Source organism: Streptomyces sp. NPDC057543, assembly GCF_042801895.1.
Lineage (GTDB): Bacteria > Actinomycetota > Actinomycetes > Streptomycetales > Streptomycetaceae > Streptomyces.
On sequence record NZ_JBHVFF010000028.1, the window covers coordinates 1 to 44,768 of the forward strand.

Here is a 44,768-nt window from a genome sequence, read left to right on the forward strand (position 1 = left end):
CCGCCGCGCCGGGCCACGTCGCCATAGGACCAGCCCTGCTGCTCCAGCCGGCTCTTCACCAATTCCTGCAGTGCATTGGCCACGCGAGGGATTCTTCCTTCCGACACATCGGTTGACCATAATTCCCGAAACCGACTTGCGGCGAGGCACCGGACAGGCTAACGTCCAACAAGCCCGGACGATCCGTCCAACGATACTGGACGTTCTGCTTCGCGGGCACCCCTGCTGCCGCAACTCAACCCACGGGTTCAACGCTTCGCGCCCCGGGCGGGTCACGGCCCGGGGCGGTTCGCCCCTTCCGGCGCCCTTACGCACCGAACGGCGCCCGACAGGCAGGACAACGACCCTTCCCCGGGCCTACACCCTCACGGCAGCCGCCCCTCCCGGTTGACCTCCCTGACCCTGGCCCGCAGCACCTCCCCGAGCGGCGCCGGGCGCAGCGATTCCGGCGGACAGTCCCACTCCGCCCCACCCCCCGGCGCCCGCAGCTGTACGTACGGCCCGACGCGCCCCATCACGCGCCCCACCCGCCCGTCCCGGGTGTCCACCGCGAACGACCCGGGCTCCGGCTCGCACGGCTCCGGCCCCTCACCCGTCATGACCGGCCAACCCCTGCGCCTCCAGCACCACGCTCAGCCGCAGCGCCGTGTCGAGGTTGCACCGGCCGAGGTCCACCAGCGGCGTCGCCGATTCGCCCCCCGCGCACGTCACCGGGTCGGTCCGCAGCGAAGGCAACGTGATCCCCACCCCCGAGAATCCCTCCTTCAGTCGCACCACCGCGTCCTCCGCCGCCCGCACGCCGCCCTCTGCCGCCCTGCGCCGTTCCTTGATCGTCATGACCCATCCCTTTCCACGCTGAGTAATGACAATGCATACCCAGCGTGTCCAACGCGCAGCTGGCCCGGAAGGGGCGCAGAACCAACAACCGCACGTGTGTCACAGGGAGTTGTCATGCCAGGACCCAAATTTCGACCCCTCCTCCTCTCCACGCGCCCTGCTCGGCGCCGAACTACGCCACCGGAGAGAGGGCGCGGGCCTCTCGCAGGAGGAACTGGGCCTTCCGCTGTTTCGTCAGCGGCTCCTTCATCGGACAACTGGAGTCCGGTACGCGCCGGATGCAATTCGAATTCAAAGGCTCAGCACGATGGCGGCGCCGATGCCACCGCCGCACAGAGCGAAGGCGGCTTCCGGCCAGCCGCCCTTCCCCCAGCGGAAACGTCTGTCGAGGGCGAGCCGGCCGGGACCGATGGCAGCGATGGCCAGCGCCACGACCGCGATGTACACGTTGATCTCGACGCCGCCCTGCGTATCCCACAGGCCATGTGGCGCGGAGACGGTCACCATGGCATTGATCATCACGCCGATCAGGGCAGCCGATGCCAGCGGGGTGAACAGTCCCAGAGCCAGGCCGAGACCTCCGAGGAACTCGGAGCCGCCGCAGAGGGCGGCATAAACCACTCCGGGGTGGTAGCCCAGACCGGCGAACCCCTTGCCCGTTGCGGCGAGACCGTCGCCACCGAATATTCCGAAAAGCTTTTGGCTTCCGTGCCCTGCCATGAGGAGGCCGAAGGTGAGCCTGACAAGGAGCAGACCGCAGTCGCCGGCGGGGACCGGAGTCCGCGCCGGTACACGGGCCACTGGCCGGGGCGGGGCACCCAGTGTCTCGTTGATGAACTTCACCGGAGGCTCCTATGCTCCGATGCCCCGGGACGGTGCCGACCGATCGCCCGGAACACGGCGTGATCGTCCGCATGGCGACGCCTATGAGCGCGCGCCGGACACGCAGCACTGCGGCGCTGCCGGGAGGCAGCCGGACCACGGCCCACGGTCGGCCCAGGATGCGCGAGGGCTGGGCTTTTCCGGGGCGTGCCGGGTCTGTGTACAGTGGGCGGCTGCGAAGGGGAGTAGCCCCGCGAACCGGTCGTCGACATGCTGGAGCCCTGGTGGCTCCCGGTGGCCGGGCCCGTGCAGAATCTGCCGGGTGGGCGAGACCTTCGGCTCTTTGTCGACGATGTACGTACGTCGCGGGGCCGAGGTCGTACGCCGGGACTCCTACCGCGTATTGCCCAGGATCCCGTGGTGCGGGAAAGCCGGGCGGTCAGTGTGATCCATTTCGTTTTGCTCATCGTGTGTGCGGTGGCGATCTATCTCTCGTGCGAGTGGTTCGTCAACGCGGTCGAGTGGCTGGGCGAGCGCCTCAACGTCGGGAAGATGGCCGTCGGCACGATCCTGGCCGCGTTCGGCACGGCGCTGCCCGAGTCGGTGGTGACGCTGGTCGCGGTCACTACGGGCGCCACCGAGGAGGCCAGGAACATCGGCGTCGGCGCGGCGATGGGCGGCCCGCTGGTGCTGGCCACGGTCGCCTACGGCGTGACCGGCGTGATGCTGCTCCTCAAGCGCCGCAAGGAACGCACCCTGGTCCTGGCCACCACCGGCATGCCGGCCAGTGGCCCCGACAGGGCCGAGGCGGTGGGTGATGAGAAGGACATGAAGCGGCTGGCCAAGGATCAGAAGTGGTTCCTGCCGATCTTCATCGTCAAGGTGGCACTCGGCCTGCTCGCCTTCGCCTTCAAGCCCGCCCTCGGCCTGTTGTTCTTCGGCGCCTACGCCGTCTATTTCTGGCGCGAGATCCGCAGCGGTGACGACGGCGAGGAGGACGAGGAGCTGGAGCCGCTGAAGCTCCAGCCCAAGGCCGCCACCCCGGCGACCTGGGCCGTGGTGGTCCAGACTCTGGCCACGTTGGCCGTGATCTTCTTCGCGTCCCAGCTGTTCGTGAAGCAACTCGACGCGATCGGCCCGATGCTCGGCCTCTCGGCCGCGGTCACGGCGCTGCTCCTTTCACCGATCGCGACGGAGCTGCCCGAGATCATGAACGCGATCATCTGGGTCCGTCAGGGCAAGACCAAGCTCGCCCTGGCGAACATCTCCGGCGCCATGATGATCCAGGCGACCGTTCCCAGCGGTCTGGGGCTGCTGTTCACGAGCTGGAAGTTCGACGGCGCCCTGCTCTGGGCCGGGCTGATCACCATGGCCGCGATCGTCTACCTCCTGGTGACGATGCGCGCCCACAAGCTCACGCCCGGGCGACTGGCCGTGGCAGCCCTCTTCTACGTCGTCTTCGGCCTGGGACTCATCCCGATCCTGGCCTGACGGCCCTGCCCCCGAACGCCGGTCCGACAACCCTTAGCCCGCGTCGGCGGCGTGCTCCTTCAAGAAGGCGCCCGCGTGGGCGGCGGCCTCTTCCTTGGTGGCGTGGGCGGGCGTACGGCCCTCGTCGCTACACGTTCCGTCCGCGCCCCGTCCGCTCCAGCGCCAGCCGCCCGACGACGGGTCGCGGAACAATTCGGCGGTGCCACCGCACAGTTCGAGGCTGCTCGGGTCCGTTTCCGCGGCGGCCGGCCTGTCGACGGCGTCGGGCCACTTCTTGCGGGCGCCCTGCCGGGTGATGCCCCAGACGGCCCCCATTCGCTCGTAGCTCGCACCGTAGGAACCGGCGGTGCGCGCGGCGATCGCGGTCAACCGCTTGACCTCCTCGTCCACCACCTTCCAGGTGCCGAGGACGGACAGGGCCACGTCGGCGGGGTCATCCGCCCACATGCGGTCCGCGGGGAGTCCGGTCTCCCGGGCGCGCAGGGATGCGGCGAGCGGGTTGAGGGCATCGAGGAGGGCGGCGTCGAGCGCTGCCAGTTCTGCGGTGGTGGCCTCAGGCTTCAACATGACGACAACCATAGTTACCAACTCCCGATTCGGAAACTAAAGTTGTCAAAGAAATGGGACCCTCGACGGATGGACCCGACTTCCTCGATCGGGTGAACGTTCCCGGCCACCAACGTGATTCGAGTCCCGAGCGGCTCCTCACAACGCGATCATTCGGTCGTGATCTCATCAAACCGGACAACTCACCGTCCCAAGTCCCTGCTCCCTGCCGGGCTCGGCGCACTCGCCGCGTTGACCCTGCTCCCGGCACTCCCGGCCACCGCCGCGACCGCGCCGGCGAAGGACTCCTCGTCACGCGTCGCCGCGTTCGCCTCACCCCGTGAGGTGACCGCCGCCGAGCGCAGGACATCCGCGTACCTCGACTCGTTGCGCAACAGGCCCGAGCGGCTGAAGTCCTTCTTCAAGGCGCTGCCCAAGGGGGGCGACCTCCACAACCACCTCTCCGGCGCGGTCACGACCGAGTACCTGATCGAGCTCGCGATCGAGAACGGCCTGTGCATCGACGCGACGATGACGGCGGTCGCGTCTCCGTGCGGACCGGGCACGAGGCCCGCCGCCGACGCGCGGACCGACGCCGCGTTCAAGCGGAAGATCATCCGGGCCTGGTCGATGCAGGACTTCCCGGCCGATCAGTCCGGGCACGACCACTTCTTCGACACGTTCAACAAGTTCGGCATGGCGACCTGGTACGCCCGCGGCAAGATGCTCGCCAACGTGGCCAACACCGTTGTCGAACAGAACCAGTTCTATCTGGAGACCATGGTCTCCCCCGCGTCGGACAGCGCCAGGGCGCTTGCCGAGTCCGTGGGTTACGACGCCGACCTGGCGGCGTTCCACCGCAAGCTCGTGGCCGACGGAAAGCTCGACCGGGTCGTGGACGAGGCGGTCAGGGAGGCCGACGACACCGACGTCCAGTTCCGCAAGGCCGCGCACTGCGACACCGCGCGCCCCGACCCGGGCTGCCGGCTCCCCGTCAGGTGGATCTCCCAGGTGTCCCGGGGCAGTACCCCGGCGCGGGTGTTCACGCAGATGGAGGTCGGCATGCGGCTGGCCGAGCGCGACCCGAGGTTCGTCGCCGTCAATCTCGTGCAGCCCGAGGACTGGGACAGCTCGCTGGCCAACTACAGCCTCCAGATGCGGATGCTGAAGTACTTGCGCGGCCAGTACTCGGGCGCCCACCTCACCCTGCACACCGGTGAGCTGGCCCCCGGCCTGGTCAAGCCCGAGGACCTGACGTTCCACATCCGCGAGGCCGTACTCGTCGCCGGAGCCGAACGCATCGGACACGGCGTCGACCTGGTCCACGAGGACGACTGGCGGCAGCTCGCCCGGACGATGGCACGGCGCAAGATCGCGGTCGAGGTGCCGTTCAGCAGCAACAAGCAGATCCTCGGCATCGCGGGCAACGACCACCCGTTCAACGCGTACCGCCGCTACGGCGTCCCGGTGGTCCTGTCCACGGACGACCCGGGGGTCTCGCGGATCGACATCAGCCACGAGTACCAGTACGCGGCCAGGACGTACGGCCTGCGCTACACCGAACTGAAGGACCTGGCGCGCGCCTCGCTGGAGTACGCGTTCCGCAACGGCCGCAGCCTGTGGGCCAGCGGCTCCGCCCCCTCCGGCTACCGCCTGGTCGCCGCGTGCACGGACAACCGGCCGGGCACCGCCCACCCGAGCACCCGCTGCGCCCGCTACCTCGCCGACAACCCGAAGGCCGCGACCGAGTGGCGCCAGGAGACGGCCTTCGCCACCTTCGAGAGCCGCCACCGGTAACACCGCCCACAGGACCACGCGTCCGGCTCCGAGGCTTGAGCCCCGGGTCCGGACGCCGTTCCAGGAACCGCTGTTCCCACTACTCCGGCTACTCCGGCGCGGACCAGAGATGGCTGAGCGTGCCGAGTACGAGGCGGCAGACGTCGTCCGGTTCGGCGCCGGCCAGGGGCTCGCGGTGGACGACCGTCCGCATCAGGCCGATGCCCAGCAGCCACGCCATGGCGAGATCCGCACGCAGGGCGCCGTCCTCTGTACCGGACAGCCCGGCGAGGGCGCTCTGGTACTCCTCGCCCAGCTCCCGCAAGGTCCCGGCCGCCTCGTCGCCCCGTCCGACGGAGCGCAGATAAACCTCCAGGGAGCGGTCCCCCACCTCGTCCGCGCTATGGGTCAGCATCGAGCGCAGGGCGGTCTCGAAGAGCTCCTCGGGCGGTGTCGCCCGCAGTTGCTCCAGTCCACCCTGCGCGATGACCTGTGTGAGCAGCCCTTTCTTGGACCCGAAGTACCGGAACAGCAGAGCCTGGTTGACCCCGGCACGCTCCGCTATGCCGCGGACCGTCGTCTCTTCGTAGCCCCGGTCCGCGAACAGGTCACGGGCGGCTTCCAGCAGCCGCCGACGCGTGGCCGCAGCGTCACGCCGGCGCTCTCCGGGCGGCGTGGCGGGGGCGGACTCCATGCTGGCCTTCCTCTCCGGCGGCCCGTCAGGATAACGGCCTTAAAGGGTCGTTGACTGCCCCGGGGGCCCACTCCTACCGTTGTAAGCAGCTGCTTACATATCGGAGGCCGCAGTGACGACAGCAGACAGCGCACCCCTCGCCTACCCCTTCAACACCGCCGAAGGACTCCGGCTCGCCGACGAGTACGAGCGCGTCCGCGACCAGCCGGGCCTGTTACGCGTCCAGATGCAATACGGCGAAGCGGCCTGGCTCGTCACCCGCTACGCCGACGCCCGGCTCGTCCTGGGCGACCAGCGCTTCAGTCGAGCCGCTGCCGCCTCACACGACGAGCCCCGACAGTCCGAGGGGCAGCGCGACGGCGGCATCCTCGGCATGGACCCGCCCGACCACACCCGGCTGCGCTCCCTGGTCGCCAAGGCCTTCACGGTCCGACAGATCGAGAAGCTCCGCCCCCAGGTCCGGGAACTGACCGCGGGCCTTCTCGACGACCTGGAGGCGGCCGGACAACCCGCGGACCTGGTCGACCTCTACGCGCTGCCGCTGCCGGTCGCGGTGATCTGCCGGATGCTGGGCGTGCCCACCGAGGACCGTCCGCGCTTTCGCGTGTGGAGCGACGACGCGCTGTCGACCACCTCGCTCACCGCAGCGGAGTTCGATGCCAGCCGCGAGGAACTGCGCGCCTATATGACCGTGTTGATCGAGCAGCACCGCCGGGCCCCGCGGGACGACCTGATGACGGCACTCATCGAGGCCCGCGACGGCGGCGACCGGCTCTCCGAACTCGAACTCGTCGATCTGTGCGTGGGCATCCTGGTGGCCGGACACGAGACCACCGCGTCCCAGATCCCCAACTTCGTCCTCACCCTGCTGGACCACCCGGACCAGCTGGCCTGGCTCAGGGCCGAGCCCGAACTCATCGCGAACGCAGTGGAGGAACTGCTGCGCTTCGTACCGCTGGGCAGCGGTGCCGGCCAACCCCGTTACGCCACCGAGGACATCGAGGTCGGCGGCACCCTCGTCCGAGCGGGCAGCCCGGTCCTGGTCGCCACCGGCGCCGCCAACCGTGACGCGCTGCGGTTCACCGCCCCCGGCGTGCTCGACATCGCCCGCGAGGGCAACCAGCACCTCGGCTTCGGCCACGGAGTCCACCACTGCCTGGGCGCCCCGCTGGCCCGGCTGGAACTCCAGGAGGCACTGATCGCGCTCATCACCCGCTTCCCGGGGCTGAAGTTGGCCGGCGATGTGACGTGGAAGTCCGAGATGCTGGTGCGCGGCCCGCGCGTCATGCCGGTCGGGTGGTGACCGCCATGGCCTGGAACGTACGTGTCGATCCACAGCTCTGCCAGGCGTCGGGCATGTGCGCCGGGACCGTCCCCGAAGTGTTCGCGCTGGACGGCGAGCACGCCCGGGTACGGGCGGACGGGACCGAGCCGGACGAGCGGGTCCTGGACGCCGCCGACATCTGCCCGGCCCAGGCGATCACCGTGCACGACGGGAAGTCGGTCATCGGCCCGCGCCGCGACTGAGCCCCACGCACAGCCGCCCCGTGCCGGGAAGAACGATCCCGGCACGGGGCGGCTGTGTGTGCGGTCGAACCAGCCGGTCCTAGCCGAGCCGCTCCATGACCCACTGAGGCCCACGGTCGGGGAGGAGGACCACGCGCCGGCCATCCGTCGTCAGAGAGCCGAGTTCGCCCCGGCCGAGGGCGATGCTGACCGGCTCTTCATCGACCGCGCCCTGGATCGTCCACTGGTCGGGCTGGTTGCCGCACTGGTCCACCCACACGGCCGGCGGAAAGATCCGGATCGGCGAGAGCGCCAGGCAGCGATTCCCTCCGTGCACGTCGACGATCTGGGCCAGACCGTCGCCCTGGTTGCGGATCTCCCACACGGTACGGGGGCTGCAGGGCTCGATGTGACCGCCGCCCAGGCCTTCGCCACCGGCCAGACACTGGCCGGTGCGCAGGTCACGGATGAGGTACGCGCCGTCGGCGGCGTCCGCGGCCTGGGCGGGGGTGGCCAGTGCTGCCACGGCGACGGCGGACGCGGCGAGGGACAGGATCGAACGAATACGCACGGGACTCCTCGTACGAGAGCGAAACATGGAAAACGGGCCCCGTCGGCGGCGACCCGGAGCCTCCAAGATCACAAGGACGCGGGGCAGTTCGCACACCCCCGAAGGCCTCCGGCGCGGTATTCCACCCCAACGGGGGCGGGCGCGTGGCATCACGCACGGCGCACATGCTCCACGCACGCGCGCCCCTCACGACCAGGCGAATTCCCCCGGAGCTCAAGCCGCGAAGTCCGAGCGCTCTTTCCGAGGAATGGGAGGTGGGCCACTTCCCACCCACCCTCCCCGCCCGGCGAGTTGACTTTTCGTGACCGGCTTGCCACGAACGGTAGTGACGGCTTAGCGTTCCGAATAACGAACGACCCCTGCCGGTGCACGAACACCGAAACAGGGGTCTGACCACTTTGATCGAACAGGACTCGACCTCATGGCTGCCAGCCAGCTTAGTGCTGCCCCGTGCGCCCCGCACGTATCCCCGCCCACGCTTCCGCACCCGATGGCCAATCCCGGCTACGGCAAGCGTTCAGCGCCCTCGCACCTCCCCCGCGCCGACCGCGACTTCGCGCACCTGCCGCCCCGCGAGGCATCCATCGCCGCCTACATCGACCAGCTGCCCGACGGCGCCGACATCTCCGTCAAGACGATGGCCAAGGTCCTCCCGTACGGGCAGTGTGCCCTGCGGACCGCCCTCAACCGGCTCCAGGACGCGGGACATCTGCGGCGCGGCAGCGAGTGCGTGGCCAATGACGAGGTCCTGCTGTGGGTGACCCGTACGTTCTTCTCCCGCACCGCGCGGGACGACGAGTGGTGGGCGGCGTTCACCCGGGGCGACATGCCACCCGAGCGGCGGCAACACCCCACTCGCTCGCGGGCATTCGTCCTGCTGGCCGCGCTGGGCCGTACCGCACCTGCGCTCACGCTGTCGGCGGCGGACTGCGCGGCGCTGGAGCCGCAGGTCACCGTGTGGTTCGAGCGCGGTGCCACGGAGGCGGAACTGCTCCACGCCCTCACCGACGGCCTCCCCACCCCCATTCACCACGCGGCGGCCCTCGTCCGCAGGCGGCTGACCGACAAGATGCCACCCGAACGGGCCGCTCCGACACAGCAGCGAACGGTGTTGCGCACCCTCGAATGCGGCGAGTGCCGCGCCCCCGGCCCTGCGGAGGCCCTGATCGGCGGCCGCTGCGGACCGTGCCGGGGCAACCCCGCCGACACCCCCACCGGCCCGGCCGGAACCGTCCCGTCCACGGGCGTACGCAGCCGCATGAGCGAGGTCCGGGCCGCGATGACGCCGCGCTCCGAGAGGAGATAGGGCGGGAGCCTCCGAGCACACCGGGTGTCCGAAACCGGCTCCCGCCTGGGAGTGGTTTGATCCACTTCCCCTACTTGATCGTTACGTTCCGTGTTCTCGTGGACGCGTATTGTAGTCACTCGACCCCAAGGGGAACGCATCATGTCCGAACCGACCCACGAGCAAATCGTCTCGGCGCTTCACAGCAAGCCCGCCATCACCCTGGCCCCCGGCCCCCGCCTGGACGCCGAGCCGCACGGTGCGCTCCCGTTGCCGCCCAGCACCGTGTGGGACCTGCCGGGCGGCACCGCATGGGTCTACTACGGCGAGGGGAACCCGGGCCTCGTACGGCCCGTGATCTTCGCCGACGGCTTCAACACCGGGCCGAGCAGTCTGGACTTCTCCTGGGAAGTCATGGAGTTCGGCGACTTCGCACTGATCAGCGAGCTGCGCCGCCGTGGACGCGACGTCATCCTGCTCGGTTTCCATGAGCGCAGTGCATCGATTCTGGACAACTCCGTCACCGCGCAGGCGGCGATCACGCGGGCCGCCATGGAGCGGCACGGCGACGCACCGCTGGCCGTCGGCGGATTCAGCATGGGCGGGCTGGTCACCCGGCACGCGCTGGCCAAGATGGAACGCCGGCGCATCGACCACCAGACCGCGCTGTACTTCTCGTACGACAGCCCGCACCGCGGCGCCTGGATCCCGATCGCGCTCCAGTCGTTCGCGCACTACATCCACGATCTCGACAGCCGGTTCTCCGACCAGATCAACAGCCCGGCCGCACGTCAGCTGCTCTGGCGGCACATCGCCAAGTGGGACGGGACGCCGGAACAGAGCGACGAGCGCACCGCGTTCCTCGCGGAGATGGCGGACCTCGGCGAATGGCCGCAGCGACCCCAGCTGATCGGTGTATCCAACGGCGTGGCCGACGGCACCGGCACCGATGTGCGGGCGGGCGAACTGGCCCTGGAGGGCAAGGGCCTGTCGGTGGTCGGCACCAAGCTCTACACCCAGTCCCCCGGCGACGACGAACTCGTCGCGAAACTGCGGGTGGTGACGCTGAAGACCAACGAGGTGCGTACGTCCGGACTCCCGTCGATCGACGGCGCACCCGGCGGCTCGCTGGAAGGCTTCGGCATCCTCGCCGACACGTTCAACGCCCTCAACCCCCTCCTCGGGTTCAAGACCGACGTCCGGATCCGCTCGCACTGCTTCGTGCCGGCGGTCAGCGCGGTCGACATCCGCGGTCTGGACACGGACGAGGAGCTGTATGTGGACATCTCCTCGCTCCCGGAGGAGGAGAGCGGACTGCACGACTTCAAGCTCGCGTCCCGCAACGAGGGGCACACCCTCGTGACGGAGGAACTCAGCACCTGGCTCCTCGACCGGCTGCCGTAACGGCGACGGGCCGCGACGACCTACGACGACCTGCGACGAACCGGGGCATACCTGGGTATACCGGGGCGTACTGCGCCGGACGCCGACGGAACGACATCGACCCCCGGGACCGACAGGTCCCGGGGGTCGATGGGGAACAGCTGTACAGGAACTACCGATCCGTCAGGATCAGAAGTCCATGTCACCGCCCGGCATGCCGCCCGGAGCGGCCGCGGCGGCCTTCTCCGGCTTGTCGGCGATGACGGCCTCGGTGGTGAGGAAGAGCGCGGCGATGGACGCGGCGTTCTGCAGGGCGGAGCGCGTGACCTTCGCCGGGTCGAGAATGCCCTCGGCGATCATGTCGACGTACTCGCCGGTCGCGGCGTTCAGACCGTGGCCGACGGCCAGGTTGCGCACCTTCTCGACGACGACGCCGCCCTCAAGACCACCGTTGACGGCGATCTGCTTGAGCGGGGCCTCCAGCGCCAGCTTGACGGCGTTGGCGCCGGTCGCCTCGTCACCCGAGAGCTCCAGCTTCTCGAAGACGGCCGAGGCCTGGAGCAGAGCCACGCCACCACCGGCGACGATGCCCTCCTCGACGGCGGCCTTGGCGTTGCGCACCGCGTCCTCGATGCGGTGCTTGCGCTCCTTGAGCTCGACCTCGGTCGCGGCACCGGCCTTGATGACGGCCACGCCGCCGGCCAGCTTCGCGAGGCGCTCCTGGAGCTTCTCGCGGTCGTAGTCCGAGTCGGAGTTCTCGATCTCGGCACGGATCTGGTTGACGCGACCCTGAACCTGGTCGGTGTCACCGGCGCCGTCGACGATCGTCGTCTCGTCCTTGGTGATGACGACCTTGCGGGCGCGGCCGAGCAGGTCGAGACCGGCGTTCTCCAGCTTGAGGCCGACCTCCTCGGAGATGACGGTGCCACCGGTGAGGATGGCGATGTCGCCGAGCATGGCCTTGCGGCGGTCACCGAAGCCCGGGGCCTTGACGGCGACGGACTTGAAGGTGCCACGGATCTTGTTGACGACCAGGGTCGACAGGGCCTCGCCCTCGACGTCCTCGGCGATGATCAGCAGCGGCTTGCCGGACTGCATGACCTTCTCCAGCAGCGGAAGGAGGTCCTTCACGTTGCTGACCTTGGAGTTCACGATCAGGATGTACGGGTCGTCCAGCGACGACTCCATGCGCTCCATGTCCGTGGCGAAGTACGCCGAGATGTAGCCCTTGTCGAAGCGCATACCCTCGGTGAGCTCCAGCTCCAGACCGAAGGTCTGGGACTCCTCGACGGTGATGACGCCTTCCTTGCCGACCTTGTCCATGGCCTCGGCGATGAGCTCGCCGATCTGGGTGTCGGCGGCGGAGATGGAGGCGGTCGAAGCGATCTGCTCCTTGGTCTCCACGTCCTTGGCCTGCTCCAGGAGGGCGGCGGAGACGGCCTCGACGGCCTTCTCGATGCCCCGCTTGAGGGCCATCGGGTTGGCACCCGCGGCGACGTTGCGCAGGCCCTCGCGGACGAGAGCCTGGGCGAGAACGGTGGCGGTGGTCGTACCGTCGCCGGCGACGTCGTCCGTCTTCTTGGCGACCTCCTTGACCAGCTCCGCACCGATCTTCTCGTACGGGTCCTCCAGCTCGATCTCCTTGGCGATGGACACACCATCGTTGGTGATCGTGGGGGCGCCCCACTTCTTCTCAAGGACGACGTTGCGACCCTTGGGGCCAAGGGTGACCTTGACGGCGTCGGCGAGCTGGTTCATGCCGCGCTCGAGACCGCGCCGGGCCTCCTCGTCGAACGCGATGATCTTGGCCATGTGAAGTGGTCCTCCCGGACAGGGGTGGATTGCTCCGGACCGAGTGGCGCCCGCGACGGACGGCCTGCCTGACCGGTGGTTCCTTGCCCCACCGGACCTGCGGGCCTCACCGGCCCGGTCCAAGTTCTGTCACTCTCACCTGGAGAGTGCTAACGCCAATGATTAGCACTCGACCCCGGAGAGTGCAAGCGTCCGCCTCGGGATGTGGACAACGACGGCCCCCCTCGGACAGCCCCGGACACACGACACGCAGACGCGCGTCGCACGGACACGGGCGCTCGGACACACAGACGCGCGGAGGGTCCGTACCCCAGGGGTACGGACCCTCCGTGCGTGAGTAGTGCGTGAGTATTGTCGTTGGCCGACCGCGTCGAGCTCAGCCGACGGCGAGCTTGACCATGTCCGCCTGCGGCCCCTTCTGGCCCTGCGAGATCTCGAATTCAACTCGCTGACCCTCTTCGAGGGTGCGGTACCCGTCCATCTGGATCGCGCTGTAGTGGACGAAAACATCCGCACCACCGTCGACCGCGATGAAGCCGTACCCCTTCTCCGCGTTGAACCACTTGACGGTGCCCTGAGCCATGCCTAACTCCCCTATTACTGGCCCTTGCACAGGACCGCACTTCGCGGACCCGGGTCAGAACTCACCCTCCGACAGGAGAGGGTGCGTGCGCCGGAACGCGTCGACCGCGGCCGAATGTATCTGCCCAACTGCCCTCTGCAACAGGTCAATCGGACGAGAATTCTGGGCAGCACCGAACGCCCGATTATGAGGAATTCATGAGATTCCAGGGCAAGTCGGGCCGGGCAAAGGTGACTTATGGCGCAAGGAGATCGACTACTTTGGCTGCTTCTTGTCGTGGCCGGGCGCATTCTCATATGCGGGCGGCACGGGCAGCTGGGGGGACTTCCCACACTGTACCGCGCTCAACCATGCAGAATTGCCCCCTCCGCTTCTCTCGCAGAGGGGGCAATTCCGGTGACACGTCGAAGGCGGCGAAAGCCGGCCCGGGAGCCGGACGGGGGGTCAGCAGCCGCCCGCGACCGCCGGGATGATCGAGATTCCGGCGCCGTCCGGCGTGGCCGTCTCCAGGCCGCCCTCGAAGCGCACGTCGTCGTCGTTGACGTAGACGTTCACGAAGCGGCGCAGCTTGCCCTGGTCGTCCAGGACGCGGGCGGCGATGCCCGGGTGGTTCTGCTCCAGGGACTGGATGACCTGGGAGAGGGTCGAGCCCTCGGCCGGGACCTCGGCCTGGCCGCCCGTGTAGGTGCGGAGGATGGTGGGGATACGGACCTTGACGCTCATGATGGGTGCCCTTCCTGGAGTCTCGGGTGGTCAGCTGGTGGCGAGTCCGGCGGCGCGGAACGCGTCCAGGCTCGGGCGGATCGTGGCGGTCGCCTGCGAGGTGGCGGCCACCGCGTCCAGGGTCTTGAGGCCGTCACCCGTGTTGAGGACGACGGTGGTCAGCGCCGGGTCGATCAGACCGGCCTCGATCAGCTTCTTCGTGACGCCGACCGTCACGCCGCCCGCCGTCTCCGCGAAGATGCCCTCCGTGCGGGCGAGGAGCTTGATCGCGTCGACGACCTGCTCGTCATTGACGTCCTCGACCGCGCCTCCGGTGCGGCGGGCGATGTCCAGGACGTACGGGCCGTCGGCCGGGTTGCCGATCGCCAGGGACTTGGCGATGGTGTTCGGCTTCTGGGGCCGCACGACGTCGTGACCGGCCTTGAAGGCGGTGGAGACCGGGGAACAGCCCTCGGCCTGGGCGCCGAAGATCTTGTACGGCTTGTCCTCGACCAGGCCCAGCTTGATCAGCTCCTGGAGCCCCTTGTCGATCTTCGTGAGCTGCGAGCCGGACGCGATCGGGATGACGATCTGGTCGGGCAGCTGCCAGCCGAGCTGCTCGCAGATCTCGTACGCCAGGGTCTTGGAGCCCTCGCCGTAGTAAGGACGCAGGTTGACGTTGACGAAGCCCCAGCCCTCGCCGAGCGGATCGCCGATGAGCTCCGAACAGAAGCGGTTGACGTCGTCGTAGTTGCCCTCGATGCCGACCAGCTCACCGCCGTACACCGCTGCCATGACGACCTTGCCCTGCTCCAGGTCGTGCGGGATGAACACGCAGGAGCGGAAGCCGGCCCGGGCGGCGGCAGCGCCCACCGCACCGGCGAGGTTGCCGGTGGAGGAGCAGGAGAGGGTGGTGAAACCGAAGGCGCGGGCGGCCTCGACGGCGATGGCGACGACGCGGTCCTTGAAGGAGTGAGTCGGGTTGCCGGAGTCGTCCTTGACGTACAGACCGCCGGTGACGCCCAGCTCACGGGCGAGGTTGTCGGCCTTGACCAGCTTGGTGAAGCCGGGGTTGATGTTGGGCTTGTCCGCGACGTTCGCGGGGACCGGCAGCAGCGGCGCGTAGCGCCAGATGTTGTCGGGTCCGGCCTCGATGCGCTTCTTCAGCTCGTCGGGGGAGCCGCTCGGCAGGTCGTACGCCACTTCGAGCGGCCCGAAACAGGACGCGCAGGCGAAAATGGGACCGAGTTCGAATCGCTCGCCGCACTCGCGGCAGGAAAGCGCCGCGGCAGGACCCAGATCGACAACCTCGGCGGAAGAGTCGGTGCTTACTGCAACAGTCTGCGCAGCCATGGAGGCGAGGCCCTTTCTCCTCATCTTCCTCGCGGCGCATTTCGCCACGAGACGGAATTGGCACCTTCCCCACCTGACCTCGCGGTCGGCGGGAGGGTTGCCGGGACTTCAACGGGCCGTTCCCTCAGTCCCTCTGGATGAGCGCTATGGCGCTGGATCTCCGATCCAGGCGTTTATCGGCGGACCGACCCCGACATGCGACGGCCGTCCGCGTTGTTCAAGACTGTAACCGAAGCACCGGACGGTTGAGATAGTCGTCCGAACCGCGAGATGGATCACATACAGGGAGTATCGACCGTGCTGGAAGAGGTCGAGAGCTGGCTGGCCAGGCGTTCCTGGTCGGTCGCCGACCGCCCGCTGGACCGGCTCCTCGCCGCCAAGGAACCGGGCCGCGGAAGCGTGAGTGTCGTGCTGCCCGCACTGAACGAGGAGGCGACGGTCGGCGCGATCGTGACGACGATCCGGCGCGAGCTGATGGAGAAGGTCCAGCTGGTCGACGAACTCGTGGTGATCGATTCCGGTTCCACGGACGCCACCGCGAAGGTGGCCCGGGAGGCCGGCGCGCGGGTGGTGCACCGGGACGACATACTGCCCCGGATACCCGCCCTGCCCGGCAAGGGCGAGGTGCTCTGGCGGTCGCTCCTGGTGACCGGCGGGGACATCGTCTGCTTCGTCGACGCCGACCTGAAGGAATTCTCGGCCGACTTCGTCTCCGGCATCGTCGGCCCGCTGCTGACCGATCCGGACGTCCGGTTCGTCAAGGCGATGTACGACCGCCCGCTCGGTGACACGGCAGGTCAGGGCGGTCGCGTCACCGAGCTGGTGGCCCGTCCGCTGCTCAATCTGCACTGGCCGCAGCTGGCCGGCTTCGTCCAGCCGCTGGGCGGCGAGTACGCCGTACGCCGCTCCCTCCTCGAACAGCTGCCCTTCCCCGTCGGGTACGGAGTGGAGCTGGGCCTCCTGGTCGACGCGCTGCACACCGTGGGCCTGGACGCGCTGGCCCAGGTCGACGTGGGGGTGCGCAAGCACCGCCACCAGGACGGGCAGGCGCTCGGCCGGATGGCGGCGGCGATCTACCGGACCGCGCAACTCCGGCTGTCCCGCGGGCACCTGGTACGGCCTTCGCTCACCCAGTTCGAGCGCGGCGAGGACGGTTTCGTACCGCGCACCCATGCGGTGGACACCGAGGAGCGGCCTCCGATGCGTGAGATCGAGGAGTACGTTTCACGCCGCGCGGCCTGACGGGGCCCGACTTCGCACGTTTGCACGTTTGGACGGTTCGTGATCCGGCTAGATTCCGCAACATGGTCTCCGAGCACGAAGCCCAGTCCACCGCCCAGGTCCTCGTCGCGTCCAACCGCGGCCCGGTGTCGTACACCCTGGACACGGACGGATCACTCGACGCGAAGCGGGGTGGCGGCGGGCTCGTCTCCGGACTGAGCGCCGTCAAGGACAAGCTGTGGGTGTGCGCCGCGCTCGGTGACGGGGACCGGGAGGCGGTCCGGCGCGGGGTCGGTGAGCCCGGCGTACGGATGCTCGACATCGACGCGGCCGTCCACGCTGACGCCTACAACGGCATCGCGAATTCGGTGCTCTGGTTCGTCCACCACATGCTGTACCAGACCCCGCTGGAGCCGGTCTTCGACGCGGAGTTCCGGCGGCGCTGGGCGTCGTTCGAGACGTACAACCGGGCCTTCGCCGAGGCGCTTGCCGAGGAAGCGGGCCCCGGGGCGGCGGTGCTGGTGCAGGACTACCACCTGGCGCTGGTGCCCGGCATGCTCCGTGGCCTCCGCCCCGACCTGCGGATCGGCCATTTCTCGCACACCCCGTGGGCGCCCGTCGACTACTTCCGCCTGCTCCCCGACGACATCGCCGAGCAGCTGCTGCACGGCATCCTGGGTGCCGACCGGGCCGCTTTCCTGACCCGGCGCTGGGCCGACGCCTTCATCGGCTGCTGCACGGAGCTCCTGGGCGGCACCGGGCGGACCAGGATCGGGGTGCACGGGCTCGGCGCGGACGCCGACTTCCTGCGCCGGCGCGCGCACGAGGCGGACGTGGACGAACGGATGGCAGCACTGCGGGAGCAGATCGGCCCCGGGCGGCGGACGATCGTGCGAGTGGACCGGACGGAACTGTCCAAGAACATCGTGCGCGGGCTGTTCGCCTACCGCGAGCTGCTCGAAGAGCGGCCCGAATGGCGCGAGCGCGTCGTCCACGTCGCCTTCGCGTACCCCTCGCGGCAGGACCTGGCGGTGTACCGCGACTACACGGCCGAGGTGCGGCAGGTCGCCGACGACATCAACGCCGCGTACGGCACGGCGGGCTGGACGCCGGTCGTGCTCCACGTCAAGGACGACTTCGCCCGCTCGCTCGCCGCGTACCGGCTGGCCGACGTGGCGCTCGTCAACCCGATCCGCGACGGCATGAACCTGGTCGCCAAGGAGGTTCCGGTGGTCTCCGACCACGGTTGCGCGCTGGTGCTGTCGCGGGAGGCGGGGGCGTACGAGGAGCTGGGCAGCGACGCGGTCGTGGTGAACCCGTACGACGTGTCCGCGACGGCCTCGGCGCTGCACGAGGCACTCACCATGGCGGACGACGAACGGGCGGCGCGCACGGAACGGCTGGCCGCGGCCGCGGTGGCGCTCCCGCCGCAGCAGTGGTTCCTCGATCAGCTGGACGCGCTGCGGCGGGAGTGAGCCGGTCAGATCCGTTCGGCCAGGGCCGCCAGGAAGCCGACGACGGCTCCGGGGCCGTTGAGCAGCAGATCCGCGCGTTCGGCCAGTTCCGGCACTTCGGCGCTGCCGCTGCAGACCAGCAGGCCCGGGATGCCGTCGGGGCCCTCGGTGCGGAGCTTCTCCACGGCGGCGTACGCGGCGAGGTCGCCCAGGTCGTCGCCCGCGTACAGGACGGACTCGGCGTCGGTCTCCCTTACGTACTGTGCGAGCGCCACGCCCTTGTCCATGCCCGGCGGGCGCAACTCCAGGACCAGGCGGCCGGGTTCGACGATCAGTCCGTGCCGGGCGGCGAGCTCGCCGAGGGGTTCGCGCAGGGCGTCGAACGCGGCCTGCGGGTCGGCGGCGCGGCGGGTGTGGACGGCGAGCGCCTGGCCCTTCTCCTCGATCCAGGTGCCGTGCCACGCGCCGAACCGGTCGAGCACGCCCGGGAGTTCGGCGCGGACCGCGGCGACGCCGGGGTGCGGGGCGGGGGTGCGGACGGTGCCGGACACGGCGTCCCAGCGTTCGGTGCCGTAGTGGCCGAGGACGACGAGGTGGTCCAGTCCCCGAACTCCGTCGAAGCCGCCGTGCCGGACCGCGACGCCGGCCGGGCGGCCGGTGATCACGGCGATGGACGCCACTTTCGGGGCGAGCGCGACGAGCGCGTCGACGGCTCCGGGGTGGGCGCGGGCCTGCTCCGGGTCCGGGACGATGTCGGCGAGGGTCCCGTCGAAGTCGAGCGCGATGACGGCGCGGTCGGGGCGGGCGAGGATCGCGGCGAGGGCTTCTCGGCCGGGTGGGGTGGTGGGTGCGGGGAGCTCGGACGGGGTTTCGCTCGGCGTGGGTGCGTGCGGGTTGCTGCCCATGGGGCGAGCCTATAGCGGGGCGCGGGGGTTGGGGGGTGCATAGCGGGAGGCCAGGGGCGGGGCGACTGAAGCGGGCGTTTCCAGGGGCGGAGCCCCGGACAGCTCCGACCAGGGGCGGGGCGCCGGGGGCGTCCTGCGGGCGTTCCCGGGGTGAAGAGCCACGTTCAGCGGTGATCCCCGGTCAGCGCCGCCCCCTCCTCGCCTCCCGTACCCGGCGCAGGCGGTTCACCGTGACCGGGTCGGCCTCCAGGGCTCGGCGGTCGTCGAGGAGGGCGTTCAGCAACTGGTAGTAGCGCGTGGGCGAGATGCCGAGCTGTTCGCGGATCGCACGGTCCTTCGCCCCGGGCCCGGCCCACGACTGCCGCTCGACGGCGAGCACGGCACGGTCCCGGTCGGAGAGGCCGCCGGGGCTGTCCGTGGCATCGGGGCCATTCGAGGGGGTGGTCATATCAGCCAACATATCGCCCGGCCGGAGGGTCGCCACCGGTTCGCCCGTTGCTCGGCGTCCTGCGCTGCTCCGCGCCCTGTGCCACCGACGACCTCGCCGCGCGTGAACACGTCGAACGCCATGGGCGGCCCGTTGGCGCCGATTTTGTATGGATGCGCAACAAACCTCAATAGTGGACTAGACCTTTTTGATTCCTCGGGCGAAACTGTTTCCCGTGAAACACGTCATCGCCCTCGATGTGGGCGGCACCGGAATGAAGGCCGCACTGGTCGGGGCGGACGGCACCCTGCTGCACGAGGCGCGGCGGGCGACCGGCAGAGAGCGCGGTCCCGACGCCGTCGTGGAGTCGATTCTCGCCTTCGCCGCGGACCTGCGGGCGTACGGCGAGGAGCACTTCGGAGAGAGCGCCGTCGCGGCCGGTGTCGCCGTGCCCGGCATCGTCGACGCCGAGAACGGGATCGCGGTCTACGCCTCGAACCTGGGCTGGCGCGACGTACCCATGCGGGTACTGCTCGGCGAGCGGCTCGGCGGCGTCCCCGTCGCGCTCGGCCACGATGTGCGCACCGGCGGGCTCGCCGAGGGCCGGATCGGCGCGGGCAAGGGCGCCGACCGGTTCCTCTTCGTACCGCTGGGCACCGGGATCGCCGGCGCCATCGGTATCGCGGGCACCATCGAGTCCGGCGCGCACGGGTACGCGGGCGAGATCGGGCACATCGTGGTCCGGCCGGACGGCCCGGACTGCGGCTGCGGCCAGCGCGGCTGTCTGGAGACCCTGGCGTCCGCCGCCGCCGTGACCCGGGCCTGGGCCGCCGCGTCCGGCGATCCGACGGCGGACGCCGCAGACTGCGCGAAGGCCGTCGAGTCGGGCGACCCGGCGGCCGCGGAGGTCTGGCGGAACACCGTGGACGCGCTCGCCGCCGGACTGGTCACGGCGCTGACCCTGCTCGACCCCCGCATGCTCATCATCGGTGGCGGGCTCGCCGAGGCCGGGGAAACCTTGTTCACACCACTCCGTGCGGCCGTCGAGGAACGCGTCACGTTCCAGAAGCTGCCCCACATCGTCCCGGCGGCCCTCGGGGACACCGCCGGATGCCTGGGCGCAGGGCTGCTCGCCTGGGATCTTCTCTCCACGGAGGTATCCGCCTGATGGCCGGACGCGCAGACAGCACCGTTCTCACAGGTGCCCGGGTGGTGCTTCCCACCGGGACCGTCGAGGACGGCCGGGTGATCATCGAAGGCACCCGGATCGCCGGCTCGATGCCGGAGGATGCCGCCCGGTCCATCGACCTGAGCGGCCACTGGGTGGTCCCCGGCTTCGTCGACATGCACAACCACGGCGGCGGCGGCGCGTCCTTCACCTCCGGCACCGTGGACGAGGTCCTCACCGGCATCCACACCCACCGCGAGCACGGCACGACCACGCTGGTCGCCTCCACCGTCACCGGCGAGATGGACTTCCTCGCCCAGCGGGCCGGCCTCCTCTCCGAGCTGGTCGAGCAGGGCGACCTGGCCGGCATCCACTTCGAGGGGCCGTTCATCTCGCCGTGCCGCAAGGGCGCGCACAGCGAGGATCTGCTGCGCCACCCGGACCCGGCCGAGGTCCGCAAGCTGATGGACGCGGCGCGCGGCACCGCGAAGATGTTCACGCTCGCCACCGAACTCCCGGGCGGCATCGAGTCGGTGCGGCTGCTCGCGGAGCACGGGGTCATCGCCGCGATCGGGCACACCGACGCCACGTACGAACAGACCGTCGAGGCGATCGACGCGGGCGCCACCGTCGCCACGCACCTCTACAACGCGATGCCGCCGCTCGCCCACCGCGCACCCGGCCCGATCGCGGCGCTGCTGGAGGACGAGCGGATCACCGTCGAGCTGATCAACGACGGTACGCATCTGCACCCCGCCGCCCTGGAGCTGGCCTACCACCACGCGGGCGCCCACCGCGTCGCGCTGATCACCGACGCCATGGACGCGGCGGGCTTCGGCGACGGCCGCTACCAGCTCGGCCCGCTCGCCGTCGAGGTCAAGGACGGCGTCGCACGGCTGGTGGAGGGCAACTCGATCGCGGGCTCCACACTCACCCTGGACACCGCGTTCCACCGGGCCGTGACGATCGACCGGATCCCGGTCGGGGACGTCGTGCAGTCCATCTCCGCCAACCCGGCCCGGCTGCTCGGTGTCTACGACAGGGTCGGCTCGCTGGAGCCGGGCAAGGACGCGGACCTGGTGGTCCTGGACGCGGACTTCACACTCAAGGGCGTCATGCGCAAGGGCGAATGGATCATCGAGCCCCAAATTGGTTGATTTGACCCGTTACTGACGGTGAGTCGAATACGTAACGAAGAGACGGCGGTTGGTCCGGGGGTCTGGGCCGACCGCCACCTCTTTGGCATGATCACCTGGGAAACAGCCAGAGAAAGCGCATTCCAAGCACGGATTCGCGCTTCGAAGCAGGGATCGAGGGAGCGGCCGCGGTGATCCTCACGGTCACACTGAATACGGCACTCGACCTGACGTACGGCGTCCCGGAGCTCGTCCCGCACGCCAGCCACCGCGTCAGCGACATGGCCGAACGGCCCGGCGGCAAGGGCCTCAACGTGGCCCGGGTGCTCTCCGCCCTCGGGCAGGCGACCGTGGTCACCGGCTTCGCCGGAGGCTCCACCGGAGCCGTACTGCGCGAACTGCTGGCGCAACTCCCACCGCGGGACACGACGGGAACGGACACCAGGGCCGCTGCCGCAACCGTCACACCCGCCGCCACCACCGCAACCGCCACACCCGTACCCGCCCCCGCCCCCGCCCCGATCACCGACGCCCTCGTCACCATCGCCGGGAACACCCGTCGCACGATCGCCGTCGTCGACCGGACCACCGGCGACACCACCCAGCTCAACGAACCCGGCCCGCTCGTCACCGCCGACGAATGGGCCGCCCTCCTCGGCCGGTACGCGGAGCTCCTCACCGAGGCCGATGCCGTCGCCCTCTGCGGCAGCCTGCCGCCCGGCATCCACGTCGGCGCCTACGCCGAACTGGTCCGGCTGGCCCGCTCGTCGGGCGTCCCCGTACTCCTGGACACCAGCGGCGAACCGCTGCGCCGCGGCATCGCCGCCCGTCCCGACCTGATCAAGCCCAACGCCGAGGAGCTCGCCCAGCTCACCGGCTCCCGCGAACCGCTGCGCGCCACCCGCGACGCCCGCCGCCGCGGCGCGCACGGCGTCATCGCGTCACTGGGCCCCGACGGCATGCTGGCGGTCACCCCCGATGGCGTCTGGCGGGCCTCGCCGCCCGCCAGGGTCCTGGGCAATCCGACCGGGGCGGGCGACTCCGCGGTGGCCGGGCTGCTGTCCGGCCTCGTCGAGGGGCTGAGCTGGCCGGACCGGCTGCGGCGGGCGGTGGCACTGTCGACGGCGACCGTGCTCTCCCCGACGGCCGGTGACTTCGACCGCGCGGCGTACGAGGAGCTCCTGCCGGGCGTCGACGTCGAGGAACACACCGCGGCGGCCGGAGACGCTGTCGGGTGACCTCCGATCGGGCGGCCACGCCCTGGCACGCACGCTTCCCGACCGGATCACTCGACAGCCTCTGAGCCGCCACCCGTACCGGACCGCCCGACCGGTCCGTTCAGCAGAAGCAACAGAGGTCAGCATGCCGCTCGTCAGCACCGGTGAACTCGTCTCCGCCGCACAGGCCCAGGGACGCGGAATCGCCGCCTTCAATGTCATCACGCTGGAGCACGCGGAGGCCATCGCGGTCGGCGCCGAGCGCGCCGGAGCACCCGCCATCCTCCAGATCTCCGAGAACGCCGTGAAGTTCCACGGCGGCCGGCTCTCCGCGATCGCCGCCGCGGCCGCCGCCGTCGCCCGCGCCTCCGACGCCCCCCTCGCGCTCCACCTCGACCACGTCGAGTCCGTGGACCTGCTGCACCAGGCGCACACGGAGGGCTTCGGCTCGGTGATGTTCGACGCCTCCAAGCTCGGTTACGAGGAGAACGTGCGGGCCACGGCCGAGGCGGTGGCCTGGGGGCACGAGCGCGGCATCTGGATCGAGGCCGAGCTCGGCAAGGTCGGCGGCAAGGAGGGCGAGGCCCCGCTCGACGCCCACGCCCCCGGCGTCCGTACCGACCCGGCCGAGGCCGCCGCGTACGTCCGCGACACCGGCGTGGACGCGCTGGCCGTCGCGGTCGGCTCCTCGCACGCCATGACCGAGCGCACCGCCGCCCTGGACCACGCCCTGATCGGCCGGTTGCGCGACGCGGTCCCCGTCCCGCTGGTGCTGCACGGCTCCAGCGGCGTCCCGGACGAGGAGATCCGCCGGGCCGTCGCCTCCTCCGGCATGGTCAAGATCAACGTGGGTACGGCACTGAACACCGCGTTCACCGGCGCGGTACGGGCGTACCTGGCCGAGAACACCACGGGCGTGGACCCGCGCAAATACATCGCTCCGGGCCGCGAGGCGATGGCCGCGACGGTGGCCGGCTTCCTGGCCCTGATGGGCTGAATCGACGCGGAACAGAAACGGTCCGGCCCCCTCGCCTCGCTCGGGCGATGGGGCCGGACCGTTCTCGTCACACGCTCAGCGCTTCACGTGACCGGCCTTCAACGACAGCTGGTCCAGATTGGCGTCGCACTGGTCGCCCTCGTTGCAGGAGATCATCAGGGTGTTCGCACCCTTGTTGAGGTTGACCCAGGCGAACGTGGTCGTCCAGCCCTTCTCCAGGTCACCCTCCGGCGCGTTCGCGAAGTTCGTCATCCTGATGCCGCGGGGAGCCTCGGAGTTGACCGTGAGCGACGTCTTCGCGTCCTTGCCCGGTACGCCGTACGTCACGAACAGCGTGTACGGACCGGCCTCCGGCACCTCGACCGACCAGGTCGCCGACCTGCCGACCTCATTGAGGTTGATGTACTGGCCGTTGGCGCTCTCGGCGCCCTTGACCGTGTTGTCCAACTGCGCCGTGCCGCCGAGCTTCAGCGTCGCCGCGTCCTGCTTGGGGAGCTCGGCCGGGGCCTCGGAGCTCGCGGACTCCTGAGGCTTCGGGGACTCCTCCACCTGACTGCCGGGTCCGGCGGAGGTGGTGGCCTCGTCCTTCTTCTTGTCCTTCTTGTCGTCGCCCGTGATCAGCGCGGCGCCGATGCCGATGAGCACGACCAGGACCACCGCGACCGCGCCGATCAGCAGGCCCTTGGTGTTCGGGCCGCTCTTGCCGGGGCCGCCGGGACGGCCGCGGCCGCCCTGCTGCGCCACGTGCGCGGGGGGAGCGCCGCCGGGGAACGTCTCCGGGGCGGCGTACTGCGCGTTCGGCTGACCGTACGACTGCTGGTACGGCACTTGCTGCCCGTACTGGCGCTCGCCGACGGTCCGCACCTGGTTGTACGAGGTCCGGGGCACCCCGGGCTGCGGGGCCGCCGGGCCCGGGTAGCCGTAACCACCCTGCCGCGGCGCCTGCGCGCCCGCTGCCTGTCCGTCCTCGTACAGATAGCCGAACGGATCGTCGTCCTCGGGCTTGTTTGCGCCGTTGTTCCCGGCCGTCATCCCTGGTCACTCCTCACCATGTCGCCAGCCGTCGCCGAATATCGCCAGCCGTGGCCGACCGGCCGAGCCTACCCCGAACGGACCACACCAAGAATTGCCGTCGCCCGTCCCGGAACGGCCCACGGGTGGTCGGAGCAGCACGTCCGTGAACGTCAGCCGGCCCTGCGGTGAACCTTCGACCGCGAGCGCTTCTCCACGTACATCCGCTGGTCGGCGGAGCGCAGCACCTCTTCGGCCGTCATCCCGCACGCGGCCCAGCCGATGCCGAAACTCGCCCCGACGCGCACCGCCCGGCCATCGACCCGAATGGGCGGAATGATGGCGTTGCGCAGGCGTACGGCCAGGTCCGCAGCGTCCGCCGCGCCGAGTCCGTCGGCGAGGACGACGAACTCGTCACCCCCGAGCCGGGCGACGGTGTCCCCGTCACGGACACACGTGGTGAGGCGGCGGGCGACCTCGATCAGTACGGCGTCACCGGTGTGGTGGCCGAAACGGTCATTGATGGACTTGAAGCCGTCGAGGTCGCAGAAGAGGACCGCGAGACCCTTCGCGCCGTCGTCGTCCCCGGTGTCGGGTGCGACGGCGTGCACGTGGTGGTCGTACGGGCCACCGGGCACCGAGTCCACGTCGTAGCCGTGCGTCCGCGCGTCCGGATCGTCTACGTCGCCGTAGGCCGCGTCCAGCGCCTCGACCGCCGTGGTGGCCACGGAGTGCGGACGCTCGCAGAGCCGGGAGCTGAGCCGGGAGCGCAGCTCGGCACTGTTGGGCAGACCGGTGAGCGCGTCGTGCGAGGCGCGGTGCGCGAGATGCAGCTCGTGGCGCTTGCGCTCCTCGATGTCCTCGACGTGGGTGAGCAGGAAGCGGGGGCCGTCCGTGGTGTCGGCGACGACGGAGTTGCGCAGCGAGACCCAGAGATAGGTACCGTCCCGCCGCCCCAGCCGCAGCTCGGCGCGGCCGCCCTCGGCGGAGGTGCGCAGCAGGGTACCGATGTCCTCGGGGTGGACGAGGTCGGCGAAGGAGTAGCGGCGCAGGACGGACGCGGGGCGGCCGAGCAGCCGGCACAGGGCGTCGTTGGTGCGCAGCAGCCGGCCGTGCTGGTCGCCGCCCATCTCCGCGATGGCCATGCCGCTGGGCGCGTACTCGAAGGCCTGACGGAAGGACTCCTCGCTGGCCCGCAGCGCCTGCTGCTCACGCTCCAGACGGACCAGGGCGCGCTGCATGTTTGCTCTCAGCCGGGCGTTACTGATCGCAATGGCCGCCTGTGACGTGTACATCTGGAGGGCCTCACGGCCCCAGGCGCCGGGGCGGCGGCCGTTGCGCGGGCGGTCGACGGATATGACGCCCAGGAGATCGAGGCCGCCGCCGGACGCGTACATCGGGGCGTAGAGCCGGTCCTGGGGGTGCCACTCGTCCTCGAAGCGGGGCTCGGGACCCTCGGTGTGCCACTGCGGTACGTCGTCGTCGAGGAGGATCCACCCGTCGGTGTGGGGTATGAAACGGAGCTCGTCCCAGGCCTCTCCCATCGACAGCCTGCGCTCCCAGGAGCTGCGCGAGCCGACACGGCCGGTGATCAGGGCTTCCGCGGCGCTGTTTCCGGCGAAGGAGGCGACGACGAGATCACCGTCGGGTCGGACCAGGTTCACGCAGGCAAGCTCGTAGCCGAGACCGGCGACGATTCCGTCGGCCACGGTCTGCAGTGTGTCGGCCAGGCTCCGCGCCGTGTTGAGATCGGCCACGGCCTGGTGCAGCTGCCGCATCGTCGCAAGACGGACGTACGGCTCCGACTCGGCCTCCATTGCTCGCACTCCCCGAGACCTCGACAGCACTCCAGGTTTCATATCGACGCACTTACCTCAGTGTCACGGCCACTGAATCACAGTGAGCTGCGCGGTCGGTACACAGGGTCAGCAAATATTGCGCTCTGTGACTCAAGTCACAACAGATGGTAAAGGGGTTCCGGGGGTGCGTGCCTGCGATCCGTCCTTTTCTTGAACGCAAATCCGGGCGTTGCAGCGCCGGTCCCCCGGCGCTCCGGGCCGGGGGTCCTAGGACCAGGCTGGTCCCCTGGCCCGATGCGGAGGCACGCCGTCCGCGGCTAGCGTGCCGGATGTGTTGCAGACAAAACCTCCCGCCCCGCGTTCCGAGCCCATCCCCCATGCTGAGGGGGTGAGCAACGATGAGTTCCGGGCCGCCCTCGCCCGGCTGGCCGCCGGTGTCGTGCTGATCACCGCCGAGGAGCCGCCGCTCGACGAGAACGGCCGGGGCGAGGACGTCGGGATGACGGCGACCGCCTTCATGTCCGTGTCGCTGGACCCGCCGCTGGTCATGGTCAGCCTGCGCAACGACTCACGGATGGACGATCTGCTGTCCGAGCAGCCGCTGTGGGCGGTCTCCGTGCTCGCCGAGAGCCAGCGGCACATCGCCGGACGGTTCGCGATGAAGGGCCGGATCAGCGACCGGCTGCTGTTCGAGGACATCCCCTACAAGAGGGGAGAGGCCACCCGCGCACCACTGGTCGGGGGCGCACTGGCCACGCTGGAGTGCCGCACCGAGCAGCGGGTCCTGGCGGGCGACCACACCCTGGTGATCGGCCGGGTCCTGAGCGCGGCCCTGCCGAGCGGGGACGGCTCACCGCTGACCTACTTCCGGGGGCGGTACCGGCAGCTGGGGTGACGGGGCGTCGGCGTCGCGGGCCGAGGTGACGCGACGCCGGTGTCGCGGGGCGTCGGCAACGCGCGGCCGAGGTGACGGAACGCCGGGGCGTCGGGGCGTCGGGGCGTCGGGGCGTCGGGGCGTCGGGCGCGGTTACCAGTCGCGGCCGGAGCGGCCGCGCTTCGTCTCGCCGCGTTGCTTCTTCTCGCGCAGGCGGCGTTCGTTGATGCCGCGCGGAATCCTGGTCTTGCGGCGCGGCCTGGGGGGCGGTGCCGTGGCTTCGGCCAGCAGGGAGGCGAGCCGTACGAGAGCCGTCTCGCGGTTGCGCCACTGGGAGCGGTGCTCGGACGCCCGTACCGCGATCACCCCGTCCACGAGCCTGCCCTCCAGACGCTGAAGCGCCCGCTCCTTCCATACCGGGGGGAGCGCTTCGGTCGCGGCGAGGTCGAAGCGGAGCTCCACCTGGGAGTCGCTGGTGTTGACGTGCTGCCCGCCGGGCCCGGAGGACCGCGAGAAACGCCACATGAGCTCGGCCTCCGGCAAGGAGACCGAACCGCGGATGACATAGGGCCCGGACATGGCACCCATGTTCCCCGGCTCACCGAGTGTTCGTCACCTTCTTTTGCCACACGAGTGCCTTACGAATGCCTTACGGGCCGCATCGGCCGTCGGGCCGGCCGGGGGACTTCGGTAAAGAAAGTAAAGGGAGCAGGAACCTCCCGGTCCCCTGCCCGCGTTATGACCTGTGACGGTAGCTTCGTGATGGCATGGAGCCCGCACTCGACGATGAAAGGGACTTCCCATGGCTGTAAGCCTGTCCAAGGGCGGCAACGTCTCGCTCACCAAGGAGGCCCCGGGCCTGACCGCCGTCACGGTCGGCCTCGGCTGGGACGTCCGCACCACCACCGGTACCGACTTCGACCTCGACGCCTCGGCGATCGCGGTCAACTCGGCCGGCAAGGTCGTCTCCGACGGCCACTTCGTCTTCTTCAACAACAAGTCGACGCCGGATCAGACCATCGTGCACACCGGTGACAACGTCACGGGCCAGGGCGAGGGCGACGACGAGCAGATCAACGTCAACCTGGCGGGCCTGCCGGCCGATGTCGACAAGATCGTCTTCCCGGTCTCGATCTACGACGCCGAGACCCGCAGCCAGAACTTCGGCCAGGTGCGCAACGCGTTCATCCGCATCATCAACCAGGCCGGCGGCACCGAGGTCGCCCGCTACGACCTGAGCGAGGACGCCGCCACCGAGACCGCCATGGTCTTCGGCGAGCTCTACCGCAACGGCGCGGAGTGGAAGTTCCGTGCCGTCGGCCAGGGTTACGCCTCGGGTCTGCGCGGCATCGCCCAGGACTTCGGCGTCAACCTCTGACCTACGGCGTCGGCCTCTGACCTACGGCGTCGGCCTCTGACGCGAGAGCTCGCCCCACGAAACCCCCGGCCGTCACGGCCGGGGGTTTCGAGTGCGCCGACCGGGTTTGATTCAAGCCCGTTCTGCACAAGTACTCTGCAAACAATCACAGTTGATCGTATAGCGAACACCGAATGACCATCTTCGGACAAGAAGTGGTCAAAAAAATGTGAGGCCTTTGTTAGTACACCGTCAATTTCGCTCATTTGGTGGCACGCTCTCGGCTCGTAACCCCCCACGGAACGAGCAACGGAGAACGCATGACCCCCCACATGAACACCCGTCGCGCCGCAGCCCTGGCCGCCGTGGCCGCGATGGTCGTCGTCGGCGTCCAGACCGGTTCGGCCAACGCCGCACCCGACCACGGCAACGCCGGCCCCTCCGCCACTCGCAGCGTCGTCCCCTTCGGCGCGAACAGTGCCTCGCAGCGCACCGCCGCCATCAAGTCGGCGCAGACCGACGCCTCCTCGACCGCCGAGTCCCTCGGGCTCGGCAGCCAGGAGAAGCTGATCGTCCGTGATGTGATCAAGGACGCCGACGGCACCGTCCACACCCGCTACGAGCGCACCTACGCCGGACTCCCGGTCCTCGGCGGCGATCTCGTCACCCACACCGCTCGCGGCGGAAAGCTCAAGGGCGTCACCAAGGCGACCAAGGCCCGGATATCGGTGCCGTCGACGACGGCGAAGATCAAGACCGCGGCCGCCGCCCGCAAGGTCGTCTGGGCGGGTGGCGCCAAGCCCGTCCTCGCCTTCGAGACGGTGAAAACCGGCGTGCAGAAGGACGGCACGCCCAGCAGGCTGCACATCATCACCGACGCGACCACCGGCCAGAAGCTCCGGAGCTACGAGGCGATCGAGACCGGCGTCGGCAACAGCCAGTACAGCGGCCAGGTCGACCTGACGACCACCGCGACCGGCTCCGGATTCGAACTGACCGACGGCGACCGCGGCGGCCACAAGACGTACGACCTCGACCAGGGCGAGAGCGGCACCGGCGAACTCGTCACGGACGACGACGACACCTGGGGCGACGGCACCGGCGACGACCGGCAGACCGCCGCCGTCGACGCCGCCTACGGCGCCGCGAAGACCTGGGACTTCTACAAGTCGGCGTTCGGCCGCGACGGCATCGCCGGTGACGGCAAGGCCGCGTACTCGCGGGTCCACTACGGCGACGCGTACGTCAACGCGTTCTGGGACGACAGCTGCTTCTGCATGACGTACGGCGACGGCGCCGACAACAAGAGCGCCCTCACCGCTCTCGACGTCGCCGGCCACGAGATGAGCCACGGCCTGACCGCGTCGACCGCCAACCTCGACTACTTCGGGGAGTCCGGCGGTCTGAACGAGGCGACCAGCGACATCTTCGGCACCTCGGTGGAGTTCGCCGCCGACAACAGCACGGACGTCGGCGACTACCTCATCGGCGAGAAGATCGACATCAACGGCGACGGCACCCCGCTGCGCTACATGGACGAGCCGAGCAAGGACGGCGGCTCCGCGGACTACTGGGACAGCAGCGTCGGCGACCTCGACGTGCACTACTCCTCGGGCGTCGCCAACCACTTCTTCTACCTGCTGTCCGAGGGCAGCGGCGCGAAGACGATCAACGGCGTCGACTACGACTCCCCGACCATCGACGGCTCCACGGTCACCGGCATCGGCCGGGACAAGGCCGTCCAGATCTGGTACAAGGCCCTCTCCGAGTACATGACGTCGACCACCGACTACGCGGCCGCACGCACGGCGACCGAGAAGGCGGCGACCGATCTGTACGGGGCCGACAGCGCCGAGCTCGCGGCCGTCGACGCCGCCTGGAGCGGCGTCAACGTGAAGTAGCGGCATCTGTGTGAAGTAGCGGCGTCCCTGTGAAACAGCGCCACTGCCGTACTTCTTGTACGCGGGAGCCGGTCAGCCCTTCGAGGCGGGCCGGCTCTTCCCGTACAGCCAGGTGTTCCACAGCTCCGTCAGATCCTGCCCGGTCGTCTTCTCGACGTACGCGGTGAAGTCGGCGGTCGACGCGTTGCCGTGCCGGTGGGCCTTCGTCCAGCCCTTGACGAGCGCGAAGAAACGCTCGTCGTCGCCCACAGCCTGCCGGATCTTGTGGATGACCATCGCCCCGCGCCCGTACACCGGTGCCTTCGAGATGTAGGCCGCCGACGGCGGATCGGCGGGCGGGAAGGCCCAGTTGTCGTCGTTCTCGAAGGCCGCGTCGAACCGGCCCTGGACCGGCCTGCCCTCCTTGTCGTCCTCCCACAGCCACTCCGCGTAGGTCGCGAATCCCTCGTTGAGCCACATGTCCCGCCAGCTCTCGGGCGTGACGGAGTCCCCGAACCACTGGTGGGACATCTCGTGGACGAGGAGCCCGGCGTCCGGCGTCCCGGGGAAGTACGGCCGGTGCTGGGTCTCCAAGGCGTATCCGGAGTCGCCGGGACGCCCGACGATCGCCCCCGTCGCGGAGAAGGGGTACGGGCCGAAACGTTCCGCCTCCCACTTCACGATCTCGGGGACCCGGGCGAGAATCGGCGCGCTCCGCGCCGCCACCGACGCGTCGGCGGCGCTGAACACCTTGATGCCGTCCGGGGTGGTCGACGTCTTCGTGTCGAAACGGCCGATGGCGACCGTCGCGAGGTAGCTCGCCATCGGTTCGGCGACGTGCCAGTGGTACGTGGCGGTGCCGCCCGCGGTCCTGCGCGAGGCCAGCTCACCGTTGGAGACGGCCGTCAGACTCTTCGGGACGGTGACGGTGATGTCGTACGACGCCTTGTCGCTCGGGTGGTTGTTGCCGGGGAACCAGGCCATGGAACCCGTCGGTTCGCCGAGCGCGACCGCTCCGTCCGCCGTCCTCAGCCAGCCCTCCTTCGACTCGTCGGGGTCGGTGAGGGTCTGCGGGGTGCCGGAGTAGCGGACGACCGTACGGAACGTCCTGCCCTTGCGGAGCCGGTTCCCGACCTCGGCGTCGGGACGCAGCGTCAGCTCGTGGCCCGCCCGGTTCACCACGGCGGGGCGGCCCTCGACGGTCGCGGACCGGACGGTGAGCCCGGCGAGGTCGAGGTTGAAGGCGCTGAGGTCCTGGGTGGCGCGCGCGGTGATCGTGGCGGTGCCGCTCAGATGGTGGGCGGCCGGGTCGACGTCGAGGACGAGGTCGTAGTGGGTGACGTCGTAGCCGCCGTTGCCAAGCTTCGGGAAGTACGGATCGCGCAGACCGGCGGCGCCGGGGGTGCCCTCGACGCCGCCGGCGCAACCGGTGGAGGTCGTCAGAACCAGCAGGCCGAGGGCGGCGGCGCGGGCCGTGCGGCGTACAGGTGTTCGCTGATTCACGCCTGTGATCCTAGGCCGACCCCAGGGGCGGAACCTCTGAATGCCGTTACGTCGGCACGGCGGGAATCTACTTCGCGAGGGCGGCGACGCCCACGTTCGCGAACTTCTCGTCGAGGTCGCCGCTGGGGGCTCCGGCCACGCCGATGCCGGCGATCGGCGCGCCCTTGGTGGTGACCGGGGCGCCGCCCGCGAGGAACAGGGTGCCGGGGATGTCCTTGAGGTTCGGGGCCTGCTCCAGGCGCTTGGCCAGCTCGGAGGTGGGCGCGTTCCACGAGACGGCGGTGTACGCCTTCTTCACGGCCGACTCGTACGCCTGCGGGCCCGCGCCGTCACCGCGCAGCGTCACGATGGTGTTGCCGTTGCGGTCGACGACGGCGACGGAGACGCGCTGGTTCTCCTTCTGCGCGGCGTCGAGGGTGGCCTGCGCGGCCTTGGTGGCGGCGGCCACGGTCAGGTGGGTGGTCTGCTGGAGGTTCCGGTTCGCGGCGTCCGCCTCGACGGCGGCGGCGGGTGCGGCGGCCGGGGTGGAGGCGCCGGCGGACATGGCGCCGAAGGTTCCGGCGCCGAGGGCGGCGGCGACGACGGCACCGGTCAGGACGCGGGTGCGCAGCGACGGCTTCTTCATGGTGGGCTCCTTCGGCAGCGGTGCGGTGGTTGAACTGGTCGAGCCCGTTCGGCTCTGTCATCGATCCTGCTGCCGTGTCCGGGGCCGTACGGTCGACGGACCGGCTCGACGCCGCGCGCGGGACGGCCGACGGTCCCATCGGCCGATCGGTTGATGCGGGGGTGGTCGGCCGGGGTGACCATGGATGTGTCTGTGCAGGTCAGCAGCGCTGATGAGGGTGAGGAGCGAGGGGTACGAGGTGGAGCACCGAACCCGGCCGGCACGCGGCACCGTCACAGGGCGGACCGGCGGCTCCGGTGCGCGCGTGAGCGGGAACGGCGGCGGCGCGCGCGTGAGCGGTTACGAGGACGCCTCCGGTGCCGCCGGTGACCCGGATGCGCGTCGGCTCACGCTCCTGATGCATTCCGCGTTCTTCCTGCTGCTCGGCGCCTCGCTCGCCCGTTTCCTGCTGCGGCACCCCGGCGAGGCCCGCACCCCGTGGATCATCGCGCTGTCCGTCGCCCTGGCAGTGCTGTACGTGCTCGGGCCGGTGCTCGGTTCGCGTCCGACGCCGCGCAGCGTGGTGTGGCTGGGGGCACTGGTCGCCGTATGGATGGTGCTGGTCGTCCTCGCGCCGAGCTTCGCGTGGTGCGCGGTCCCGCTGTTCTACACCGGGCTGCGGATCCTTCCGCCACGTGCGGCGCTCGTACTCGTCGCCCTGCTCACCGTGTTCGTCGTCGCCGCGCAACTGCGGCTGGCCCACGGTTTCGACCCGAACCTGGTGCTGGCCCCGCCCGCGGTGGCGGCCGTCGCGACAGCGGTCTTCGTCCACATGCAGCGGCAGGCCGTGCGCCAGCGCGAACTGTCCGAGCGGCAGGGCGAACTGATCGACGACCTGCTGCGCACCCGCCGCGAACTGGCCGCCACCGAGCGCCGCGAGGGGACCCTCGCCGAGCGCCAGCGGCTCTCGATGGAGATCCACGACACCCTCGCGCAGGGCCTGTCCAGCCAGCAGATGCTGCTCCAGGCCGCCGACCGCACGTGGGACGCCGATCCGGCGACCGCCCGCCGTCATGTCCGTACGGCGACGGGCATCGCGGAACGCAATCTCGCCGAGGCCCGCCGCTTCGTCCACGACCTGGCCCCGGCCGATCTCGCGGAGGGCGGCGGTCTGGAGGCGGCCCTGCACGCGCTGGCCGCACGCGAGACGGCCCAGGCGCAGGGGCGGCTCACCGTCCGCTGCCACGTGGAGGGCGAGCGGCACACCGCACTGTCCGACCGGGTGCAGTCCGCGCTGCTGCGCATCGCGCAGGGGGCGCTGGCCAATGTGCGGGAACACGCGCACGCCACGGAGGCCGCGCTGACGCTGACCCATCTCGACGACCGGGTCGTCCTGGACATCGCCGACAACGGGCAGGGCTTCACCCCCGCCGGGCACGCCGGGGCGGCCACCGGTGGCGTACGCGGGCACGGGCTGCCCGCGATGCGTGCCAGGCTGCACCAGCTCGGCGGCACGCTGACGATCGAGTCGGCACCGGGCGAGGGAACGGTCCTGTCCGCCGCCGTCCCCCTCACCCCCGCCCCCGACCCGGAGGACCTCGCATGAACGCGACGCCGCCCGTCCGCATCCTGCTCTGCGACGACCACGCCGTCGTACGCGCCGGGCTGCTCGCCCTCCTCGGCAGCGAACCGGACATCGAAGTCGTCGGGGAGGCGGGCAGCGGCGAGGAGGCCGTCGCCCTGGCCGCCAAGGTCGCTCCGGACGTCGTTCTGATGGACCTCCAGCTGGGCGAGGGCATCGACGGCGTCGAGGCGACCCGCCGGATCGCCTCGACGGACGCCCACGTCCTGGTCCTCACCACGTACGACACGGACGCCGACATCACCCGTGCCATCGAGGCGGGCGCCACCGGCTACCTGCTGAAGGCCGAGCGCCCGGAGGAACTGTTCGCCGCGATCCGCTCGGCCGCGCAGGGCCGCACGACGCTCTCCCCGCCCGTGGCCAGCCGCGTCATGGCCCGCATGCGCAAGCCCCGGCCCACCCTGACCGACCGCGAACGCGACATCCTGGCCCAGCTCTCCCAGGGCCTGGGCAACCGGGACATCGCCCGCGCCCTGTTCATCAGCGAGGCCACGGTCAAGACCCACCTGGGCCGCATCTACGACAAACTCGGCGTCGACACCCGCGCGGGCGCCGTCGCCGTGGCGAAGGAGCAGCGGCTGCTGCCGTAGCCCACCCGCCCGGAACGGAGAGGTCGTCGGCCGTCTCCCCTCCACGGCCACCCCGTAGAGGTCCGGCGTCCGCGGCACACTCCGGGCCCGCCCGTCACCCGGTCGAGCGGTCGGCCGCCGCGGCGTCGGCGCGCCTTCGGGCATGACACCATCGAACTGTGCTCGACATCGGCTACTCCCTCTCCCGACGCTTCCCCGATCCCCCGCAGACCGACTACCGCCGCGCGGACGTCCACGCCCTGCGGCACGATCTGTTCTCCGGGGACGTCTACCTCGCGGACACCAAGGCGGACCGCGAGGTGTCCACAGCCTGGGGATGGGTGCCGGTGCTCGACTTCGCGTGGGCACTGTGCGACATCGTCGAGCAGATCGACCAGGACCCGCGCGGCAACCGCTCGCACCGGCAGCAGTTCGCCGAGCTGGACTTCACCGAGTCGTCCGACCGGATGCTCTTCGAACGCCGCTTCGGCTGGGTCGACGTCGAGGCCGACTGGATGCCCGGCGACGAGCCCCCGCTCACCTTCAGTCACTCGCTGCTGCGCCGCGAGGCCCGCGACTTCCTGCACGATCTGATCGCCGACCTCGCCGACATGCACGAGGGTCTCGCCGACAACCCCGTGATCTGGGACCTCCAGGCCCGCTTCCCCCGGGTCTGACCCCTGCACCGCGCGGGCGGCTACGCCTCCACCCGCACCCCGATCTGCGCCGCGAACGCCGGTGCCAGCTCCATCAGCTGCGCCGGGCTGATCACCGCACCCGCGAGCCGCTCCACCCCACGCGCGATGTCCAGCTCCGCGACCGTCCGCAGGTCCACCGCCTCCATCCGCACGGAACTGAAGTCGGCCCGCTTCAGCACACAGTCGCGGAACTCCACCCGCACCAGCTGCGCATCCCCGAAATCCGGCTCGGACAGCACACAGCCCTCGAACACCACGTCCTTCAGCCGCGCCTTCCGCAGATTCAGGTAGTCGATCTTCCCGCCGCGCACCAGCACCCGTTCCAGCACCGCACCGTGCAGCTGCGCCCCGCCCAGCCGTGCGTCCACCACCTCCACGTCACGCAGTGACGCCCCCGCGAGATCGGCGCCCACCCCCCGTACGCCCGTCAGCACCGAGTCGATGAAGCGGGACCTGACCAGCTCCGTACGGTCCAGGGCGCAGCCGTCCAGCGCACAGTCCATGAACCGGGCCCCCGGACCCGACTCGTCCGCGAGATCCGTCCCCTCGAAGCAGAGCCCGTCGTAGTCCCCGTCGGGCTCCAGTCCCTGCCCCTCGTACGGGACGAGCGGGGGCAGCCGCACCTCCGGCCGCCGTGCCGCCGCGATGGTGTCCGTCTTCCTGCTGCTGCGTGCCATGCCCCCATCGTGAACCACCCCACTGACAACGCCCCCTCCCGCTCGGCCTACCGCCCGCCGAGCTCCGCCAGCGCCCCGTCCGTCAGCCGGTACACCGTCCACTCGTCCTGCGGCCGTGCGCCCAGCGACTCGTAGAAGGCGATGGACGGGGCGTTCCAGTCCAGCACCGACCACTCCAGACGCTCGTAATCGCGCTCCACGCAGATCCGCGCCAGCTCCGTCAGCAGTGCCTTCCCGTGCCCGCCGCCACGCCGCTCGGGACGTACGTACAGGTCCTCCAGGTAGATGCCGTGCACCCCGCGCCACGTGGAGAAGTTCAGGAACCACAGCGCGAAGCCGACCGCCTCTCCGTCCTCGTCCGACTCGGCGATGTGCGCGTACGCGGCGGGCCGCTCGCCGAACAGCGCCTCGTGCAACTGCTCCTCGGTGGCCTTCGCCTCGTGCAGGGCCTTCTCGTAGTCGGCCAGCTCACGGATCATGGCGTGGATGACGGGGACATCGGCAGGGGTAGCGGTACGAATCATGAGGGCAGCGTAAGCACGGGCGGTATCTCCGCTACGCCCGGCCCAGCAGTTGCCGGGCGATCTCGGTCTGCTGCGGCTCCAGCCGTCGCTCCCCGCCCGACACCTCCCACAGACCGTTCTGCAGCAGCCGCCCCAGCGTCCACGCCCGCGCCCGCTCCCGGTCCAGGCCCAGCGTTTGCGTCATCAGATCGAACCGCCACCGCACCGCCGCCGCGTCGAACCTGTTGACCAGCGCCGGAAGCAGCTCGAACCCCGGATCGCCGACCAGCGGCTTCGGGTCGATGACCACCCACCGGTGCGCCTCCTCCGGCCCGGCCAGCACATTCCCGTAATGCAGGTCCCAGTGCAGCAACCGGTCCCCCGGCTCCCCCGCGACCTCCCGCACCGCCGCCGCGCAGTCCGCCAGCAGCCGCCGCTCCTCCACGTCCGCCAGTTCCCCCACCGCCCCCGGCGCCGCCTCCAGCATCCGCGCGGCGATGTCCCCGAGGCCCCGCAGCCCCCGGTCCGCCGGAGCCGGTACGGACGACAGCCGGGCCAGCAGGCCCGCCAGGATCCGCGCCGCCTCCCGCTCGTCCGCCACTCCCCTCAACGAGCGGTGGCCGTCCAGCCGCTCCAGCAGCAGCGTCCCCGTCGCCGCGTCGTGCTCCAGCAGCTCCACGGCCCCCGCGCCCGCCTCGCCCCACACCCGCAGCGCGACCGGCTCCCCCACCGTCTCCTCGTCCACCGGCTGCAGCTTCAACGCCGCCCGGCGACCGTCCGCCACCCGCACGACCGGAAGCACCAGCGCGCACACCCCGTGGAACGCCGCACCGTCCCGCCTCAGCCCCCATCGCTCCAGGAACCCGGCGGCCCGCCCCGGCAGCGCCGCGACGAAGGCCCGCCCGGCCGCTCCGTTGTATGCGGACTGGGTCTCGATCAGCTCGGCCGGAATGTCGATCACGCGGACGATCGTAGAGCCGTGCGTCAATCGGATATGACCCCGAGCAGCCCCGCCCCGCCCACCCGGCGCCGTACCACCGCCGGTTCGTGGATCCGCAGCGTCGGCTCCTGGATCCGCAGCGCACCCGGCACCTACATCTGGCTGACCGCACTCTTCGTCACCACCTTCGTCATCCACCAGATGTCACCGGACTTCGAAGAGGACTTCCTGCGCCAGCACTCGACCAACATCCACGAACTCTCCCGGAAACCCGTACGCGTACTGATCTCCAGCGCCTTCTGGATCGACAGCGGCCACTGGGCCCCCTACGCCGTCCTCTACACCGTCTTCCACGCCAACGCCGAACGCTGGCTCGGCACCCTGCGCTGGCTCGCCGTCGTCATCGCCGCCCATGTCCTGGCCACCCTGGTCAGCGAAGGCGTCCTCGCCTGGGCCATCCGGCACGGCCACGTACCGCCGTCCGCCGTCAACACGCTCGACATCGGAGTCAGTTACGCCCTCGCGGGCGTCGTGGCCGTCCTCACGTACCGCGTCCCGCAGCCCTGGCAGTACGTGTATCTCTTCGCCGTCGTCGCCTTCTACGGCATCCCGCTCATCACCGGCCGCACCTTCACCGACCTCGGCCACTTCACCTCCGTACTCATCGGCCTGGCCTGCTATCCACTGACAAGGTCCCGGTCCCGGCCGCAGACGAAAACCCCTCAGGCGCAGTAACCTCCCGCCCCAGAGAGAACAGCTGCAACCATGGCGTCACACCGGACAAAGCAGGGGCAACATGAGCACCGTCAGCACCGCCAACGGCGGCATATCGTTCTGGTACGCGGACCAGGGCACCCCCGCACCCCGGGAACCCCTGCCCGGCGACACCACCGCCGACGTCTGCATCGTCGGCGGCGGGTACACCGGTCTGTGGACCGCCTACTACCTGAAGAAGGCCGTCCCCTTCCTCAACATCACCCTGCTCGAAGCCAAGTTCTGCGGCTACGGCGCCTCCGGGCGCAACGGCGGCTGGCTCTACAACGGCATCGCGGGCCGCGACCGCTACGCGAAGCTCCACGGCCACGAAGCCGCCGTACGCCTCCAGCAGGCGATGAACGACACCGTCGGCGAAGTCGTCCGCGTGGCCGCCGAGGAGAACATCGACGCCGACATCCACCGGGGCGGTGTCCTCGAAGTCGCCTACACCCCCGCCCAGCTGGCCCGGCTCAAGGACTTCCACTCCGTGGAGATCGCCTTCGGCGAGAAGGACCGCGTCCTGCGCGGCGCCCGCGAGACCGGCGAACGCATCAACGTCACCGGAGTCGTCGGCTCCACCTGGACCCCGCACGGCGCCCGCCTGCACCCGGTCAAGCTCGTCAAGGGCCTCGCCGCCACCGTCGAGGCGCTCGGCGTGACCATCCACGAGTCCACGCCCGTCACCGAGATCAGACCCAAGCACGCGCACACCCCGTACGGCACGGTCCGCGCCCCGTACATCCTGCGCTGCACCGAGGGCTTCACCGCGAACCTCAAGGGCCAGAAGCGCACCTGGCTCCCCATGAACTCCTCGATGATCGCCACCGAGCCGCTGCCCCGCTCCGTCTGGGACACCATCGGCTGGGACGGCCGCGAGACCCTCGGCGACATGGCCCACGCCTACATGTACGCCCAGCGCACCGCCGACGACCGCATCGCACTCGGCGGCCGCGGCGTCCCGTACCGCTACGGCTCGGCCACCGACAATGACGGCCGCACCCAGCCCGCCACCATCGAGGCCCTCCGCGACATCCTCGTCCGCCTCTTCCCGACCACCGCCGGCGCCCGCATCGACCACGCCTGGTCCGGCGTCCTCGGCGTCCCCCGCGACTGGTGCGCCACCGTCACCCTCGACCGCTCCACCGGCCTCGGCTGGGCCGGCGGCTACGTCGGCTCGGGCGTCGCCACCACCAACCTCGCCGCCCGCACCCTGCGCGACCTGATCCAGCAGGACTCCGGCCAGTCCGGTCCCACCGACCTGACCACCCTGCCCTGGGTGAACCACAAGGTCCGCCGCTGGGAGCCGGAACCCTTCCGCTGGCTCGGCGTCCACGGCATGTACGCCGCCTACCGGACCGCCGACCGCCGCGAACTCACCTCGCCCCGCCCCGGCACGGACCCCGTCGCGAAGGCCGCGGACCGGCTGGCGGGGCGGCATTGACCCTCTCGTTCGGATCGGACGGGGCCCACGCATCGGGGCAGAGCCTGCCTGCGTGGATCGCGGGCGGAACGCAGGAGAATCCGGGCCGGATGTGATCCGGCCCGGATCTCAACCCTTCCGGCGGGCGGCTACTTGGTGCACTCCACCCGGATCGGCGCGGCGGCGTGGTGGGCGTTCGCCCGTGACGACGAGCTCCAGTCGTCGCCGCGGTCGTGCAGTTTGACGCTCAGCACGCCGCTGTTGATCTTGTACGAGGGGGCTGCGATCCACTGGCCGCGGTGGCTCACCTGGGTGATCGTGAAGTGGCCGAGCTGGGTGGAGCCCGCGGTGCTCGTGCCGTCGTGGACGGTGTAGTACGTGGGCTGGCCACCGACGTGCCCGATGTTGCTGTCGTTCGGTATGTAGACGCTGACCTTGCAACTGCCCGAACTCACTTCACCGGTACGGAAGTTCCAGACCACGCTGTTGTCGCTGTCGTTGGAGTCGCCCGACATGGGAATCGAGCGGTACCAGCCGTTGCAGCCGCCTGCGGCGTAGGAGCCGTCGTGGGTGGTCCAGCCCTTCTGGCCGTCGGTGTACTTGCCGCGTTCGGTGAAGGTGACCGCACTGCTGGTGCAGTGCAGGCCGCCGACCGCCGAGAAGAGCACCGTGGGTGAGGCCACCGTCTTCTGCGGGGTCGGGGCGGCGCCGTTTCCCGTCGAGGAGTCCGTCTTCGTTCCGGTCTGCTTGCCGGCGTCGGAGCCCGTCTTGGTCTGCGTCGTCTTGTCGCCCGCCTTGGTCTGCGTGGTCTCGTCGCCCGCCTTGTCCTTCGGGGCCTTGTCACCCGCCTTGGTGCCGGTGGGCAGCCCCCCGGAGCTGCCGACGTTGTCCGCCGACGCGGCTTCGATGATGGGGGGAGCGTTCACGCCGCCCGTCGTCCCCGCCGTGCCTCCTGGGGCCTTCGCACTGCCCTTGCCCAGCGGTCCCTTGGGGGCATCCGCCTGCGGTACGTAGCCGTCCGCCCCCGGGGCGGGGTCCGTGTATCCGGCGGCGCTGTTCCTGCTGTTGTGCTCGGGGCCGTCCCCGCCGGTCGAGGAGGCGACGACGAACGGGAGGGACAGCAGTACTACGCCGCCGATCACGGCAGCCGCGACCATCGGCCGGGAGACCTTGCCGGGCGCCGGTCCTTCGTCCTTCGCGCCGACGCCTTCGGGGCCGTTGCCCGCACCGTCGGTGGTGATGGCGGTGGTCGCGGAGGCGGTACGGGGACGCGCACGGGTCCGGGTGAGGGTGCCCAGTACGGCAGTGAGTGCCGGAAGCCCACGGGACGTCGTGGCGGCGGCCGTCGCGGACGCGGTGGTGGTGGCTGCCGTGACCTCCGGAACGCCGGCTGCTGCTGCGGCAACTGGTTCCGTGACCGGTTCCGGAGCCGGTGCGGGCTGCGCGACGGCCTGCGGCCCGGACTTCTCGGCGGCAACCGGCTCGGCTGCGGGCGTCGAGGACGCGGTCGCCGCCTTCGCCGTCCTGGGCTCCTTCGCAGCCTTGGGGTCGGGTGCCGGTGCCGGTGCCGGCGTCGGTGCGGTGCTCTCCGTCACGCGGGCGGCGGCAGGCACCTCCGCGCCGATCACGCCCCCGGCGAGCGTTACGGCGGGTCCCTGCGAGGAACCGCCCCCGGACTCTGTCACCTTGGCGGAACCGGCCGTGGGGGGCGCACTGGTCGCAGTGGCGGGCTTCGGTGTTCCGGCTCCCGTCTCCGTTCCCGCTTCCGGTACCGCCTCCTCCGATGTCTCCGCAGCAGCGGACACCTCGCTGTTCGACTCGGGTTCCGTGTTCGCCATGGCCACCTCGCCTCTCCTGCTTCTCGTCAAGTGCATCGCTCATGTGCGTCGGTCACGTGCATCACTGGCGTGCGTCGGTCATGCGCGTCGGTCGTACGCGTCGGTCATGTGCGTTGGTCATGCGCGTTGGTCGTACGCGTCGGTCGTGTGTGTCAGTCGTGTGTGTCAGTCGTCCGTGCCGGACAGCGTGGCGAAGATCTGCGAGGACAGTGTCACGGGTGGGCCTTCCTCCCGGAACACGCCCCCCACATACTGCTCGTCCAGCCGCGTCAGCCGGGCCTGGATGTGCTGCTCGTAGTTGTCCAGGACCTCCTCCCGGTCCGGGTCCAGCAGTGGCGCCGACTGCTCGGCCAAATGGAGCAGATCGGCATACTGCTCCCGTTCCGCGAACGGGTCGTAGTCCTCGGGCACCTGGTTGGTGCCGTCATTCGTTTCCACCCGCCAGTGCCTCACCAACTCTCGTAGGCGCTGGTCGGTGAAGATGTGCAGCCCCTCGCTCGCGACCTCGGACCAGTGCATGAAGGAGCGGAACCTCGCGTCTGCGAGGTGGGAGTCGCTGCCCAGCAGTTCGTCGGCAACCGTGTTGAACCGCGTGCGGCTGCGGGCGAAGCGGACTTCCTCCAGCGTCTGGTGGTTGTCGATCCAGTAGTTCCGCGCCAAGGCCTCAGGGGCATGGGGTTGCTGCCGGAAGGTCTCGTACTCGCCCAGACCGAGGAGGTCCGCCGGGTCCACGTGGAGGGCGTCGGCCAACCGTTTCAGATAGCTCGGGTGCATGCCCAGGGTGTAGGCGAAGAAGCGCGTATCGTCCGGGACGCGCGGCAGCGGTTGGGCGCGCGAGTCTTCGTACAGCTTCTTGGCCCTGGCCGGATCCATGACGGCCACCTTGGACATCGTGTGCCCCTCGGTGTGCAGATACGACGAGAAGTGCCACCACTCGGAGAGCGGCACACCAATTTCCGTCATCTGCTTCACGAGTTCGCGCGTGGAGTTTCCGAGGCCCATTCGGTCGGCCAGCCGGTCGAGTGAGTCGAGGGCCGCGCGGAGGGGGGTGACCCCCTGCAGGGCGGCCTTGATGCTGGTGAGGTCGGAGGGCTGTAGTCCGAGGGCCTTGGCCGCCGCGGCCATTCGATGAGTGCTTATGGCCGCGTCTGTGCCGGTGTTCGTGAGCGGGCTGGATGGTTCCTGGCCTCGGTGCTGCGCCAGCAACTCCCGTACGCCGGGCTCGTCGAGTATCCCGGCCGGGGTGTTGCGGTGCACCGAAGTCGTCACGTCCGACTCCCAGACCGATTTCAGGACCGGGTCCTGCTCGTGGTGCGGCTGCCCCTGCGGGCCCTGCCAGTCGGCCGGTCGCTCCGACAGCGGCGGCAGCAGGTCTGAAATGCCGCGCAGGAAGGTGTCCATGCCCGCTTCGTCGGCGGAGTCCACCGTCATCAGGTCCGTCAGGAGGGAACTCAGGTCCCCTTCGGACTGCGCGATCTTGACCAGCTCGGAGTCGAGCCCGAGTGTCATCGTCGGGTCTTCGGTCGGTGACAGTTCTATGTCGAAGGTGACCAGACTCAGTTCGCGCTGTCTGTACGGGGAGAGCCGACTGAATTCGTCGGCCAACTGCTCACGCATGTCCGGCAGCAGCTCGTCGAGCAGGTGGTCGCGGAACTCGTCGGACAGCGGGGGATGCTCCAGGACTCGGGTGATGCGGAGCCCCAGGGTGCTGTCCTGATGGATTACCCGCTGGATGTGGAACGGCGCCGGCGTGCCATCCGGTGTTGTCAAGGAGATGTGTACGGGAGCGGTGACCGCGAGCACCTCGGAGGACGTGGGTGAGAGAAGCGGTTGGTACGTCGAGGGCCGGGCCCACAGGTGCTCGCCGTCGCGGACGTGTCCGTGCATCCGTACGCCGTCGTGCACGCCCTCCCAGAGATAGCCGCCTTCCGGGACCTCCACCCACGAATCGGAGCTGCGCGCGGTGCGGTGGGCTCCGGCTATCGCGTCCCGGAGATCGGACACCGACCAGCGGTAGGGGAAGAGAAGTTGACCCGTGGCCGTCATGCCGTCGGGGTTGAACACGGTCCCGTTCTCCCGGTCACCGAGCTGCCATTCGAGAGGCGGCGGGGCGCCGTCGGCGACAGCCTGTGCCGTCCGCCCCCGCAGGTTCGGGTCCCTGAACAGGACCGTGGCCCACTGGGTGCCGTTCGGGTGCGCGGCCCACAGCGGTTCGATGAAGACGCCGTGTTTGCGCTGCGCGAAGGTCCCGGTCTCATCCGGCAGCATGTAGTGGACGCCGGTTCTGTCGGAGGTGGAGCCGTATGTCAGGAAGCGCAGTGCGACGTCCCCGAACGCGGGATCGTCGTACAGCCCGCGGGGTGACGGCGGTTCAAGGTGGGTGGGCGGCAGCAGGCCGTTCTGGTCGGGGTGGGGGGCGAAGTCGGTGATGGTTCCGGTGGTGTCGGCGCTGCCCTTGATACGTACGCCCTGGTAGACGCCGTCGAAGGTCCGGCGTCCGGAGCGTTCGCTGTCGGGGGTCAGAGTGTCCTTGCGGACGTGGTCGAGGTACACCTGGCGGGCCGCGTGCAGGACTTCGTCCGGGCTCCAGTGGTCCGGGAACATCGTCCGGTCACTGCCGTCGGGCCGTTTGCCCGCCCGGTAGGTGCCGTTGGAGTTGACCGGCCCGGTGGCCTCGATGCGGGCGCGCCCGGAGGGGCCGCGCGGGGCGAGGAGGCCGTTGGTGCCGGTGCGGGGGTTGCCGCGCAGGACCCGTTCCCGTACGTCGAGCGGGATGTGCGCCCTGGCCTTGTCGTGCGGAGCCGTGCCCAC

Annotated in this window: 42 protein-coding genes, 1 pseudogene and 1 riboswitch; of the genes and pseudogenes, 21 read left to right on the forward strand and 22 right to left on the reverse strand. The window is 70.2% G+C overall.

The genetic code is table 11. The features are described 5' to 3' along the window. Positions 1 to 365: 365 nt before the first annotated feature. Positions 366 to 599 (reverse strand): hypothetical protein, encoded by a 234-nt coding sequence (locus tag ACFU8Q_RS07675; protein WP_384449256.1) that lies wholly within the window; start codon positions 597 to 599, stop codon positions 366 to 368. Further along, the gene (locus tag ACFU8Q_RS07680; RefSeq protein WP_384449259.1) at positions 589 to 837 is read right to left on the reverse strand and encodes a hypothetical protein; all 249 of its coding nucleotides are present in this window, start codon (positions 835 to 837) and stop codon (positions 589 to 591) included. The genes ACFU8Q_RS07675 and ACFU8Q_RS07680 overlap by 11 nt, the downstream gene beginning before the upstream one ends. Positions 838 to 951: 114 nt before the next feature. On the opposite strand from ACFU8Q_RS07680, the pseudogene ACFU8Q_RS07685 reads away from it, so the two are divergent. Further along, a pseudogene (locus ACFU8Q_RS07685) lies at positions 952 to 1,130 on the forward strand (helix-turn-helix domain-containing protein); the annotation flags it as partial. On the opposite strand, the gene ACFU8Q_RS07690 reads toward ACFU8Q_RS07685, so the two are convergent. Beyond that, on the reverse strand, positions 1,129 to 1,659 hold the full coding sequence (locus ACFU8Q_RS07690; RefSeq protein WP_384449352.1) for a DoxX family protein: 531 nt from the start codon (positions 1,657 to 1,659) through the stop codon (positions 1,129 to 1,131). The pseudogene ACFU8Q_RS07685 and the gene ACFU8Q_RS07690 overlap by 2 nt on opposite strands. A gap of 444 nt (positions 1,660 to 2,103) precedes the next feature. On the opposite strand from ACFU8Q_RS07690, the gene ACFU8Q_RS07695 reads away from it, so the two are divergent. Then, a complete protein-coding gene (locus ACFU8Q_RS07695; RefSeq protein ID WP_384449262.1) occupies positions 2,104 to 3,150 on the forward strand; it encodes a sodium:calcium antiporter in 1,047 nt (348 codons plus the stop codon). 33 nt (positions 3,151 to 3,183) lie between these two features. On the opposite strand, the gene ACFU8Q_RS07700 is transcribed toward ACFU8Q_RS07695, so the two are convergent. Then, on the reverse strand, positions 3,184 to 3,717 hold the full coding sequence (locus tag ACFU8Q_RS07700; RefSeq protein WP_384449265.1) for a hypothetical protein: 534 nt from the start codon (positions 3,715 to 3,717) through the stop codon (positions 3,184 to 3,186). 159 nt (positions 3,718 to 3,876) lie between these two features. On the opposite strand from ACFU8Q_RS07700, the gene ACFU8Q_RS07705 reads away from it, so the two are divergent. Beyond that, entirely contained in the window at positions 3,877 to 5,493 is a 1,617-nt protein-coding gene (locus tag ACFU8Q_RS07705) for an adenosine deaminase (RefSeq protein ID WP_384449267.1), read from the forward strand. A gap of 88 nt (positions 5,494 to 5,581) precedes the next feature. On the opposite strand, the gene ACFU8Q_RS07710 is transcribed toward ACFU8Q_RS07705, so the two are convergent. Then, positions 5,582 to 6,166: a TetR/AcrR family transcriptional regulator gene (locus ACFU8Q_RS07710; RefSeq protein ID WP_384449270.1), complete on the reverse strand. Its 585-nt coding sequence runs from the start codon at positions 6,164 to 6,166 to the stop codon at positions 5,582 to 5,584. Positions 6,167 to 6,278: 112 nt separating this feature from the next. On the opposite strand from ACFU8Q_RS07710, the gene ACFU8Q_RS07715 reads away from it, so the two are divergent. Next, a complete protein-coding gene (locus tag ACFU8Q_RS07715) occupies positions 6,279 to 7,469 on the forward strand; it encodes a cytochrome P450 (RefSeq protein WP_384449272.1) in 1,191 nt (396 codons plus the stop codon). 5 nt (positions 7,470 to 7,474) lie between these two features. Beyond that, positions 7,475 to 7,693 carry a ferredoxin gene (locus ACFU8Q_RS07720; protein ID WP_384449275.1) on the forward strand — a complete coding sequence of 73 codons (219 nt, stop codon included), beginning with the start codon at positions 7,475 to 7,477 and terminating at the stop codon, positions 7,691 to 7,693. A gap of 79 nt (positions 7,694 to 7,772) precedes the next feature. Here ACFU8Q_RS07720 and ACFU8Q_RS07725 read toward each other — a convergent pair whose 3' ends face one another. After that, positions 7,773 to 8,243 (reverse strand): hypothetical protein, encoded by a 471-nt coding sequence (locus ACFU8Q_RS07725; protein WP_384449278.1) that lies wholly within the window; start codon positions 8,241 to 8,243, stop codon positions 7,773 to 7,775. A 421-nt stretch (positions 8,244 to 8,664) separates the two neighbouring features. Here ACFU8Q_RS07725 and ACFU8Q_RS07730 point away from each other — a divergent pair, with 421 nt between their 5' ends. Both ACFU8Q_RS07730 and ACFU8Q_RS07735 read left to right on the forward strand, forming a co-directional pair. Next, complete coding sequence (locus ACFU8Q_RS07730) at positions 8,665 to 9,549, forward strand: hypothetical protein (RefSeq protein WP_384449280.1); 885 nt, start codon at positions 8,665 to 8,667, stop codon at positions 9,547 to 9,549. Positions 9,550 to 9,690: 141 nt separating this feature from the next. Further along, positions 9,691 to 10,932: an esterase/lipase family protein gene (locus ACFU8Q_RS07735; RefSeq protein ID WP_384449283.1), complete on the forward strand. Its 1,242-nt coding sequence runs from the start codon at positions 9,691 to 9,693 to the stop codon at positions 10,930 to 10,932. A 168-nt stretch (positions 10,933 to 11,100) separates the two neighbouring features. Here the strand turns inward: ACFU8Q_RS07735 and groL are convergent, their stop codons facing one another. From groL to thrC, 4 genes are all read right to left on the reverse strand, one after another. Continuing rightward, positions 11,101 to 12,723 (reverse strand): chaperonin GroEL, encoded by a 1,623-nt coding sequence (groL, locus tag ACFU8Q_RS07740; protein ID WP_358861679.1) that lies wholly within the window; start codon positions 12,721 to 12,723, stop codon positions 11,101 to 11,103. Positions 12,724 to 13,099: 376 nt separating this feature from the next. Next, a complete protein-coding gene (locus tag ACFU8Q_RS07745) occupies positions 13,100 to 13,306 on the reverse strand; it encodes a cold-shock protein (protein WP_003967346.1) in 207 nt (68 codons plus the stop codon). A gap of 444 nt (positions 13,307 to 13,750) precedes the next feature. Next, positions 13,751 to 14,029 (reverse strand): MoaD/ThiS family protein, encoded by a 279-nt coding sequence (locus ACFU8Q_RS07750; RefSeq protein WP_266747667.1) that lies wholly within the window; start codon positions 14,027 to 14,029, stop codon positions 13,751 to 13,753. Positions 14,030 to 14,059: 30 nt separating this feature from the next. Continuing rightward, entirely contained in the window at positions 14,060 to 15,361 is a 1,302-nt protein-coding gene (thrC, locus tag ACFU8Q_RS07755) for a threonine synthase (RefSeq protein ID WP_384449288.1), read from the reverse strand. 17 nt (positions 15,362 to 15,378) lie between these two features. Next, positions 15,379 to 15,505: riboswitch (SAM riboswitch) on the reverse strand. Between the two features lie 153 nt (positions 15,506 to 15,658). On the opposite strand from thrC, the gene ACFU8Q_RS07760 reads away from it, so the two are divergent. Beyond that, entirely contained in the window at positions 15,659 to 16,603 is a 945-nt protein-coding gene (locus ACFU8Q_RS07760; protein WP_384449355.1) for a glucosyl-3-phosphoglycerate synthase, read from the forward strand. 62 nt (positions 16,604 to 16,665) lie between these two features. Further along, positions 16,666 to 18,057, forward strand: a complete 1,392-nt coding sequence (locus ACFU8Q_RS07765) for a trehalose-6-phosphate synthase (protein ID WP_384449290.1) — start codon at positions 16,666 to 16,668, stop codon at positions 18,055 to 18,057. Positions 18,058 to 18,062: 5 nt separating this feature from the next. On the opposite strand, the gene otsB is transcribed toward ACFU8Q_RS07765, so the two are convergent. Both otsB and ACFU8Q_RS07775 read right to left on the reverse strand, forming a co-directional pair. Further along, positions 18,063 to 18,941, reverse strand: a complete 879-nt coding sequence (otsB, locus tag ACFU8Q_RS07770) for a trehalose-phosphatase (protein ID WP_384449293.1) — start codon at positions 18,939 to 18,941, stop codon at positions 18,063 to 18,065. Between the two features lie 181 nt (positions 18,942 to 19,122). Beyond that, positions 19,123 to 19,389, reverse strand: coding sequence for a DUF3263 domain-containing protein (locus ACFU8Q_RS07775; RefSeq protein ID WP_384449296.1), 267 nt, complete (start codon positions 19,387 to 19,389; stop codon positions 19,123 to 19,125). A gap of 214 nt (positions 19,390 to 19,603) precedes the next feature. On the opposite strand from ACFU8Q_RS07775, the gene ACFU8Q_RS07780 reads away from it, so the two are divergent. The 4 genes from ACFU8Q_RS07780 (at position 19,604) to ACFU8Q_RS07795 (ending at position 23,886) form a co-directional block, all read left to right on the forward strand. After that, positions 19,604 to 20,536 (forward strand): ROK family protein, encoded by a 933-nt coding sequence (locus ACFU8Q_RS07780; protein ID WP_384449299.1) that lies wholly within the window; start codon positions 19,604 to 19,606, stop codon positions 20,534 to 20,536. Next, positions 20,536 to 21,693 carry an N-acetylglucosamine-6-phosphate deacetylase gene (nagA, locus tag ACFU8Q_RS07785; protein WP_384449302.1) on the forward strand — a complete coding sequence of 386 codons (1,158 nt, stop codon included), beginning with the start codon at positions 20,536 to 20,538 and terminating at the stop codon, positions 21,691 to 21,693. Before ACFU8Q_RS07780 ends, nagA begins: the two co-directional genes overlap by 1 nt. A gap of 170 nt (positions 21,694 to 21,863) precedes the next feature. Continuing rightward, positions 21,864 to 22,910 (forward strand): 1-phosphofructokinase family hexose kinase, encoded by a 1,047-nt coding sequence (locus ACFU8Q_RS07790; RefSeq protein WP_384449305.1) that lies wholly within the window; start codon positions 21,864 to 21,866, stop codon positions 22,908 to 22,910. Positions 22,911 to 23,034: 124 nt separating this feature from the next. Then, complete coding sequence (locus tag ACFU8Q_RS07795; RefSeq protein ID WP_384449308.1) at positions 23,035 to 23,886, forward strand: ketose-bisphosphate aldolase; 852 nt, start codon at positions 23,035 to 23,037, stop codon at positions 23,884 to 23,886. A gap of 75 nt (positions 23,887 to 23,961) precedes the next feature. Here the strand turns inward: ACFU8Q_RS07795 and ACFU8Q_RS07800 are convergent, their stop codons facing one another. Beyond that, positions 23,962 to 24,918, reverse strand: a complete 957-nt coding sequence (locus tag ACFU8Q_RS07800; RefSeq protein WP_384449310.1) for a carbohydrate-binding protein — start codon at positions 24,916 to 24,918, stop codon at positions 23,962 to 23,964. A gap of 152 nt (positions 24,919 to 25,070) precedes the next feature. Further along, entirely contained in the window at positions 25,071 to 26,714 is a 1,644-nt protein-coding gene (gene cdgB, locus ACFU8Q_RS07805) for a diguanylate cyclase CdgB (RefSeq protein ID WP_384449313.1), read from the reverse strand. Between the two features lie 370 nt (positions 26,715 to 27,084). Here cdgB and ACFU8Q_RS07810 point away from each other — a divergent pair, with 370 nt between their 5' ends. Next, on the forward strand, positions 27,085 to 27,591 hold the full coding sequence (locus tag ACFU8Q_RS07810; protein ID WP_384449315.1) for a flavin reductase family protein: 507 nt from the start codon (positions 27,085 to 27,087) through the stop codon (positions 27,589 to 27,591). Between the two features lie 132 nt (positions 27,592 to 27,723). On the opposite strand, the gene arfB is transcribed toward ACFU8Q_RS07810, so the two are convergent. Further along, positions 27,724 to 28,149: an alternative ribosome rescue aminoacyl-tRNA hydrolase ArfB gene (gene arfB / locus ACFU8Q_RS07815; RefSeq protein ID WP_384449318.1), complete on the reverse strand. Its 426-nt coding sequence runs from the start codon at positions 28,147 to 28,149 to the stop codon at positions 27,724 to 27,726. A 223-nt stretch (positions 28,150 to 28,372) separates the two neighbouring features. On the opposite strand from arfB, the gene ACFU8Q_RS07820 reads away from it, so the two are divergent. Beyond that, positions 28,373 to 28,948 (forward strand): TerD family protein, encoded by a 576-nt coding sequence (locus ACFU8Q_RS07820; protein WP_384449321.1) that lies wholly within the window; start codon positions 28,373 to 28,375, stop codon positions 28,946 to 28,948. A 299-nt stretch (positions 28,949 to 29,247) separates the two neighbouring features. Beyond that, positions 29,248 to 30,828 carry a M4 family metallopeptidase gene (locus ACFU8Q_RS07825; protein WP_384449324.1) on the forward strand — a complete coding sequence of 527 codons (1,581 nt, stop codon included), beginning with the start codon at positions 29,248 to 29,250 and terminating at the stop codon, positions 30,826 to 30,828. Positions 30,829 to 30,900: 72 nt separating this feature from the next. Here the strand turns inward: ACFU8Q_RS07825 and ACFU8Q_RS07830 are convergent, their stop codons facing one another. Both ACFU8Q_RS07830 and ACFU8Q_RS07835 read right to left on the reverse strand, forming a co-directional pair. Then, entirely contained in the window at positions 30,901 to 32,310 is a 1,410-nt protein-coding gene (locus ACFU8Q_RS07830) for a M1 family metallopeptidase (RefSeq protein ID WP_384449327.1), read from the reverse strand. A 67-nt stretch (positions 32,311 to 32,377) separates the two neighbouring features. Beyond that, positions 32,378 to 32,935: a heme-binding protein gene (locus ACFU8Q_RS07835; RefSeq protein ID WP_384449330.1), complete on the reverse strand. Its 558-nt coding sequence runs from the start codon at positions 32,933 to 32,935 to the stop codon at positions 32,378 to 32,380. 211 nt (positions 32,936 to 33,146) lie between these two features. On the opposite strand from ACFU8Q_RS07835, the gene ACFU8Q_RS07840 reads away from it, so the two are divergent. The 3 genes from ACFU8Q_RS07840 to ACFU8Q_RS07850 all read left to right on the forward strand — a co-directional run bounded on the left by ACFU8Q_RS07840 (position 33,147) and on the right by ACFU8Q_RS07850 (position 35,802). Continuing rightward, positions 33,147 to 34,520 (forward strand): histidine kinase, encoded by a 1,374-nt coding sequence (locus ACFU8Q_RS07840; protein WP_384449332.1) that lies wholly within the window; start codon positions 33,147 to 33,149, stop codon positions 34,518 to 34,520. Beyond that, a complete protein-coding gene (locus ACFU8Q_RS07845) occupies positions 34,517 to 35,146 on the forward strand; it encodes a response regulator (RefSeq protein WP_384449335.1) in 630 nt (209 codons plus the stop codon). Before ACFU8Q_RS07840 ends, ACFU8Q_RS07845 begins: the two co-directional genes overlap by 4 nt. Positions 35,147 to 35,304: 158 nt before the next feature. Further along, on the forward strand, positions 35,305 to 35,802 hold the full coding sequence (locus ACFU8Q_RS07850) for a hypothetical protein (RefSeq protein WP_384449338.1): 498 nt from the start codon (positions 35,305 to 35,307) through the stop codon (positions 35,800 to 35,802). A gap of 20 nt (positions 35,803 to 35,822) precedes the next feature. On the opposite strand, the gene ACFU8Q_RS07855 is transcribed toward ACFU8Q_RS07850, so the two are convergent. From ACFU8Q_RS07855 to ACFU8Q_RS07865, 3 genes are read right to left on the reverse strand one after another with little or no spacing between them, the layout of a single operon-like run. Next, positions 35,823 to 36,500: a pentapeptide repeat-containing protein gene (locus tag ACFU8Q_RS07855; RefSeq protein ID WP_384449341.1), complete on the reverse strand. Its 678-nt coding sequence runs from the start codon at positions 36,498 to 36,500 to the stop codon at positions 35,823 to 35,825. A gap of 47 nt (positions 36,501 to 36,547) precedes the next feature. Further along, positions 36,548 to 37,024 carry a GNAT family N-acetyltransferase gene (locus ACFU8Q_RS07860; RefSeq protein ID WP_384449343.1) on the reverse strand — a complete coding sequence of 159 codons (477 nt, stop codon included), beginning with the start codon at positions 37,022 to 37,024 and terminating at the stop codon, positions 36,548 to 36,550. Positions 37,025 to 37,055: 31 nt separating this feature from the next. After that, a complete protein-coding gene (locus ACFU8Q_RS07865; protein WP_384449357.1) occupies positions 37,056 to 37,973 on the reverse strand; it encodes an aminoglycoside phosphotransferase family protein in 918 nt (305 codons plus the stop codon). A 24-nt stretch (positions 37,974 to 37,997) separates the two neighbouring features. Here ACFU8Q_RS07865 and ACFU8Q_RS07870 point away from each other — a divergent pair, with 24 nt between their 5' ends. Further along, a complete protein-coding gene (locus ACFU8Q_RS07870) occupies positions 37,998 to 38,678 on the forward strand; it encodes a rhomboid-like protein (RefSeq protein WP_384449360.1) in 681 nt (226 codons plus the stop codon). A gap of 61 nt (positions 38,679 to 38,739) precedes the next feature. Next, positions 38,740 to 40,140: an NAD(P)/FAD-dependent oxidoreductase gene (locus tag ACFU8Q_RS07875; RefSeq protein ID WP_384449345.1), complete on the forward strand. Its 1,401-nt coding sequence runs from the start codon at positions 38,740 to 38,742 to the stop codon at positions 40,138 to 40,140. 128 nt (positions 40,141 to 40,268) lie between these two features. Here the strand turns inward: ACFU8Q_RS07875 and ACFU8Q_RS07880 are convergent, their stop codons facing one another. Further along, positions 40,269 to 41,957 carry a hypothetical protein gene (locus ACFU8Q_RS07880; RefSeq protein WP_384449347.1) on the reverse strand — a complete coding sequence of 563 codons (1,689 nt, stop codon included), beginning with the start codon at positions 41,955 to 41,957 and terminating at the stop codon, positions 40,269 to 40,271. A 165-nt stretch (positions 41,958 to 42,122) separates the two neighbouring features. Further along, on the reverse strand, positions 42,123 to 44,768 hold a 2,646-nt coding region (locus ACFU8Q_RS07885; RefSeq protein WP_384449349.1), incomplete at its 5' end, for an EndoU domain-containing protein.

What these genes read in the sequence shown, in the direction of transcription:
- ACFU8Q_RS07675 (WP_384449256.1), bottom strand. Translation starts at nt 599, where the DNA reads ATGACGGGTGAGGGGCCGGAGCCGTGCGAGCCGGAGCCCGGGTCGTTC.
- ACFU8Q_RS07680 (WP_384449259.1), bottom strand. Translation starts at nt 837, where the DNA reads ATGACGATCAAGGAACGGCGCAGGGCGGCAGAGGGCGGCGTGCGGGCG.
- ACFU8Q_RS07700 (WP_384449265.1), bottom strand. Translation starts at nt 3,717, where the DNA reads ATGTTGAAGCCTGAGGCCACCACCGCAGAACTGGCAGCGCTCGACGCC.
- ACFU8Q_RS07710 (WP_384449270.1), bottom strand. Translation starts at nt 6,166, where the DNA reads ATGGAGTCCGCCCCCGCCACGCCGCCCGGAGAGCGCCGGCGTGACGCT.
- ACFU8Q_RS07720 (WP_384449275.1), top strand. Translation starts at nt 7,475, where the DNA reads ATGGCCTGGAACGTACGTGTCGATCCACAGCTCTGCCAGGCGTCGGGC.
- ACFU8Q_RS07730 (WP_384449280.1), top strand. Translation starts at nt 8,665, where the DNA reads ATGGCTGCCAGCCAGCTTAGTGCTGCCCCGTGCGCCCCGCACGTATCC.
- ACFU8Q_RS07735 (WP_384449283.1), top strand. Translation starts at nt 9,691, where the DNA reads ATGTCCGAACCGACCCACGAGCAAATCGTCTCGGCGCTTCACAGCAAG.
- groL (WP_358861679.1), bottom strand. Translation starts at nt 12,723, where the DNA reads ATGGCCAAGATCATCGCGTTCGACGAGGAGGCCCGGCGCGGTCTCGAG.
- ACFU8Q_RS07745 (WP_003967346.1), bottom strand. Translation starts at nt 13,306, where the DNA reads ATGGCTCAGGGCACCGTCAAGTGGTTCAACGCGGAGAAGGGGTACGGC.
- ACFU8Q_RS07750 (WP_266747667.1), bottom strand. Translation starts at nt 14,029, where the DNA reads ATGAGCGTCAAGGTCCGTATCCCCACCATCCTCCGCACCTACACGGGC.
- thrC (WP_384449288.1), bottom strand. Translation starts at nt 15,361, where the DNA reads ATGGCTGCGCAGACTGTTGCAGTAAGCACCGACTCTTCCGCCGAGGTT.
- ACFU8Q_RS07765 (WP_384449290.1), top strand. Translation starts at nt 16,666, where the DNA reads ATGGTCTCCGAGCACGAAGCCCAGTCCACCGCCCAGGTCCTCGTCGCG.
- otsB (WP_384449293.1), bottom strand. Translation starts at nt 18,941, where the DNA reads ATGGGCAGCAACCCGCACGCACCCACGCCGAGCGAAACCCCGTCCGAG.
- ACFU8Q_RS07775 (WP_384449296.1), bottom strand. Translation starts at nt 19,389, where the DNA reads ATGACCACCCCCTCGAATGGCCCCGATGCCACGGACAGCCCCGGCGGC.
- nagA (WP_384449302.1), top strand. Translation starts at nt 20,536, where the DNA reads ATGGCCGGACGCGCAGACAGCACCGTTCTCACAGGTGCCCGGGTGGTG.
- ACFU8Q_RS07795 (WP_384449308.1), top strand. Translation starts at nt 23,035, where the DNA reads ATGCCGCTCGTCAGCACCGGTGAACTCGTCTCCGCCGCACAGGCCCAG.
- ACFU8Q_RS07800 (WP_384449310.1), bottom strand. Translation starts at nt 24,918, where the DNA reads ATGACGGCCGGGAACAACGGCGCAAACAAGCCCGAGGACGACGATCCG.
- cdgB (WP_384449313.1), bottom strand. Translation starts at nt 26,714, where the DNA reads ATGGAGGCCGAGTCGGAGCCGTACGTCCGTCTTGCGACGATGCGGCAG.
- arfB (WP_384449318.1), bottom strand. Translation starts at nt 28,149, where the DNA reads ATGTCCGGGCCCTATGTCATCCGCGGTTCGGTCTCCTTGCCGGAGGCC.
- ACFU8Q_RS07820 (WP_384449321.1), top strand. Translation starts at nt 28,373, where the DNA reads ATGGCTGTAAGCCTGTCCAAGGGCGGCAACGTCTCGCTCACCAAGGAG.
- ACFU8Q_RS07825 (WP_384449324.1), top strand. Translation starts at nt 29,248, where the DNA reads ATGACCCCCCACATGAACACCCGTCGCGCCGCAGCCCTGGCCGCCGTG.
- ACFU8Q_RS07835 (WP_384449330.1), bottom strand. Translation starts at nt 32,935, where the DNA reads ATGAAGAAGCCGTCGCTGCGCACCCGCGTCCTGACCGGTGCCGTCGTC.
- ACFU8Q_RS07840 (WP_384449332.1), top strand. Translation starts at nt 33,147, where the DNA reads ATGAGGGTGAGGAGCGAGGGGTACGAGGTGGAGCACCGAACCCGGCCG.
- ACFU8Q_RS07845 (WP_384449335.1), top strand. Translation starts at nt 34,517, where the DNA reads ATGAACGCGACGCCGCCCGTCCGCATCCTGCTCTGCGACGACCACGCC.
- ACFU8Q_RS07855 (WP_384449341.1), bottom strand. Translation starts at nt 36,500, where the DNA reads ATGGCACGCAGCAGCAGGAAGACGGACACCATCGCGGCGGCACGGCGG.
- ACFU8Q_RS07860 (WP_384449343.1), bottom strand. Translation starts at nt 37,024, where the DNA reads ATGATTCGTACCGCTACCCCTGCCGATGTCCCCGTCATCCACGCCATG.
- ACFU8Q_RS07870 (WP_384449360.1), top strand. Translation starts at nt 37,998, where the DNA reads ATGACCCCGAGCAGCCCCGCCCCGCCCACCCGGCGCCGTACCACCGCC.
- ACFU8Q_RS07875 (WP_384449345.1), top strand. Translation starts at nt 38,740, where the DNA reads ATGAGCACCGTCAGCACCGCCAACGGCGGCATATCGTTCTGGTACGCG.
- ACFU8Q_RS07880 (WP_384449347.1), bottom strand. Translation starts at nt 41,957, where the DNA reads ATGGCGAACACGGAACCCGAGTCGAACAGCGAGGTGTCCGCTGCTGCG.